This window comes from Winogradskyella pacifica (assembly GCF_013403915.1).
Lineage (GTDB): Bacteria > Bacteroidota > Bacteroidia > Flavobacteriales > Flavobacteriaceae > Winogradskyella > Winogradskyella pacifica.
In genome coordinates this window covers 1-48,051 of record NZ_JABFDI010000022.1, presented here as the reverse complement: position 1 = coordinate 48,051, position 48,051 = coordinate 1, and the positions used below count along the sequence as shown (strand labels likewise).

Sequence of the window (48,051 nt, the reverse complement as noted above, 5' to 3'; positions counted from 1 at the left end):
GCACAGTTTAGAGGTGTTAAAAATATAGAATTTTTCCTTTTTAGATTAACAACCATTTTTGCTTAAACACAACTTTTAGGCTTGATCCGTCTTTCATCTAATTGAGAGACCTTTTTTAGTTTAAAGTATATAAACAAAAAAAGCCCTTCATTTCTGAAAGGCTTATTACTTTTGGGTGGAAGACCGGGTTCGAACCGGCGACTTTCGGTACCACAAACCGACGCTCTAACCAGCTGAGCTACAACCACCATTTTAAATTGGATTGCAAAGATAATTTAATTGTTATCTCTTGCAAATAGTTTTTCAATTTATTTTAAATCAAATAACGATTCTACTCCTACATAACGCTCAACTGTATAACCCTCAGCATGTTCCACACCAATTAAACGTCCTAAATTTCTTGCTCTATAGTCTACGCTATCTGTAAAGTTCTTGCTAGATATCGGAGTTTCAGGCTCTTTACTATTAGGATCAAAGAATTGTGTTTTATAAGCTAATACAGATGCCACCTTTTTTTCCATAAAACCAGAGACATCAACAACAACATCTGGTTCTATATCTTTCCATTGAATATAATGGTATACTGCTTTTGGTCTCCAAGGATCTTGTGGTTGATTTTCATCTTTATAAATAGTCTCAATCTTTTTCAATCCACTTAAAAAACAAGCATCACTCACTAACTGACTCCCTTTTGGGTGATCAATATGTCTATCTTCAATAGCATTACATATAACAATCTCTGGTTTATAATAACGAATCATTTTAATAAGTTCTAATTGATGCGCTTTATCATTAGTAAAGAAACCATCTGCAAATTGCATATTAATTCTAGAGTGTACACCAAGAATTTTTGCCGCATTAAAAGCTTCTTGATCTCTAGTCTCTGCCGTACCGCGTGTCCCTAGCTCTCCCCTAGTTAAATCTATAATCCCGACTTTTTTGCCCTTAGAAACTTCTTTTGCTAAGGTTGCACCACAACTTAATTCTACATCATCGGGATGCGCACCAATGGCCAATATATCTAGTTTTATCTGCATATGTTTATTGTTTTCTTAAGGTTAGATAGAATATCTAATCCCCTTTTTTAATCAAATTAAAATTTCATAATAGATGTTTCATCTCTTATGTCTCTTCTCTTGAATGTCAAAAATATTAAAAAGAAGGTAGATAATCGCTTTCTTTTTAATCCGCAAACGGTTTCGATTAGATAAATCCTTAATTATCTCGAATTTAAGTAGTCAAAATTGAAAAATTCGCAATACTTCTAAAGTATGACTTTCGTCATAAATATTGCTTTTCATTGACTCTATCTTTACACTATTACTAAAAGATAACGTCCTTATGACCTTAATGTTAGCCATTTTAATCATCACGATTTCTCTATTCATTTGGGGGAAATTCACACCAGATATTATCGCACTTATTTCAATGTTAAGCTTATTTGTCTTTGGGATATTAGACTTAACAGAAACATTAAGCGGATTTAGCAATCCAACGGTAATTATGATTGCTGCCTTATTTATTATAGGAGAAGGTTTATCTCAAACAGGTTGGACTGCCTTAGCCGGTGAAAAATTTATAAAAATGGCGGGCAAAAGCAAAATGAAGCTTTTATTAATAACGACATTAGGCTCAGGATTACTTTCTGGTGTAGTCAGTAATACAGGGACTGTAGCAACCTTAATGCCCGTAACAATTGCTTCTGCCTGGAGTATTGGGACATTGCCTTCTAAGTTATTAATGCCGGTAGCATTTGGCTCTAATACAGGTGGTTTATTAACTTTAACTGGTACACCTCCAAATATCATTGTAAACAATACAATGATAGAAAGCGGACTAGAAGGATTTTCTTTCTTTGAATTTGGATTGATAGGATTACCGCTATTATTATTAGCACTACTCTATTTCAAATTTATAGGCTACAGACTTTTACCTAGCAACAAAACCAATAATAAACCTGTAAATATTAATACGACGCTCCACCAATGGATTGAAGCGTACAAAGTAGATGGCGATTATTACAGATTAAGAGTAAGATCAGTGTCTCCATTACTAAATACAAAATTAGGCGATTGGAATTTTGAAAAAGACCATGCTGTTACCATTCTGCGTATTAAACGACGTCACCCGAGTCTTTTAAAAGGTAACGATCCTTTTATTGAACTTCCAACGGATCAAACGGAGTTCTTATACCACGATATTATTACAGTTAAAGGCGACACCGAAGCAATTAATATCTTAATGATTAAATTCAGACTGGGCTTATTACCTCTAAATTCTATCGAAGATGAGTTGCGACACAACCTTATTAACCAAGAAGTTGGTATGACCGAAGTCTTAGTTGCACCACAATCTGCGCTTGTCGGTAAAAATGTAACATCTAGTCATTTTTTTGAACGTTATAATGTGCAATTAATGGCCGCCTCTAGAAATGGCAAACCACTAACAGAACGTCAAACCATAGTAAAAGCTGGTGATGCATTTTTAATAAGAGGTCAATGGAGCGCTATAGAAGAATTAAAAAATCAATATGAACATTTAGTCATCTGTGGTAGCCCAGAAGGGATGGCTAAAACTGTTACAAACCTTACGATTAAATCTTATATCGCATTAGCATCTCTCATATTAATGATTGTATTGTTAGTTTTTAAGATTGTCCCAGGCGCTGTTGCCGCATTACTATCTGCAGGTATCATAATGATTACAGGCTGTGTACCAATGGTAAAAGCTTATAAAGGCATCAGCTGGATAAGTGTTGTAATGATTGCAGCAATGATACCAATGGGAATCGCATTACAAAAAACAGGCACAGCAGAATTGATTGCAAATGGCTTGGTGGATTCTTTAGGAAGCTTTCATCCTGTAGTTTTATTGGGCGGTGTGTTTTTATTGACCACAACCTTTAGTCAAGTTATTAATAACTCAGCCACAGCTGTATTAATGGCACCTATTGTAATTATTGCGGCAAACACACTTAACATTTCTGCAGCACCATTTATGATTGTAGTTGCTATTAGCGCCTCAACCGCATTTTTAACACCTGTAGGCACCACAACCAATGCGATGGTAATGACAGCGGGTGGCTATAAATTTATGGATTATTTAAAAGTAGGTGCACCACTGCTGCTACTCTTCCTAATAACAACATTATTACTTGTGCCAATCATATGGCCATTTTAAAATCGAAAGTCGAATTGAAAAATTATGAACTCATGGAAACATTAAAACAACCGATTATGAAAACGAGAGACCTTACAACGTACGGATTGAAAGACACCAATGCCCATTGGAACCTCTCACCAGAAAAATTACAAGCCATTACTATTGAAAAAGGAATGGGAAAAGAAACCGCTAATGGAACTTTAGCTATAAACACAGGTAAGTTTACAGGTCGTTCTCCTCAAGATCGTTTTATAGTAAAAGATGATTATACACAAAATAAAGTTTGGTGGGGAAAAACTAACAAAGCCATTTCACCAGAAAATTTTGATAAACTACAAGCTGAAATTACAAACTATCTAAGCGGTAAAGAAATTTATGCTAGAGATGCTTATGTATGTGCTGATCCAGAATATAAAACCAACGTAAGAACAGTTACCGAATATCCTTGGTCTAATATGTTTACCTATAATATGTTCTTAAGATCTGACGAATCTGAATTAGAAAATTTTAAAGAAGAATGGTTAGTCCTTTGCGCACCAGGTTATGAAGCACCAGACCCTAAAGCTGTTGGTTTACGTCAAGGCAACTTTTCAATTTTAAATTTCACTAAAAAAATTGCCTTAATTGGTGGTTCTGCTTATACAGGTGAAATTAAAAAAGGAATTTTCTCTTCTTTAAACTTTATTCTTCCTGTTGAAAAAGACGTTTTACCTATGCATTGTTCTGCAAATGTAGGTGAAGACGGAGATACTGCTATTTTCTTCGGTTTATCTGGAACAGGAAAAACTACATTATCTGCCGATCCTAATCGTAAATTAATTGGTGATGATGAACATGGCTGGACAGCAAATAACAACATTTTTAATTTTGAAGGAGGTTGTTACGCCAAAGCTATTGACCTATCTGAAGAAAAAGAACCTGACATTTTTAGAGCCATTAAGCCTGGAGCTATTCTCGAAAATGTCGTTTTTAAAGACAATGGAGACGTTGATTTTATGGATAGTAGCATTACACAAAACACACGTGTAAGTTACCCGATTTATCATATAGATAATATCCAAAAACCGTCTTACGCTAGTAATCCTACAAATATTTTCTTTTTAACAGCCGATGCATTTGGTGTATTACCTCCGGTTTCAAAATTAACACCAGGACAAGCGGCTTACCATTTTATATCTGGTTATACCGCTAAAGTAGCAGGTACTGAAGCAGGTATTACAGAACCTGTACCATCTTTCTCTGCATGTTTTGGTGAACCATTTATGCCATTACACCCAACGGTTTATGCTGAAATGCTAAGCAAAAAAATGCAAGATGCAGGCGTCAATGTCTGGTTAATAAACACAGGCTGGAGCGCAGGACCTTATGGAGTTGGTTCTCGTATAAAATTGAAATACACAAGAGCTATGATTACGGCTATTCTTGAGGGAGAATTAGACAATGTAGCTTACGAACAACATCCGATATTTGGCTTATTTATGCCAAAAACATGCCCGAATGTTCCTGATAGCATATTAGACCCAATGAATACTTGGGAAAACAAAGGTCAGTATGTTAGTAAATCTATTCAACTCGCACATTCTTTCCACTTAAATTTTGAAAAATTTGCAAGCGAAGCTTCAGAACAAATTATTGAAGGAGGTCCATTAATTGATGAACATCATCAGTTACACGATCATATTTAATATTTCCATGACTTAAAAGAGCCCAGAAATGGGCTCTTTTTTCTTATACAGTTTTTTATGAAAAGTATCCTATACATCCTATCTGTTTTCCTATTATTTCAGGCACAATTGCATGCTCAAAATACAGGCGAAAATAAATTAGGCTCTTGGTATGAAGTAACTTCGTCAAATAAAATAAGTGATAAATTCAGTATTAGTGGGTCATTCACCAATTGGAACTATGAATTACCAGCAAATAAAGCCCATTTGCGTTTGGGCATTCTAGGGTTGAATTATCATGTTGATCCTAAATTATCTATAGGTTTATGCTATGCTTATGGTGATATTGACTCATCGTTTGAAGTTAATGACAGCCCTCTTACTAAAGAGAATAGAATAATTGAACAGTTAATTTTCAAGCATAGATTAAACACGATTCAATTTTCTCAAAGATTGAGGTTAGAACAACGATTTCTAGAATATCCTACAGAAAACCAATTAACGCATAGAATTCGTTATAGATTTAAAACCAAAATACCTTTAAACCAAACACTATACATTTCTACGTATGATGAAATCCATTTTAATCTGAATGAGTTTGATTTTCAACAAAATAGAGCTTTTATGGGGCTGGGTATTTTAGCAACTAAAAATATAAGTACAGAAATTGGTTATGCAAGACATTCGTTTAAAACTAAAAGCTTTAACAGACTGTCGCTACAACTTAATTTAAAATGTGATTTTAGACAACACAATTCGTAAAGGTTAATTTAGTGCTTCACACTATCTATAGCTTGTTCTATATCGTGTTTTAAATCTTTTACATCTTCTATACCTACGGAAAACCGAATTAATTGATTGCTAAGTCCAATAGCATCACGCTCATCTTGAGTCAACAACGCGTGAGACGTTAAATGCGGAGATAATACCGTACTCTCAACACCAGCTAAACTCATAGACGATTTAATAAGCGTTAATTCTTTTTGAAATTGTTGTGAATCTATCCCTTCTATCAATTCAAAAGATAACATGGCACCAAAACCTTTCATTTGTGACTTGGCCAACTTGTAATCTGGATGTGATTTTAAACCAGGATAATAGACTTTAGAAACCTTCGGATGTTTTTCTAACCATTTTGCTAACTTCATGGCATTTTTGGTTTGTGCTTTTACGCGCAATCCTAAAGTTTTCATGCTGCGCTCTAACATCCAAACGGTCATATCACTTAAACTTCCGCCTAGATTCTTACCAACATTCCAAATGCGTTCTATATGTTCATTAGAACTTGCTACAGCACCAGCCAAAATATCACTATGTCCACCAAAATATTTAGTAGCAGAATGCATTACCATATCAATGCCTAAGTCCATAGGATTTTGATTTACAGGTGAAGCAAAGGTATTGTCAATAGACGTTAAAATGTCCTTAGACTTCCCCAATTTTGCAATCGCTTTAATATCTGTAATAGTCATTAATGGATTTGAAGGTGTTTCAATATGAATCAATTTTGTATTCGGTTGTAGTGCAGCTTCAAAATCTTCAACTAGATAACCATCCGTAAACGTGTATTCTATACCATACTTAGGAAATTCTTCTTTTATAAAATTTAAGGTTCCACCGTACAATGTATTCTGAACCACTAAATGATCGCCTTGTCTTAAAAATGCTAAGAACATAGTGCTAATCGCTGCCATACCTGACCCAAAAATCATAGCGGCTTCCGTATGTTCTAAAGCTGCAATTTTCTTGGCTAAATGTACTTGATTGGGAGTATTAAAATAACGCGGATAACGTTTAACATCAACATCCAAAAACTCGTAAGATGTACTTAAATAAATCGGAGATACTGCTCCTTTAAATTGTTCGTCTTTAACTTCACCCGTATGCGTGCAAATGGTGTTTAAACCTAGTTTATTTTTGGCCATAATACTATTTATAAGAAACGTAAATTTAATAAAAATCGATTCAACTCACCGGATAACTCTAAACAAAAAAATGGTTGATAAATACTACTATCTATCAACCATTTTTTTTAAACCGTATTTAAAGTCTATGCGTATTACTTATAATGCTTCTTATACTGTATGTAAGATAAGATTCCTAATACAGCAATGATGCCCAAAGTTATAGCGATAAACTGGAAGCTTAATATTTGATCTCCACTGGCGTAAGAATGCAATCCTGCTAAGTAAAAATTCACACCAAAATAGGTCATAAGGATACTACCAAAGGCGATGATTGACATTAAGTTATAAATCCATTTTCCTCGTAATCCTGGTACTAATCGCATGTGGATGACAAAGGCATAAATCATAATACTAATAAGTGCCCAAGTTTCTTTAGGATCCCAACCCCAATAACGTCCCCAACTTTCGTTGGCCCACATACCTCCAAGGAAGTTACCGATGGTTAACAATACCAATCCAACCGTTAACGCCATTTCGTTAACAATAGCTAATTCTTTAATATTAATGAGCATTCGCTCTTTATTCTCCTTGGTCGTGAAAATCATTAATAATAATGAAACCACACCCAAAATCATACCTAAAGTAAACGGTCCATAACTCGCAACGATTACCGAAACATGTATCATTAACCAATACCCTTGTAATACAGGTTGAAGGTTTGCAATGGCTGGATCCATCCAATTCCAATGTGCAATCATTAAAATCATTGACGTTACAAAAGCACCTGCAGCAACTGTTATACTAGACGTCGTTATTTTTCCTAAAAATGATGTCTTTTTAGCAGAATTATCTTTTTTCTTAGTCACACCTACAATAAAACCAAAAAGCATAGTTGACCAAGCGACATAAATCATGGACTCGTAAGCATCACTCCATGGTGCATGCCCAGACAAATACCATCTCCAAATTAAGCCTAAAGTATGCATCACAAATAACAATGCGATAACACCTAGTAAGACATTAATAGCCGTCTGAATCCATTTATTTTTATACTTAAAAATCTGAACAATAATTAATACAAACAACAGTGTACCAGCATACATATACCAACTGAATAGTCGTTTGAAAATATCGTAATCGTTATAAAGAATTTCTGCTTTTATTTTATCGTCAGATAGCATCACCTCACTACCAAATTTCTGTTGTGTCTTTTTGATACCTATTAATAATTCTTCCGCTTTAGAATAATCTCCCGTTTGCTTCGCATTATTTAAAGTCACCAAATACGCAACAAAACCATTATTTATAAAATTGCCATAAAGTGTATCTTCTATTTTATCTCTTAGACCTTCGTCTCTAAAATCTTTTGAAGATATCCATCGGTTATTATCATCTCCTGGTATTGGAAAAATTTTAATATTACGCCCTTCAATAGCATCAGATAAAAGGCTTAAGCGACCGTAGGTTTCTTTAATTTCTTTCTGAAATCCATTTGGTACTTGTGCCTTAAACGACTCTTCGATGTAAGGTCCTAATTTATTCCTTCCATCTTCTGTAAAAAAGTCGAGTAAACTAGCATAATCTTCAGAGTAATCTAAACCAATTATCCCTCTAATAGAATCTGCCTTTCTCGGTTTTAAATAAATGATTGGCACATTGTACCACAGCATCGGACTTTCTTGAATGGATAGAAAAACTTGATCAGCATCAAAGTCTTCATAGACATCACTTTTACTTAATTTACGAAGCATTTCAGAAGCATACGTATGCATTGGCATCATACGACCACTATAATCTTGAATGACCATTTCTGAAAATTTCTTCGCATGCTCCTTAGGAGTAATATGAACTCTTAAAATAGAATCGATTTGTTCTTTCCCAGTTTTCTTTTGGTGTGCATGACCATCGTCTTCTGTATGAACTTGTGCAAAACCTGAAAAACTAAATAACAACAAAATCATTGTCATCATTTTGGCTTTCTTTGTTTTCAACTTGGCTAGTTTACTTCTAATATCATCGAAGCGTGTATTTTTAACGAATAGAATCGCCATCATACCAAAATACAAGAACATATAACCCGCGTAGGTAATGTATGTTCCCCAACGATCGTGATTTACAGACAGCACCGTTCCTTTCTCATCTGGGTGAAAACTTGCTTGAAAAAAGCGATACCCTTTATGATCTAAAACATGATTCATATACACACGATAATCAAAATCACCAGATTCTTTATCTAAAACCGTAATTTTACTTTCGTAAGATGAATAGGCTTTTTCTGTGCCGGGATATTTTTCTGCTATAAAATCGTTTAGTTTAATTTCGAAAGGTAATTTCAATACTTTAGGACCATATTGTAAGGCCATTTCTAAGCCTCCAACTTTAAATTCCTTCATGGCGGTATAGTTACCTGGACCACCAATAATGCCTACTTTTTTTGTATCACCATTTGCTGTAACACTTAGGATAAGTCCATCTGGATCTGCCTTAGTTTTTAAAAGCTCTGGTTTTTTCACAACTCCAAATTCGCCTTTTACAATAGGTTTTGGCATTACAATCTGCATGTTTCCAATAATATATCTAGACCTTAAAATTAAGGGCTGCAAACTGTCTTTAATTAACTTGCCTGTAGCACGCGTTGCCATAGTCATGTATTCACCTTCATAAGGAGAGTTAATGGACAGCCCATTTTCTGTTTCCATGATGTTAATAGCACCTTCTTGAAACTTGTTTAAAGACACCAAGACATTGTGAAGATTTGCTACTGTACCATCTTCTAAAAAGTGGTTATGTGCTCCAGTATCTCCTGCTTCTACTATTTTTAAATAACGTTTTCCTGTGTCATCAGGAATGATGTCCTCTTCTGCACCTTCTATAAATTGATCGAGTTTTACAGTAACTTCGGTATCACCATAATCAAACGTTTTATCAAATTCATTATCTAATCGTGGAGAAAAATCGACATGCTCTTCTATCCTACGCTGTTGTAATTGACCATTAACTTTATAATTACCTATAATTCGTCCTCCGATGTAGGTTTTCTGAGAGAAAAATTCGCTTTCAGTAGCTCCTTCTCGTATTGGCATCATACCTTCAAAACCAACATATCGTGTTATAAACGCTCCGAAAAGAATAAGAATGAAAGATAAATGTAAGGTTAATGTTGCCCACTTCTCTTTTTTGTAAAGTCTGAATCTAAAAATGTTACCTAAAAAGTTGATAACAAAAAACACCATAATGGCTTCAAACCACCACGCATTATATATTAAAGTTCTGGTATATGGAGTTGGAGAGGTATCCATATTTCTATCTAAAATAGTACCAACTGCCATGGCGACGGCAAAGGCTATAAATAAGAAAGCGGTGAGTTTAGTAGAGAATAGGAAATTAGCGATTTTCTTTTGCATAGCTATAGGCTTTTTAGGCTGCGCAAAGATATGACTTTTTAATTATTTGATGATTCAGATTTAGTACTAAAACATGTTAAAATTACACATACAAAAACGGTTTAATTTTTCATGTTTGATTTAAGCATTTTGTTTTGTGCTTCCATTAATTCTTTTAAATCAGAAAGCAATTGAATGTCTTTTGGTGTCGTAACCGTTTTATCTTTAGAATCATGCGCTCTAGTCCGCAATCTATTCATGCCTTTAACAACTAAAAACACGGTAAACCCTATAACTAAAAAATCTATTAATACTGTGATAAGCGCACCATAACCTATAGCAACCTCACTAGTAATAATTGCACCCGAAGCGTCTGTAATTGCCTCTCTTAGTATAAGTTTTTTGTTATCAAAGTTGACATCATCCGTTAATAAAGATAATGGTGGCATTAATACAAATTTTACAAGTACATCTATAACCTTATTAAATGATGCACCAATTATGACACCAATTGCCATGTCCATCATATTTCCTTTGACGGCAAATTCTTTAAATTCTTTGAGAAGTTTCATACGTGTTTTAAATTTTAGATTTTTAAAACCACAAATTTATAATATGCCAATAAATGATTAGCTATTTCTTGCTGCAAAAATATTCATATACATAAAAGTGCCCATTTTACGTGCACGTCGTTTGGCGTTCTCAGCATAATCTCCTTCAAACAATTCATCAATAGTTTCAAACCAAAGATTTAACCATAAACCAAAATGTAATTCGGTAATGCTATTATTAAAAGCAGCATCTACTTTTGTATGTGCTTCTAATGGATTGCCGTAATATTTGGTTTTTAGAAATAAACTCGATTCCCAAAAGGTTGTTAAATGTTCTAAGTGTTGCTCCCAATCCTTTATGGTTTCATTAAAAAACGGCCCTAATTTTTCGTCCTTTCTAACCTTCTCGTAAAATTTGGAAACTAACAAGAATATGTCTTCTCTGTTTTTTATATCTATTTTATTCATCGCGCTATAATTTATGTTGTTCCGATTAGAACAATTTAGTTTGTGATAGTTTGCTATAATTAAAATTTTGCATATTATATAGACATTGGTAATTACTCTAACTTATGTTGCCAAATATTGGCCATAAAAGAACCATTTCTACAATCAATTAATAATACATTTTTCGTCCCTTTAGGGACTTTATATTGGTAAAAAAAACACCACTAAATTAGTGTGCCTTTAGGTACAAAATATCTTTAAACAAAAATTTCACAATACAGATTTTAAAATAAAACGTTCATTAAATTCTACATCAAAATCCTTTAACAACATTAAATATTCTTCTTTAAACACAACCTTTTTGTGATGTTCTTCTTGATTTTTGATATAATTAATTATTCTAGGAACTTCAGATTTAGAATAAGAAAACGCATCATATCCAGATTGCCACGAAAATCTACCATTAACAAAACCTTTATTATTTATCCATTTTGAAGAATCGTGTTTTACTTGCTTCATTAATTCAGATAATGACTGTGTTGGTCGCATTCCAAATAAAACATGAATATGGTCAGCCACTCCGTTAATTTGCAAAACCTTATGGTTGTTGTTTTTAAATATCCCGGTGATATACTTGTATAATTCGGCTTTCCAACTATCTCTAATTAAACTTTGCCGATTTTGAACCGCAAAAACAGCTTGGATATGAATTTCTGTATACGTGTTTGGCATTGCTCTAAATTATATGGTGTACCTAAAGGCACACTGGTTAATTATTGTAAACTAAAATCTACCCACCTTTTGTCCCTAAAGGGACATATTTAATTGATGCGTATGTAATATAGAACCAAAATAGCTTCCTTTTTACATATCAATTTTTAGAATTACCCAAAGTTATCCTTTTAATCCCATTCTTGTGATTCTAAAATAAGAAAACTTAGTATTTTTACAGCATGATATCAGTAGTATTACTTGGTGCTGGCAATGTAGCCACACATTTATATAAAGCCTTTTCAAATTCTGAAAACATTTCGATTACACAATGGTATAATCGCACGCGAGCATCCATTTCGTCTTATGCCAATGACGTAGACATCACAGATTCATTAGACGAGTTAAAAGAAGCGGACATTTACATTATGGCGGTTAGCGATGATAGTATTGAACAACTGTCTATAGATCTACCATTTACAAATCGATTTGTGGTGCATACCTCTGGAAGCGTTGCCATGCACGATATAGATAAGAAAAACAAAATTGGAGTTTTTTATCCGTTGCAAACATTTTCTAAGGATGCTGAAATAGATTTTAGCGAAGTCCCTATTTGTGTTGAAGTTTATGAAAAAGAAAACCTTCAGCTATTAATAGATTTAGCAAAAGCCGTAGGTTGCAAACCTCATAAAATTACGACAGAACAACGTCAGACACTTCATTTAGCAGCTGTTTTTGTTAATAATTTCACGAATCAACTCTATAGAATTGGTCATGAAATTTGCGAAACTAAAAATATAGAATTTGAAATCTTGCATCCTTTAATTGAGGAAACGGCAAAGAAAATTCAACACATGTCTCCTTTTATGGCACAAACAGGTCCGGCTAAACGGAATGATAAAAGAACTATAAAAAGACAACTTAAGCTAATTGAAAAAGAAGAGCATGAAGCGATTTACAAAATGCTTACTACTTCTATAAAAAAGACACATGGTATAAGATCTACAAGAATCAAAAGCCAGAAAAAAGAAAACTAATTATGAACGACGATAAAAGTTACAAAGAATATTTAGCAGACATTACGACCTTCATTTTCGATGTTGATGGTGTTTTAACCGATGGTACTATCACCGTGACAACAGATGGTGAAATGCTAAGAACCATGAATATTAAAGACGGATTTGCATTAAAAACAGCAATTGATGCCGGTTTTAATCTCTGTATTATTTCTGGTGGCTCTAACGAAGGTGTTCGAAAACGATTAGCAGGATTAGGAATAAAAGACATTTTCTTAGGTTCACACAATAAAATAGAACAACTCAATAGCTACTTGGAGCAGCATACTATTTCAAAATCACAAGTGTTGTACATGGGGGACGATATACCGGATTATCCTGTGATGAAATTAGTTGGTTTACCGTGTTGTCCTCAAGATGCTGTTCCTGAAATTAAAGCCATTTCAAAATATATTTCTCATAAAAACGGAGGGAAAGGTGCCGTAAGAGATGTCATTGAACAAGTCTTAAAAGTACAAGGCAAATGGAATGGTAATTTTAATGCTAAGTATGATTAGGTAGTAGTTGGTTGTTGGAAATAAAAATCTTATATTTTTTTTTTAAACATGTCAAGCGGAAGAAGACATAGCACAGGATTTGGGTATATTGGTTTTGGTAATAGTCAGACGACATTTAACCAAAGATCATCAAAGCCTTTTTCTAAATACAAGGAAAAACTAGATCTTGAAGCCCATCTGCACTACAAAATGTCTTTTTTGCATAAAGACTTAACCAAAGAAGACAAGAAAAAAATTAAAGACAAAATAAGACAACAAGAGCGTAAACTTTTAAAGATAACAGCAATTATTAGTTCCATCGTTTTTATTATCATTGCAACTATTACTTACTATTTAATCACAAAAATAATATCTCACTAACCTATAAATGATTCACGTCTTTAATTTAATCCGTTGGAAGAATTTACTAATGATTGCTTTGATGCAATATTTAGTAAAATATGCACTTTTATTACCTTTTCAAGAAAGTCATGGTGTCCTTATCACCTTAAGCGACTTCAACTTTTTTCTTTTAGTTTTAGCTACCGTTTGTATCGCAGCTGGTGGTTATATTATCAACGATATTTATGATGTTGAAACCGATAAAATCAATAAACCAGATCAACTTATAATTAATAAACACATTACAGAAAAGAGTGCCAGCACATTATTTATAGTTCTTAATATTATAGGAGTTGGCTTAGGTTTTTACTTATCTAATGGTATTGGTAAACCCGAATTTTTCGCCATCTTTTTCATTACCTCCGCACTACTCTATATGTATGCTTCGTATCTCAAACAAATTGCCGTCGTTGGTAATGTTGTGGTTTCTATTATGGTTTGTTTGAGTATTTTGTTAGTTGGTATTTTTGAATTAATTCCGGCTATGACAGTGCATAATAAAGCCATTCAGACTACTTTTTTATATATCATTCGAGACTATGCCATTTTTGCCTTATTGATTAATATTCTAAGAGAACTCGTTAAAGATATTGAAGATTTCGATGGTGATTATAAAGCTGGTATACAAACATTACCAATTCTCTTAGGACGAGAGCGCAGCACTAAAATTGCATTTATACTGTCGTTAATTCCAATAGTTTCTATTGTATATTATGTTATTACGTATTTATTTAAACAGCAACTCGTTGTTGCCTACTTTTTAGTATTGGTTGTAGCACCATTAATTTACGTAAGCATAAAATTATTTAGTGCAGAAAGCAAAGCACAATACAAACACATTAGCTTCATTTTAAAATTAGTGATGCTTACTGGGATGCTATCCTTATTACTCTACAAATTTATTATTCTCAACTAAAATGCTAAACGACAAACTCAACGATTTCAATATTATTCTGGCCTCAGCGTCACCACGTCGTCATACATTTTTAAAAGAAATGAATCTCGACTTCGACATTCAATTAAAACCAGTTGAAGAAATTTACCCTAAAAATTTGAAGCGTGAAGACATCACCGATTTTTTAGCAAAATTGAAAGCGGAACCGTTTTTAGAAAGTCTTCAACATAAGGATATCTTAATCACTAGTGATACCATCGTTTGGTTAGACGATAAAGCGATTGGTAAACCAAAAGATGAAACGGATGCTTTTAATATGATAAAATCGTTAAGCAATAAAACACATGAAGTGGTTACCTCAATCTGTTTCACTCAAAAAACAGAACAACGTCTGGTTAACACCATTACCAAAGTGACCTTTAAAGCCTTAACAGACGAGGAAATTCAATACTACGTTAACACTTACAAACCGCTAGATAAAGCTGGTGCCTATGGCATACAAGAATGGATTGGTGCCATTGCCATCACATCTATTGAAGGCTCATATAATAACGTCGTAGGCTTACCTACACATTTACTTTACAAAACGTTAAATGCCATTGTAGACCATAATTAGAATCTTATCTTTATTACGAGATATTTTGCATCGCATCTTTGCATGTTGCAACATCTAAAAAAACGTAATAATTATGATAAGGCTTATAAAATCTACACTATTAGTTACATTAATTGGACTAATGTCCTTCTTCACCTCTTGTAAAGAAAACACGAATACCCCTGCTACTACACCAGAAGTCAGTGGTGTTTCAGAAACGAAATCTAAAGCTGTAAACCCTAAAACAAAATTGTCCGATGATTTTAAAAATTATTGGTACAATGGTGAAGCGGAAATCACATCTTACAAACTAGAACAGGAGCGTTACGGAGAACTACGAGAAGGTACAGCTGTTTTAGTTTTTGTAACTGAAGATTTTTTACCAGACGCTCAGGTAAAAGCGGATAGTTATAGTGAAAACAACATTCCGGTTTTAAAATTGAATGCAACCAAGAATTTTAATACAGGAATTTATCCGTATTCCATAATGCAGAGTACATTTTATCCGGTTGCTAACAATCAGCATGCCTTAAAAATATCGACATCTGTACAAGAATGGTGTGGACATGTTTATACTCAGTTAAATAATCGCAATGCGTTTGAGGTGACTTCGCATTCTTACTTTCAAGGTGAAGCGGATGAAAGCTTCAAACTAGAAAAAACTTGGACAGAGAATGAATTGTGGGCCAAATTAAGAATCAATCCTAAAAGTCTTCCTGTTGGTGACATAGAACTTATTCCTTCATTAGAATCCGTAAGACTTAATCACGACGCTTTAAAAGTTCAAAAAGCAAATGCCAAATTAGAGAGCAATAGCTATACGGTTACGTTTTCGGAATTGCAACGCACCTTAAAAATAAATTTTAATCCTAATTTCCCTTTCGATATTTTAGGTTGGGAAGAGACTATTGTAAGTGGAATGGGCTCTTCTGCTGAGACCTTAACCTCAAAAGCTACGAAACTAGAAAGTATTAAATCGGACTATTGGAACAAAAAAAGCAATTCAGATGTTAGCCTTAGAGAAACTTTAAAATTGCAATAATCTTCATAGATTCTCAATTATATTTGTGAAGCAAAATACTCCCTAAATGAATTCAATATTTCATAATTATCAAGATCAAATTTTATATTCAACTATACTCTTAATTACTCTATTTATTATTAGAAAAATAATCGTAATTACAGTAAAGAAAATAGGAAGAAAAAGTGGTACAACCGAAGCAAGAGCAGGTTTAATAGGTCGTTATGTTACGGTTACACTTGTGCTTATTGCCATCCTTATAGAAACCTTTATTCTTGGTGCAGAAACACGAGATATTACCCTTGTTTTTTCTTCTGTTTTTGCAGTTATAGGTATTGCCCTTTTTGCGATTTGGTCTATTTTAAGCAACATAACCTCTGGAATTATTATGTTTTTTTCCTTTCCATATAAGGTTGGAGATAAAGTAAAGATTCACGATAAAGATGATTCTATCATAGGTATTATTGAAGATATTAGAGCCTTTCAAATTCATCTTAAAGATGACCAAGGAAATTTAGTGACCTACCCTAATAATCTAATTCTACAAAAAGCTGTAACTTTATTGCAAAAGGATGCTTTAGACGATCCCTTAGACGACAGTAGTATTTTATAACCTATGCGAAAAAAAACAGCAAAAAAACGTACACATAATTACAAAAAACACATAGGCAAAGCACCTGGTACTTTAGTGTACACAGGAAAGAAAACGGAAAAGCAACTTCAAATAGAATCTTTCGATTATACAAAAGACACTCTTACTGAAAATGTTTTAACCAATATAGAAGATGCCAGATCGTACAAGGAAACCGATTCTGTGACTTGGATAAATGTTGATGGACTAAACTCGCTTAGTGAAATAGAAAACATTGGCAAACAATACGATTTGCATCCACTTGTTCTAGAAGATATTGTAAATACCACACAACGTCCTAAAATTGATGAATACGATGATTACCTGTTTATTGTTCTAAAAATGTTGTACTACGATAAGGATGAAAACGTCGTTATAGAACAAGTGAGTCTAGTATTAGGAAAAAATTACGTGTTGTCTTTTCAGGAATCTGAAGGCGACGTGTTTGATACCGTTAGAGACCGCATTAGACTTGGCAACGGACGTATTAGAGGTTTAAAATCTGATTATTTATTGTATGCCTTAATTGATGCTGTTGTCGATCATTATTTTAGTATTATAGAAACCCTTGGCAATAAAATTGAAGATTTAGAAAACGACTTGTTTGAAGGTCATGCCAAAGACAACATTAACATTGAAGTCCAACAATTAAAGCGTGAAATCTTAAAAGTACGTCGTGCTATTTTCCCGCTTCGAGAAATCATAAATCGTATAGAAAAGGGAGAACACCCGCTAATCTTCAAACGCACAATTACGTATTACCGAGATATTTACGATCACTTAATCCAAGTATCTGAAAACATAGATATTTACCGTGAAATGATTTGGAGTTTAATGGACATGTACATGTCAACCATTAGCAATCGTATGAATGAAGTGATGAAAGTGTTAACCATAATGTCTTCCATCTTTATTCCGTTAACATTTCTAGCTGGTATCTATGGTATGAACTTTGAATACATTCCTGAACTAAAATATCACAATGGCTATTTTATTCTTTTGGGTGTGATGTTTGTGATGTTTATTTTGATGCTAGTCTATTTTAAGCGTAAGAAGTGGTTGTAGAATATATTCCAACTAATTATTAATAATGATAAAGATAAAATTTCTTCTCATTGCATTTACTTTTTCTATTTCAGCACTGCATAGTCAGAACCTTCTTAAAAGCTTATATAACTTAGACACCTTTCCAAAAGGAATGGAGAAAAGCAAAGTTTTTATTGAAAACACATGTTCAGATATTTTAATTTACAACTATATTTCTGGTGGAAATGGAAGCTTTCAATTTGATATAAAAACTAAAAATGAACTCGAAATAAAACTTCCAGTACTAAATGATTTAATATTAAAATTCCTAGATCCCACAACAAAAGAGCCCTTCTTAAATTATACATTTCATGTTGATTATAGTTTTAAATACAATGATTATTATGATGAATTTGAATTAAACGATAACACTTTCTCATTATTTTCATTATTTGATTTAGCATCCTATTATTACGATTTAGACGAATATAGCCTTGTAAATAAAATGCTGTTGATTTATAAACCTGAACTAGATTATAAAACAAAGCGTATTCAATTTTTTGAAATTTTAGCAAAGGCTTTTGAAATTGAAGACATACCCGATTTTAAATCTATCGCAAACAACGACGAAAATGAAGACCTTTTTGATCGCGAAGTTGAAGCATTGATGTTAGATGCTATTCTTGAAGAAATCGATAACGAAACTATAAACTCGCAACTTTTTGACTATTTTATTCTAGATAAAAACAGTAAGACTAAAACCGAAAACAACCTCGTAAAATTATTTAACAACAAGCACATTGTTAATGATATAGAAACAAATATTCTTCAACCAAAATTAACTATAGACTTATATCAAGGTGCTCAGTTACACATTCCTGAAAATTATTTAACAATTAATAAGTCTGATAGCCAAGCATTTCCTATTAATTCAATAGAAGTCAGAATAGATTATAAAAACCATAAACTTATAATTGATTTTAAAAATAAAGAAGCCGTAAACTTAACTCTTAATGACGCTTTTGTTATGCATGAAAAAGAGGAGACAATGACATCTAAAAATATAAGGCTCGAGGTTTCCGAATCTGATTTAAAGTTTCAAGTCATTAAATTTAGTCCTCATCAAAATATAGACAATAAACCTTACGTACTAATATTAAACTGATTCGTTATTTTATTTAATAGCTTATGAATAAATTAACCCAATGGTTTTTAAAATTACCTCCATTTAAAATTTTTCTATTGCTTCTTTTAGGAATTCCAATCTATATCTGGTGGTTTTCAATAATATATCAGCTGGATAAAAAGATCAATGAACCATCAAATAATTTAAAATTTTGGCTCGTTAGTGGTTTAACTATTTATCCTATTATTTATGTGCTTTATATGTTTTTTACATTTTCATTTTTTATTCCCTTAATGCCGTTTCATTTATTAGCAATACTATGTGGTTTTATATTAATGACCTTAACTGCAAAAAGTTATGTGAATTTCGAAAAGAAAAAAGGGTACTCTACTCGTAGTGTTTTTGAAGTATTTTTCATGCTTTGGTTTTATATAATTTGCGTGTGGTCATTACAACCAAAATTGAACGCGTATGTCAATGAAAACCCTGATCAAAACTAAAAACCCGAGTCTTACACAATCCCAACGTTAAACTAAACCTAAAAAAAGCATGAAAACTAGTAACTTTTCTATATTTGAAAAGTAACTAACTAAGATCCTCATGCACCAACTTAGACTTTGTCTATTGCTTTTTATAAGTACTATTGTATCATTACAAGCCCAACAACCCAAAACCTACAATTCATCAGAAATTTACGAAGCTGTTCAAAAACTCAATGTTTTGGGCTCTGTACTTTATATTGCAGCCCATCCCGATGATGAAAACACACGCTTAATTTCATACATGTCTAATGAAGTAAAAGCGCGTACAGCCTATTTATCGTTAACACGTGGCGATGGTGGCCAAAACCTTATTGGTCCAGAAATCAGAGAACTTTTAGGTGTTATTAGAACTCAAGAATTACTAGCCGCAAGACGTACTGATGGTGGAGAACAACGCTTTACAAGAGCCAATGATTTTGGTTACTCTAAACATCCGGATGAAACTTTAGAAATCTGGAATAAAGACGACGTTCTTGCAGATGTAGTTTGGGCGATTAGAACATTTAAACCCGATGTTATCATTAACCGTTTCGACCACAGAAGAGCTGGCGAAACACATGGTCACCATACAGCTTCTGCAATGTTGAGTTTAGAAGCTTTTGATATTACAAATGACGCTTCAGAATATCCATTACAATTAGAATTTACTGAAACATGGCAACCAAAACGCTTATTTTACAACACCTCATGGTGGCGCTACGGAAGTCAAGAAGAATTTGATAAATTAGACAAGAGCAACATGCTTACGTTCGATGTCGGTAGATATTATGCATCAAAAGGAAAGTCTAACAACGAAATTGCCGCCTTAGCGAGCAGTCAGCATTTGTCTCAAGGCTTCGGAAGATTATCAGATCGCGGTTCTCAAAATGAATACATTGAGTTTTTAAAAGGAGAATCCTTAAACACGAGCGCTAATATTTTTGAAGGAATTGATACGTCATGGAATCGCGTTGCAGGTGGAAAAGCGATAGGAAATATTTTAAAATCAGTTGAAACTAATTTCAATTTCAGAAATCCATCAGCACATTTACCACAACTTTTAGAGGCTTATAAATTGCTTCAATCTATAAAAGATAAACACTGGAGAACGGTTAAAACTAAAGAGCTAAAAGCAATTATTGAAGCTTGTGCTGGACTCTACTTAGAAGTTTCTGCGAATACGCCAAGTGCAGCACCAAGTTCTGATGTAAAATTGACTATGGAAATTTTAAACAGAAGCAGTTCAAATATTAATTTAGTGTCCTATAACCTTTCAACATTAGGTACAGGAATAACTAAAAATATGAGCTTAGCTCCCAATCAAAAATTAAATTTTGAAGACGGCATTAGCATTCCAAATAACAGTACTTACACCGCGCCTTATTGGTTAAACACCAAAAGCACATTGGGGATGTACAACGTAAAGGATCAAAATTTAATTGGCTTACCTGAAACGCCAAGAGCTGTTTTTGTTGATTTTAATTTATTAATTGAAGGCACACCTATTACAATAACAAAACCAGTAGTGTATCGTTATTCTAAACCCGACAAAGGAGAATTGTATCGTCCATTCGAAATCATTCCTATTGTCTCGGCAAGCCTAAGTCATAAAGTCTATATTTTTGAAAACGACGGTCAAAAAGACATTGAAGTTACTGTAAAAGCTGGCAAAGACGCTATTACTGGTTTTGTTCAAATGGCTTATCCCGATGGATGGCAAGTCTTTCCTCAAAAACAAAAAATTGAGATTGCTAATAAAGGAGATATTCAAAATGTGATATTTACTGTTATTCCTCCAAAAACTCAAAGTGAAGGCTCAATTACACCAATGGTAAATATTGATGGTGAATTTTATACCGACGAGATTATTGAAATTGATTATACACACATTCCTTTTCAAACCGTTTTAATGCCTAGCGAAAGTAAAGTCGTTCGATTAAATATTGAAAAACGAGGAAATAACATTGGTTATGTTGAAGGCGCAGGAGATGTGGTACCAGAAAGTTTAAGACAAATTGGATACGATGTTACCATTATTAAACCCGAACAAATTACGCCAGAAAATCTTGATGACTTTGACGCTATTGTTATGGGAATTAGAGCTTATAACATTGTTGACGACTTAGTATTTAAACAACGCTTTTTGTTAGACTATGTAAAAGATGGAGGAAATCTAATCATTCAGTACAATACGAGTAGAGGTATAAAAGTAAATAATTTGGCCCCTTATGATTTACAACTATCTAGAGACCGTGTTACAGATGAAAATGCCTTGGTTAGAATATTAGAACCGAATCATCCAATTCTAAATTTTCCTAATAAAATTGGACTTCAAGATTTTGAAGGTTGGGTACAAGAACGTGGCTTATATTTCCCAAATAAATGGTCTAAAGAGTTTACACCATTATTAGCATCTAATGACAGTGGAGAGAATTCCAAAGAAGGCGCCTTACTAGTTGCAAAATATGGAAAAGGCAACTATATTTACACAGGTCTCAGTTTCTTTAGAGAATTTCCGGCAGGAGTTCCTGGGGCATACAGACTCTTTGCTAATCTGCTATCTGCAGGTAAACAAGAATCTACCACTCAAAAAAATTAAAGACTTAACGACTAACTAACAACCAACTAATGAGCCAGCAAGACCCACCAGAAGTAAAACAAAAATGGAGTAAAATGTACACTGCTGTGTTAATAGCTAATGCACTCTATATTATCTTATTTTATTTTATAACAGCTTCATTCGCATAAAAAAATATAATGCAGCAAACTTTAGATTGGATTGATTGGACCGTTTTAATAGCAACCTTAGCAACTATTGTTGGCTATGGAACCTGGAAAACTAGAGGTCGTAAAAACGCAGAGGACTATATAAAAGGAGGTAACACGTCTAAATGGTGGACGATTGGTCTATCCGTAATGGCCACACAAGCCAGCGCCATTACATTCCTTTCTACAACAGGTCAGGCTTTTTCTGATGGTATGGGGTTTGTTCAGTTTTATTTCGGACTACCAATTGCCATGGTTATTATTTGTCTGGTGTTTATACCACTTTACCATCGGCTTAAGGTTTACACGGCTTACGAATTTTTAGAAAACCGATTCGACCTTAAAACCCGAAGCTTAACCGCTATCCTCTTTTTAATTCAACGTGGATTGGCAGCCGGAATTACGATTTTTGCTCCAGCCATTATTCTTTCTGTAGTATTAGGTTGGAATATTGTGACACTCAATATTATTATTGGTCTTTTAGTCATTATTTACACCGTTTCAGGAGGAACAAAAGCCGTAACTGTAACACAAAAACAGCAAATGTTCGTCATTTTTGGAGGAATGATAGCTGCCTTATGTATTATTATTAATCTAATTCCTGAGGAGGTTTCGTTTTCAGATGCAATTGATATTGCTGGTGCAACAGGCAAAATGAAAGTCTTAGATTTTTCATTCGATTTAGAAAATAGATATACCGTTTGGACTGGTTTAATAGGTGGTACTTTTTTAATGCTATCCTACTTTGGAACCGATCAAAGCCAAGTGCAACGTTACCTATCTGGTAAATCTATGAAAGAAATGCAAATGGGTTTACTATTTAATGGTATGCTTAAAGTACCAATGCAATTCTTTATTCTACTTGTTGGTGTTATGGTATTTGTCTTTTATCAATTTAATCCTTCTCCTTTAAATTTTATAGATAAATCAGAACAGACTGTTTTAGCTTCTGAATATGGAGATGAATACCGAATGCTTCAAGATAAACAATCGGTATTATTCTCTAAGAAACAAAAAGTGAGTTTAGCATTATCTAAAAGCACTGATGACCGCTTGAAAACAGAATTATTTCAACTGGATAGTATTGAAAAAACCTACCGTTCTGAATCTAAATTTTTAATTAAAAAAGCAGTTGATGCAGATTACACATCAACATATAATACGCTTAAAAATGAAGTAGAAGCTTTAGAGTCTAATCCGGAAAGCGAAGCCTATCTCACAAAATCAGCAGCACTGACGTCATTGTATAAAGATGCCGCCAAAGACACGCAAACCAATGACAGAGATTATATGTTCATTCGGTTTATTTTAAATAATCTACCAACTGGTTTAATTGGCCTGTTATTAGCTGTTATTTTATCTGCAGCGATGTCATCAACAGCATCAGAAATTAATGCACTTGCAACGATTACAGCGATCGACTTATATGGTAGAAATCAAAAGGAAGACAAAGGCGAAGAGCATATGGTAAAAATGACCAAATGGTTTACGTTTGGCTGGGGAATTGTAGCCATAATTATTGCCTGCTTTGCAGATCTTGCTGAGAACTTAATTCAGCTCGTTAATATTATCGGTTCTATTTTCTACGGAAATGTTTTAGGGATATTCTTACTCGCTTTCTTCTTTAAATACATCAAAGGAAATGCTGTATTTATAGGAGCCTTAGTTACACAAGCCATAGTTGTTACCGGTTGGTGGTTTGATTGGATGCCTTATTTATGGCTGAATTTATTTGGATGTATTGTAGTGATAACAATCGCGAATCTACTACAAGTACTTCTACCTAAGAAAGCTGTATAATGGATGGTAAAACGATTAATTGGGGAATCATTGGAGCTGGAAAAATAGCCTCTAAATTTGCATCCGATTTACAAATGGTTTCAAACTCCAAACTTTATGCTATTGCATCTCGAAATCTAGAAAAAGCAAAACTATTTAGACACGACTATAAAGCGACCATGGCCTATGGAACTTATGAAGACTTAGTCGCAGACTCTAATATCGATGCTGTTTATATTGCGACACCTCATAGTTTTCATAAAGCACATACGGTGTTATGCCTTAACCATAATAAAGCGGTGTTATGTGAAAAGCCGTTTGCTATGAACTTGGAAGAAGTTGAGGAAATGATTCAACTATCAAAAGAAAACAACACGCTTTTAATGGAAGCGCTTTGGACTATTTTTCTTCCACATTATCAATATGTTTTAGATGTACTTCAAAAAAAGCATTTTGGTAATATTATAGAGCTTGAAGCTGATTTTGGATTCCATCCAACCTACAATGAAACCTCAAGAGTTTTTGACAAATCCGTTGGCGGAGGAAGTTTATTAGACATAGGAATTTACCCTGTCTTTGCTGCGCTTTCTACATTAGGAAAACCAAATACTATTGAAGCGGAAGCTCAGTTTTTCGACTCTGGGGCAGATTCAGAATGTGAAATGACGTTTCAATATGAAAATACAAAAGCCGTATTAAAAAGCACACTATTGCAAGAAACCAATACAGAAGCCATCTTTCATTGCGAAAACGGAACTATAAAAATTAATGGGCGTTTTCACGAACCATCTTCTGTAACATTAATTGATCATTTAGGGAATTCTGAATTAAAAGAGTTCGATACTAAAACAATTGGGTATAGCTATGAGATTGAACATTTTAATCAACTCATTAGAGACGGTAAAACGGAAAGTGATATTATGACTTTTGAGAAAAGTAAGCTATTGATTAGCACTCTAGATCAAATTAGAACATTGATTGGCTTAGACTATAGCTAAAATCAATTTATACAAAACAAAAAACGCAACTCCTTTGTTTACTATTAGTAACCAAAGGAGTTGCATTTTTTTTATTTATAAAGAACTAAAGGCTAAAAGCCAAAAGCTAGTAGCTATAAACTACTTAGATCCCCATTCTTTTAGAGAGTCTTCATTCATTTTAACATAGTCAGCATTTTTTGCCTCTTTAGAAGCTGCTAATGATTTTTTTGCAATTGCAATAGCTTCCTTCTTATCTCCTGCTTTAGCATAGATTAAAGATTGCTTACGTAATTGCCAGAACGTTGGTTGTTTTGTCATTGACATAGACTTATCAATCCACTCTTTTGCTTTAGCGATATCTTTACCTTCTTCTAAATTATATACTGCCGCGGCGTAATAATCGTTTGCAGAAGGTCCTGCCATTATTTTATCAATTGCAGCAGTTACCGCTTTATCTGTATGTACTTTAAATTCTACACCAACATAAGTTTTCTCCCACATGATGCCGATAACTGCAGAACTACTAGTAATATCATCAATAGAAATTGTAAACGATTGAATGTCCATTTCTATAGGATAAACTGGTGTCGTTACACGAGCAGCTACTTTAGACTCATCAAATTCAGCTGGCGTACCACCTGCAGCATGTTCTGTGTAAAAAACAACATCCCATGTTTTAGCTTGTGGTATTGTGAAAATTGCATAAGTTCCTGCCTTTACGTCTTTACCTCCAATAGTAACATCATTACTAAATGTAACCTTAGTTCTTGCATTTGCTCCAGTTCTCCATACTTTTCCGTAAGGTACTAGTTCACCAAAAATTGTTCTTCCGCGCATAGCCGGACGAGAATAATCAATAGAAACATCTGTTAAACCAACAACTTGCTCAATTTTAGCAGCAGGACTTGGTTGTGGTGTTTCAATTTGTGCATTTACCGAAAACATTAAAGTTAACGCAAATGTAAAAAGTACTAATTTTTTCATTTTGTTTCGTGTTAAGTGTTGTTTATTAATAAATGTAAAATTACGACTTAACAAAAGCTAGGTATGTTAATGAAATCTTAAAATCAAATAGCTGAAAGCGTTGACAAAAAAAATAATTCAACAAGTAATTTGAATTCTCATCCTTTCATCGTAATATTGCAATATAATAATACAATGATTCATGGGATTGACTAAAACCGAAATTTTCACATTAGAACAAAACCAAATTTCTAGCATCGCTAAAGTTTTTGGACATCCGGCTAGAGTGGCGATTCTTCAACATTTATTTAAAATAGATTCGTGTATCTGTGGTGATTTAGTAGGTGAAATTGGATTAGCACAGCCCACAATCTCTCAACATTTAAAAGAATTAAAAAAAATAGGACTTATAAAAGGAAACATTACAGGCACTAGTATTTGCTATTGTATAGATAAAGAGAATTGGTCTAACATGAAAACAACTTTAACTGCTTTTTTAGATCAAGATCTCGACGACTCTAATACCTGTTGTTAAATAGAATTAAAATAGATACTTATGAAACTATCAGAAATTAAATCAAAATTAAAAGCATTAGACACCATAGCGTTTCAATTACCAAACGGCACCTTAGTACCAAATCACTTTCATGTAACGGAAGTTGGTAAAATATCCAAACATTTTATCGATTGTGGTGGCACTGTAAGAACGGAGAATGTAGCCAACTTTCAATTGTGGGAAGCAGACGACTACGACCACAGATTACATCCTGAAAAACTATTAAATATTATAGAACTTTCTGAAAAAGTATTACATATTGAAGACTTAGAAATTGAAGTCGAATACCAAGGAGATACTATAGGGAAATATGGATTAGATTTTGACGGCACCAATTTTTTATTGACTTCAAAGTTGACCGATTGTTTAGCTAAAGACAAATGTGGTATTCCTGAAAAGAAGCCAAAACTTAAGTTTTCAGATTTACAAAATGAAGGTCCATCTTGTGCTCCAGGTTCTGGATGCTGCTAAACATTAAAATTCTAAAATATCATGCTGTACCAACCAATTAGTAACCAAATAGAGCAACTACAAATTGAAGCTATTTCAGATGAGCGTAAAGCGATTTTACAACCACTCATTAATTACATTCAACTTAAGACAACGGAAAACAACACCGTTAACTTAAATTTTATCTGTACTCATAATTCACGTCGTAGCCATTTATCTCAAGTTTGGGCGCAGGCCATGGCATCTTATTTTGACATTAAAAATGTGTTTTGTTATTCAGGTGGAACAGAAGCCACAGCCTTATTTCCTGTTGTAGCTAAAACGCTTGAAAATACAGGGTTTCAAATTGAAACACTTTCTAATGGTAGCAATCCGGTTTACAGCATTAAATATTCAAAAAACGCACATCCTGTGATTGGCTTTTCAAAAACATTTGATGATGAATTCAATCCGACGTCAACATTTGCGGCCATAATGACCTGCTCTAACGCAGACCAAGGTTGTCCTTTTATTGGTGGATCAGACAAACGAATTCCGATTACTTATGACGACCCTAAAGCTTTTGATAACACTCCACAACAATTAGAAAAGTATAAGGAACGGAGTCTTCAAATTGCTACAGAACTAAAATATGTATTCTCTAACATCACAAACTAATAGCGATGACTGCCATCAAGAAAAAATTAAGCTTTTTAGATAGTTACCTTACCTTATGGATTTTTATCGCCATGGCGATTGGGGTTGGTATTGGCTTTTTCGCCCCATCATTTCCAGAACTTATAGAATCATACAGCAGCGGGACGACTAATATACCTATTGCGATCGGACTTATTTTAATGATGTATCCGCCGTTAGCGAAAGTGAATTATGCACTACTTCCAAAAGTATTTAAAGACGTCAAAGTATTGTCAATTTCATTAGTTTTAAATTGGATTATTGGTCCTGTGTTAATGTTTGTGTTAGCAATTACATTTCTACGCGATTATCCGGAATACATGGTTGGCTTAATCCTAATTGGCTTGGCGCGTTGTATTGCTATGGTTCTAGTTTGGAATGATCTAGCTGAAGGCAGTAGCGAATACGGAGCAGGTTTAGTGGCTTTAAATAGTATTTTTCAAGTCTTTGCCTATAGCTTTTATGCGTATCTATTTATTACAGTACTTCCACCCTATTTTGGTTTTGAAGGTGCTATTGTAGATATTTCTATTGCTACCATTGCTGAAAGTGTGGCGATCTATTTAGGTATTCCGTTTTTATTAGGTATTCTGTCGCGCTTAATTTTGGTGAAACTAAAAGGTGAACAATGGTATACCAAAAAATTTATACCTACCATTTCACCAATGACTTTAATCGCATTATTATTTACCATCGTAGTTATGTTTTCATTAAAAGGTGAATTGATTGTAGAGATACCAATGGACGTCTTAATCATTGCTGTTCCTTTATTAATCTATTTCGCAATTATGTTCCTTATTGGATTTTTCATTAGCAAAGCCATGGGAGCCACTTACGATAAAAATGCAGCCATTTCTTTTACGGCTGCTGGTAACAACTTTGAATTAGCCATTGCAGTTGCTATTGCGGTCTTTGGATTAAACTCAGGACAAGCATTTGCAGGAGTCGTTGGCCCATTGGTAGAAGTACCCGCTTTAATACTTTTAGTACGCGTGTCGTTTTGGCTTCGGAAAAAATACTATTTACCACAAAAAGCTTAAGTCAGATTTGTTTTTCCCTAAGTCTTGTTAAAGTTTGTTTAACTATACGCTTAAATAGTTAAACATAGAGTATCTTTACATTGTAAATCAATTACAATGGCAAAAAAGAAAAACATAACACAAGACGATCTTATCTCATACTATATGGATTATGTATTGACACATAACCATAAACCAAACTCTGTCTATGCTTTTGCTAAAGACAATAATTTTGAAGAACAAAAATTCTATGAATATTTTAGTTCTTTCGAGATTTTAGAGCAATCTATATTCAAAATATTTTTTGATCATACTTTAGTTGTTTTAGAAAAAAGTGAAGATTATCAATCTTTTGATGCACGAAACCAACTGCTTAGTTTTTACTTTACCTTTTTCGAAATATTAACGGCGAATCGAAGCTACGTTGTGCAAGCCTTAGGTTCGGATAAAAATCAATTGAAATCTTTAAAAACATTGTCGCATTTAAAGAAGAGTTTTACTAATTACATCGAACACTTAGACATAAAAACAATTGATCTTAAGGAAGAAAAACTTGAAAAATTGAAAAATAGAGGTCTCAAAGAATCGGCTTGGTTTCAATTATTAGTCACGCTTAAATTTTGGTTAGACGACTCTTCTACTTCATTTGAAAAAACAGATGTGTTTATCGAAAAATCAGTTCAGGCGAGTTTCGATTTAATCGATACCACTCCATTAAAAAGCCTTATGGATTTTGGCAAATTCTTATATAAAGAAAAAATACACTCCAACTAGATGAAAACAATAGACAGCATTCCGATTACTAAAATATCTAGAGCTTCCAAATTGGTTTCAACTGGAGCAAAAGTTGGTGTGAATTATTTAAAATATTACGGCGACAAAATGGTCAACTCAAAGGAAGATGCCAAAGAACGCCTAAATCAAAATAATGCGGAAGACATTTACGATAGTCTGAAAACACTTAAAGGCAGTGCACTTAAAGTCGCACAAATGTTAAGTATGGAAAAAAGCATATTGCCACAGGCCTATGTTGAGAAATTTTCATTGTCTCAGTTTTCCGTACCACCATTGTCACCGCCATTAGTTATAAAAACATTTAAAAAATACTTTGGCAAACATCCCGAAGATATCTTTGACACTTTCAATGCAACTTCAGTCAATGCTGCCAGTATAGGACAAGTCCATATCGCAGAGAAGAATGGGAAAAAATTTGCTGTGAAAATCCAATATCCTGGAGTTGCAGAAAGTATCGCGTCAGATTTAGCGTTGGTAAAACCAATTGCGATTAAAATGTTTAATATTAAAGGGAAGGATTCCGACAAGTATTTTAAAGAAGTTGAAAATAAACTCACAGAAGAAACCAACTACATCTTAGAAATTGCGCAGAGTAAAGAAATTGCGGAAGCTTGCAAACACATCCCTAATTTAAAATTCCCTAACTATTACGAGGAGTTTTCGTCTGAACGTATTATCACTATGGATTTTATGTCTGGCGAACACCTTTCGGAATTTACAGCACATAATACAGACCAAGACAAATCCAATAAACTAGGTCAGGCTTTATGGGATTTTTATATGTATCAAATTCACAAGTTGAGAAAAGTACATGCCGATCCACATCCTGGGAATTTTTTGATCTCTGAAGACAGTAATCTAATTGCCTTAGATTTTGGCTGTATGAAAATTATTCCTGAAGATTTCTACATTCCTTATTTTGAATTAGCAGATAAAGCATGTATTGAAAATCCAAAACGATTTACCGAGAAACTTTATGAGCTCGAAATTTTGAAGAAAGATGATTCTGAAGAAGAAATTAAATTCTTTAGCGCTATGTTTCATGAATTGTTAAGTCTTTTCACTAAACCATTTCATGTTGAAGAATTCGACTTTTCAAATCCTGAATTTTTTAATCAAATCTCAGATATGGGACAGCGCTATTCTAAAAGTACAGAACTCAGAAATATGAATGGTAATAGAGGATCTAAGCACTTTATTTATATAAATAGAACATTTTTTGGATTGTACAATTTAATGTTCGACCTTAAAGCTGAAAACGTACAAATAAATAATTTTAAAAATCTTTAATTAAATATATATAATTGAAAATACTCATCTCAGGCACCACAGGCTATATCGCGAGACGATTAGCGTTACAACTTCTAGAAAACAAACACGAGTTGGTGTGTTGTGTGCGAGATTTAAGTCGTATTCCAGATGAAATTGAAGATAATCCCTTATGCTCGTTTATAAAAGTCGATTTTCTTAAACCAGAATCTGCTGAAATCCCAAAAGATATAGATGCAGCGTATTATTTAATTCATTCGATGTCTACAGGTTCTGAAGATTTTGAAGATTTAGAACGCCAATGTGCACAAAACTTTAAAAACCTTGTAGAGCCAACAGACTGTAAACAAGTTATTTATTTAAGTGGTATTGTAAATGACGCCTCCCTTTCTAAACACTTAAAGTCACGTTTACAAGTTGAAAACACGTTGAAATCTGTACGTTATGCCCTCACCACATTTAGAGCAGGAATTATAGTTGGCAGCGGAAGTGCTTCTTTCGAGATTATAAGAGACATCGTAGAAAAATTGCCATTTATGATTACACCTAAATGGCTAAATACAAAAACACAGCCTTTAGCGATACGCGATGTGCTCAACTTTTTAGCTGGTGGTTTAGGTAAAGAAGAATTATACAACGGCGCTTTTGATATTTACGGTCCTGAGATATTGACTTATAAAGAAATGCTCCTTCAATTTGCAGAAGTCAGAGGATTAAAACGACATATCGTAACCCTTCCTGTGTTAACACCAAAACTCTCATCTTACTGGTTATATTTTGTAACCTCTACATCGTTTCAATTGGCTGCTGCTTTAGTTGATAGCATGAAGGTTGAAGTCATTGGGAAACCGAGTAAAATCAATGAAATCATTGGTATTAAACCCATGGATTATAAAACGGCTGTGGATTTAGCATTTCAAAAAACAGAACAAAATGCCGTGATATCTAGCTGGAAAGATGCCGTAAGTAGCGGACGCTTTAAAGATCAATTATCTAAACATATAGAGTTACCACAATTTGGGTGTTTTACAGATGAAAGACAAAAACCTGTCATTGATGAAAATTTCACTTTAGATAAAATATGGGCTATTGGCGGTAAAAACGGCTGGTATAGTTTTAATGGCCTCTGGAAAATTAGAGGCTATATGGATAAACTTTTTGGTGGTGTTGGTTTGAGACGGGGGCGCACAAGCAATACCTATTTAGAAGCCGGTGATGCCTTAGATTTTTGGCGTGTCTTATACGCGAGTAAAGAAGAAAAAAGACTTTTACTTTTTGCAGAAATGCGCTTACCTGGTGAAGCTTGGTTAGAATTCAAAATCGTAAAAGGGCAATTACATCAAACTGCCGTATTTAGACCTAAAGGCATTTGGGGGAGATTGTATTGGTATTCTGTGTTACCGTTTCATGCCTTTGTTTTTAATGGTATGCTAAACGCTTTGGTAAAAAACAAAGCGCCTAAAGAAAGAAATTCTTAGACGTGTTAGTGAGGTTTTTTCGAACCTAAACACGGCCCCAAAGTTCTCAGTGAAAGTTATAGACTAATAAAGCGACTGACTATACAAGACAGAACGCGAATGCTAAAAAGTGATTAGCCACCTAACGCTTACAGAATGAATTTTATACTCATAATTATCTGTTAATTTTTGTTTAGCAATATAATTAAATGCTTAAACATTTTGTATATTTGAGAAGCTATGATATTAAACACTACACATTCTAATACTGAACATAAAGAAATTATTGCAGACTTAGTTGGCAGTTCTTTTAGTTTGGTACAGAAGTTGACAATGAATGGTGTAGATTCTAAACAAATGATTATTGACAAAGTGAGTCCAAACCTGCAATCTATAATGAATGCAGTTTCGGATCATAATTATGGAAATATAGAGTTGAGACCTAAAGGAATTCTTATAAGGATTAATAAAAGACTCAAACAATTTACTTGGGTTATTCCTTATTACCATCTCGTTATATATAAAATCAATGGGTCTAGTATACATGCACAAGGAAAATTTGTGCATTTTAGAGCTGACAAAACTTTTAAAGAAAACAAGACGTTTTTTGACAAGTTAATTGACGAAAAAGTAAAGTATGATATGCTTTATGCAATGCCTCAAGGACTATGAATTTACAACTTAAGGACATTGACAGAATTATTGAAATGGCATGGGAGGATCGAACACCGTTTGATGCTATTACGTTTCAATTCAAATTAAAAGAACAAGAGGTTATTAATTTAATGCGAAAAGAATTAAAACCAAGTAGTTTTAGATTGTGGCGAACAAGAGTTCAAGGAAGAGCAACTAAACACAGTAAAAAAAGAACGTTTGACGAAGGCAGATTTAAATGCTCTAGACAAAGAACAATAACAAACAACTCTATTTCAAAACGTTAACACGTGCTTTGATTTAAGTTTGGAGTACTTAAAGACAGCACATTAAAAAGATTCTATGATTACAGAAAAAATTTCCAAAACAAATGGTCATAAACTCAGTATCGATGAGATGGGTGACGACCATTTATTTACAGGTTTAGACACCCCTATGAAAGCAAATGCTTTCGAAATGTCTAACACAGAGAAAAAAGAACGCATTTCAATTTTATTTTCAGAAATAATGGATGTTTTGGGTCTCGATTTAACAGACGATTCGTTACAAGGCACACCAGATCGCGTTGCAAAAATGTATATTGAAGAAATATTTTCAGGTTTAGATCCTAAAAATAAGCCACAAGTCGCGCTTTTTGATAATAAATATCAATATAATCAAATGCTTGTAGAAAAAAATATTACCTTCTACTCTAATTGTGAGCATCATTTTGTGCCAATCATAGGAAAAGCACATATCGCTTATAAATCATCTGGAAAAGTTATTGGACTTTCAAAATTAAACCGAATAGTGCAATATTATGCTAAGCGTCCACAAGTACAAGAACGTTTAACCAACCAGATTGCAAACGAACTTAAAACAGTTTTAGAAACTGAAGATGTTGCTGTAATAATAGATGCAAAGCACTTATGCGTATCGTCTAGAGGTATCCAAGATGACACGTCAACTACAGTAACAACATATTACGGAGGCGAATTTAATAATGCTTCAAAAATTTTAGAATTACAAAACTATATAAACAATTAAACTATGGAAACAGTAGAAAAAGCTATAGAATTTGAAAACAGAAAGTTTTCATTTAAAACAACAAGTGACAGAATTATGGCGGCAAGAGAGGCAAAAGACCTAATCTTAGAAGTCAACGAATTATACAAGGAAAAGAAAGACGCCAAGTTAATGGACTTAATGAAGCGTCTAACAGTTATAAAGCAAAAAATTGAAAAACGTTTAAAGGGACGACCGTTAACTGCTACCTCATAATAGGTTATGAAACGGTTAATAGTTATAGGAGGAAGCAAAGGTATTGGCAAAGCAATTGTTATAGCTTTGCTTTCTTTTTATGATGAAATTGTAAATATTAGCAGAACAGCACCAGAAGAATCGCATCCTAACTTAAAACATTACAATTGCGACATTCTAACAGATGAATTACCAGACATAAACGAAGCTGATGGCTTAGTGTATTGTCCTGGAAGCATCAACTTAAAGCCAATTAACCGGTTAACTGTAGACGATTTTAAAAATGATTTTGAAATCAATGTTATTGGCGCTATTAGAGCTATTCAGAAATACATACCAGCTTTAAAAAATGGAACACACCCCTCAATTGTACTTTTTAGTACAGTTGCAGCCAAACTTGGCATGCCTTATCACGCCAGTGTAGCGGCTTCAAAATCGGCAGTTGAAGGTTTAACAAAATCATTAGGAGCAGAATTAGCACCTCTCATAAGAGTCAATGCTATTGCACCAACGGTAACGGATACAGAATTGGCTTCCAAATTATTACGCAACGAACGTATGATTGAAAATATGAACGAGCGCCATCCGCTTAAGAAGTATTTACAACCAGAAGAAGTTGCAGGTATGGCCGCATTTTTATTATCTGATAAAGCAGCATCCCTATCTGGTCAGATATTTGAAATGGATTGCGGCATTGTAAGTTTTAAATTGTAGAAATACTTTTAGTTAAGGCAACTAGATTATCATTAACACCATAATAAAATGATGACGACAGCAACACAACCACTTTACGATATAAAAATCAATACCTTACAAGGAACGCCTATAGATCTACATCAGTTTCAAGGTAAAAAAATTCTATTTGTAAACGTGGCGTCCAAATGCGGATTTACATCGCAGTACAGAGATTTACAAAATTTACAAGACACTTACAAAGATACACTAGTTATTATTGGTGTGCCTTGTAATCAATTTGGAAAACAAGAACCAGGAGAAGCTAGCGAAATACAAGAGTTCTGCGAAATCAATTATGGTATCACATTTTTAATTACTGAAAAGATTGACGTAAAAGGCGAAAATCAACACCCTTTATATAGTTGGTTGACCAAAGAATCTAATAACGGCAAGCAAAACTCTACCGTAAAGTGGAATTTTCAGAAATATTTAATAGACGAAAATGGTGAATTCCTAAATTACTACTACTCTATTACTAGCCCTACGAGTTCAAGACTATTGAAGTATTTAAAATAAATAACTATGTTCGGATTATTTAAGAAACCATCGGAAGCCGATAAACTTCAAAAACAATATGAAAAACTTATGGCAGATTGGCATAAGCTTTCTACAACGAACAGAGCTGAAAGCGACAAAAAATATGCTGAAGCCCAAACAATAGCTGATAAATTGATAAATTAAAATAATCATAAGGTGAAAAAAATATATCTCTTTATACTGTTTCTAATAATCAATTTTGGTGGACTTGCACTGGGAAGTTATTTTATGGGTGACGCCATTACAGGCGAGTGGTATTCAAATTTAAATAAAGCGCCTTGGACTCCACCAGGTTGGGTATTTGGAGCGACTTGGACACTCATTATGATTTGTTTTTCGGCCTATCTCAGTTATTTATTTACCATCAGAAATTCAAAATTTGTCATAAGTATATATACCATCGCCGTGGTATTGAATGTCAGTTGGAATTACCTGTTTTTCAATCTACAACTCCCAAACTTAGCTTTTATAAATATCATAATATTAACGTTGGTAATTATCTACTTCTTTATCACGTTTGGAGATGATAGATTAACTCGATTAAAATATCTATTGCTTCCTTATATTATTTGGCTTTGCATCGCCACGTCTTTAAACGGCTATGTTGTTTTTAACAATTAGTTTCGATTTCTGGTCAACGACCTAGTTTTACCTTTGTGAGCCTCTCATTTTATGCTTTAACCCATCACCTATTTATTCTTTTTGACTTTTTATAATACGCTATGAAAATATACACCCTACACAAAAAACAAAAACTTCCCATTTCAGTTGAAGAAGCTTGGACGTTTTTATCTAGTCCTGCGAATTTAAAAGTAATCACACCGGATTATATGGGATTTAACATCCTTTCTGGAGCAGACAAGCCTATGTTTCCAGGTCAAATCATTCAATATATTGTCACGCCTGTTTTAGGCATTAAAACCAAATGGGTAACAGAAATTACACATGTTAAAGACCGTGAGTATTTTGTAGACGAACAACGTTTTGGACCTTATGCGCTTTGGCATCATAAGCATTTTATAAAAGCAATTGAAGGTGGTGTTGAAATGGAAGACATAATAGATTATAAATTACCAATGGGAATTTTAGGACAACTTGTTCATCCGTTTTTAGTACAACCAAAACTGGAAGAAATATTTAATTATAGAACCCAAAAATTAGAAGCCTTATTCGGAACGTACACTAATTAAAAACAATCACACCTGCTGCATTCAATCGCAAATTAAATCTACATTTTAAATGAGTAAAAAAACGAACATATTTTGGTTTAGAAGAGACTTAAGGTTAGATGATAATCGTGGGTTTTATGAAGCGTTACGCGGAGACCACCAAGTACTTCCAATTTTCATTTTCGATACGGAGATATTAGAACGCTTACCTAAAGACGATGCGCGCGTGACGTTTATTCATCAAACGCTTCAAAATATGCGGCAAACATTACAAGATGAACACGACAGTAGTATCGCTATATTTCATGACAAACCTGAAGTTATTTTTGAGCAATTAATAAAAGGTTACGAGATTGAAACGGTCTATACCAATCACGATTACGAACCGTACGCCAGGGAACGTGATGATAAAATTAAAACGTTTTTAGAGCAGCATAATATTGAATTCAAAACATGTAAAGATCAAGTCATTTTCGAAAAAAATGAAGTCGTAAAAAAGGATGGCGATCCGTATTTGGTGTACACACCTTATATGCGAACTTGGAAAGAAAAATTTAAAACTATTAGATTAGAAATTTACTATACCAATTCGTATTTAAATAATTTAATTGCACATAGTCGATTACCTAATCTCAGTTTATCAGACATTGGTTTCGAAAAATCTAGTCAAGAAATTACAGATTATGAGGTGACTCCGACATTGATTCAAGAGTATGAAGTCACACGAAACTTTCCTGCTAAAGATTCCACATCGCGTCTAGGTCCGCATTTACGTTTTGGAACCGTTAGCATTCGCAAAATGGTAAAAAAAGCGATTGTAGAACAGAATGAAATCTTTTGGCAAGAATTGATTTGGCGCGAATTTTTTATGGCAATTCTATGGCATTTTCCACAAACTGTAGACCAGGCTTTTAAACCAAAATACGATCGTATTGAATGGCGTAATAATGAAGATGAATTTAAAAAATGGTGCTTAGGAGACACAGGTTATCCGCTAGTAGATGCTGGGATGCGACAGCTTAATGAAACGGGTTTTATGCACAACCGTGTCCGCATGCTTGTTGGTAGTTTTTTATGCAAACATTTATTAATTGATTGGCGTTGGGGTGAAGCCTATTTCGCTGAGAAATTACACGATTACGATATGGCCAGCAATGTTGGCAATTGGCAATGGGTTGCTGGTTGTGGAGTTGATGCTGCTCCGTATTTTAGAATTTTTAATCCCACGACGCAGATTCAGAAATTTGATAAAAATCACGAGTACATAAAACATTGGGTTCCAGAATATCAAGAACTCACCTATCCTCAGCCTATGGTGGATCATAAAGCGGCAAGAGAACGTTGTTTAAAAACCTACAAAACAGCCCTAAATTAATCAAATTGTTAAAATAATTCAGATTAATTATAATAAACATCAAAAAATAGCGTTGTTATATACAAGACTGTTAACGTCTTAGCTGAAATAACCATTTCAACAAACAATTTTAAAAGCTCTGATTAGTCTTCAGAGCTTTTTTATTTTTAGGGATTAAAGAACCAAAACCCTATTTTATAAAAGACAACAAACTTTTTCTTAACTTTAAAGCACGAATCAAAAATTGGAACATTATGAATACATGGGGAGTTGCTAAAAAATGGAAAGAAATGTGCGAAAAAGGTAATAACCTGGATTGCATTAACGAGCTATATGCAGAGAATGTGGTAAGCCGAGAGATGCCTGGAATGCCAGGTGAAGTTGTAACCGGAAAACAAAACGTTTGGCAAAAAAGTAAAGCATGGATAGACAATGTAGAAAACATTCATTTCAGTAGTATTAGTAATCCCTTAGTCGCTGGTAATTTTTTTACGGCTAAAATGGATTACGATTGTACGTTTAAAGATAAGGGCAGACAAAAAATACAAGAAGTTTGTGTGTATGAAGTTATAGATGGTAAAATAACGAGTGAGCAGTATTTTTATTAGACTAAGTAATTCATCTAATTAAATAAGCTATTAGTAATACCTATCCACGAACGAAAAACCTGAAATAAAAAAAGCTTCAAGATGTAACTTGAAGCTTTTACTTTATATAAATGGTTATCATATTACTTCAAAAAACAAAGTAATTATAACAGTTGTATTAATTACCTTCTACACGTTCAATCTTAGCTCCAATAGCTCTTAAACGTTCGTCAATATTTTCATAACCTCTATCGATCTGTTCAATATTATGAATGGTAGATGTGCCTTTTGCAGACAATGCCGCGATTAATAAAGAAACACCCGCTCTAATATCTGGTGAAGTCATTGTTGTCGCTTTTAATGTCGATTTAAAATCGTGCCCAATAACTGTAGCTCTGTGCGGATCACAAAGAATAATCTTTGCGCCCATATCAATCAGTTTATCAACAAAGAATAAACGACTTTCAAACATTTTCTGGTGCACAACCGCTTCTCCTCTAGCTTGGGTTAAAACCGTTAGAATAATACTCAATAAATCGGGTGTAAATCCTGGCCATGGCGCATCTGCAATGGTTAAAATAGAACCATCAATAAAGTTTTGTACTTCATAACCATCCGTATGTGCTGGTATGTAAATATCATCACCGCGACGCTCAACCGTAATTCCTATTTTTCTAAATACGTTAGGAATTTGACCTAAATCATCCCAACTTACATTTGTAATAGTCAATTCACTTTTTGTCATCGCAGCCAAACCAATCCAACTACCAATCTCAATCATATCTGGCAACATTCTATGCTCTGTTCCACCTAAAACATCAACTCCTTCTATCACTAATAGATTAGAACCAACGCCTGAGATTTTAGCTCCCATACGGTTTAACATCTTACACAATTGTTGTAAATACGGTTCGCAAGCGGCATTGTAAATGGTTGTTGTGCCTTCTGCTAAAACAGCAGCCATAACAATATTAGCTGTACCGGTAACTGATGCTTCATCTAAAAGCATATAGGTTCCTTTTAGCTTTTTAGCTTCAACTCCATAAAATAACTCTTCCTTATTATAACGGAATTTAGCTCCAAGATTAATAAAGCCTTCAAAGTGTGTATCTAAACGACGACGACCAATTTTATCACCACCTGGCTTAGGAATATAGCCTTTGCCAAAACGTGCTAATAACGGACCTACTATCATAATAGAACCTCTTAGACCTTTACCGTCTTCTTTAAACTCTTCAGATTCTAAATACTTTAAATTGAGGTCATCTGCTTTAAAGGTATAAGATCCTTTACCTAGCTTATTAATTTTAACACCCAATTTCTTTAATAAAGCGATCAGTTTATTAACATCAATAATATCTGGAATGTTATCTATCTTAATTTCTTCTGCAGTTAAAAGCACTGCACATAAGATTTGTAAAGCTTCATTTTTTGCTCCTTGAGGTTGAATTTTACCTTTTAATTGGTGACCTCCTTCAATTTTAAATGTACTCATACGTTTTTAGTAACGTTTCCTGTTGTTAGTATATTTTTTCTTATTCGAAGATGTATTCTTTTTGTTGGTGCTGCTTTTACTACCATATTTAGATTTGGTACGCAATAAACTTGTAGCATCACTAAGATCTTCTTCTGTATTTTTTAGATCAATTTTACCATTTGAAAGTTCAAATAGATGATTATAAATAACATCATCTTCAACCGTGTCTTTGTTCCAATTAAGGAAACACTTCTTCATATGATTAGCAATAGTATACGTTAGCGCTTCTTTTAATTCGCCATCGTCCCAACCTACAGCAACATCAATCATGGTCTTTATATTATTACCATAAAAACGATACTTCGGGAAATTCTGAGGGTATTTTAGAGGCTCTGGCCTGGCTTGTATTTCTTCTTGCGATGGTTCACCATATGGTGCATCTACATCAATTTCAAAATTGGCCATTATAAATAGCTGATCCCATAATTTGTGTTGAAAATCGGGCACATCTCTTAAATGTGGTTGTAGATTTCCCATTACAGCAATAATCGCCTTCGCTATTTTATTACGTTCTTCTTTAGTTTCGCGAGACTTAGCGTAATTAATCATCTTTTGAAGATGACGTCCATATTCTGGTATAATTAAATGCTCGCGCTCTGTGTTGTATTCTAAATCGTCAATCAAAATTGTAAAATGTGTGTAGTATATAGTTTTAACCTGAAGTCTCTAGGTTTTGTTGCAAAGTACAAAAAAATACGAAGTTTAAAAGCATTTTTATAAGGAAATTACACCGTCAACATTTTCGGCTACATCCTTATATTTTGCAATGACTGCCTCAGGATTTTTCATATTGACATTAATAGAAACACTCGTGTATTTTCCATTCTTAGATTCTGTAGTGGTAATAACAGCTCCTAAATTATCAAAAAGCGCCTCAATATGATTCACTCCCGGTCCTTCAGAAAGCACAATAAATTTGTATAAATACTCCGATGGCCAAAGGGCTGTATCGTAAAGTTGTGATTTTAATTTTTCGTAAAATTCGTCTGTTTTTTTAGAATTATCCATAATGAAATTTTTCAGTTGTAAAGATACGTTTAACTTTACATTTTTATCTGTTATTTTTACATCAAAAATTTTGCCAATTTGAATCCAAAAAAAGTCGTTATCGCAGGTGGACCAGGAACTGGAAAAACCACAATTATCAATAAATTAAAAGAACGTGGGTTTTTATGCTACGATGAAATCTCTAGACAAATTACCTTACAAGCTAGAGAAGACGGTATTGAACAGCTCTTTTTAACAGAGCCACTTTTGTTTAGTGAGAAACTTTTAGAAGGTAGAGCTAAACAATTTACAGATGCTGAAAATGAATCTGAAAACGTTGTTTTTTTAGATAGAGGTTTACCAGATGTTATTGCCTATATGGATTATATTGGTGATACGTATCCTAAGCATTTTGAGGAAACTTGCGAAAGTCATAACTACGACTCCATCTTCATTTTAGCACCTTGGCAAGAGATCTTTACAAGCGATAGTGAGCGTTATGAAAATTTTGAAGAAGCCATTGAAATCCATCACCATTTATTAAAAACCTACAAGCGTTTTGGTTATCATTTAATTGACGTACCTTTTGGAAGTGTAGAATCTAGGGTTGATTTTATTTTAGAGTCCTTAAATTTGCAGTAATGCATCCTATAGAAGTTTTAGAACGGTATTGGCATCATACGTCTTTTAGACCGTTGCAAGAAGAAATTATCACTTCGGTTTTAAACCGTGAAGATACCTTTGCGCTCTTACCAACAGGTGGTGGTAAATCGGTTTGTTTTCAAATTCCGGCACTAATACAAGATGGTATTTGTATCGTTATTTCTCCTTTAATTGCTTTAATGAAGGATCAAGTCAACACTCTAAAAGCAAAAGGGATAAAAGCCATTGCGCTAACTTCGGGCATGTCTTATAAAGATCTAGACACCCAATTAGATAATTGTATTTACGGTAATTACAAGTTTTTATACCTCTCGCCTGAACGTTTACAACAAACTTTAGTACAAGAACGCATACAGCAAATGCGCGTAAATTTAATTGCTGTGGACGAAGCACATTGTATCAGTCAATGGGGAAATGATTTTAGACCGGCTTACAAAAACATATCTGATTTACGACAAATGCATCCACATGTTAATTGTATTGCATTAACAGCAACTGCAAAACATAATGTGGTAGATGATATTGTTGACAATCTCGATTTTATAAATCCCAACATCTTTAAAGCGTCTTTTACCAGACCAAATATTGCCTATGATGTTATTCATACCGACGACAAATTATTTCAGCTAGAACATCTATTAAAAAAATACGATGGCTCTTCAATTATATATGTCAGAAACCGTAGGGCTACGTCTGATATTCATAATTTTATTACCGCTAAAGGCTTATCCTCCACATTTTATCATGGAGGCATTACCAACAAAGAAAAGCAAGAACGTTTATACCAATGGACCAACGGTCAGAAACAAATTATGGTGGCGACCACGGCCTTTGGAATGGGAATAGACAAAGCCAACGTCAAATCTGTTATTCATATTAATTTACCAGAAAGCTTAGAGAGTTATTACCAAGAAGCCGGACGTGCAGGAAGAGATGGAGAGTTAGCGCATGCCATTATCTTAAAACAACATGTTGATGAAGACCATCTTCGCAATCAATTTTTAAGCACCTTACCATCTGTTGCTTTTGTAAAAACCGTTTATAATAAGTTGTGTAACTATTTTCAAATCTCTTATGGTGAAGGCGAAAACACACTGCATCAATTCGATTTTAAATCCTTTTGCAGTCATTATAAACTAAACGCAAGTATCACTTATAATGCTTTACTGTTGTTAGATCGTAACGCCATTATAACGTTGACGCAACATTTTAACTTTAGGACTAAAATTCAATTTATAACCACAAATGCAGTCTTGTTTCAATACTTAGAAACGCATTTAGATTTAAACATTTTAGTAAAAGTACTCTTAAGAACTTATGGTGGTATTTTTGATTATGAGACTAAAGTAAATCTCAGTTTGGTGGTTGATAAAGTAAAACTTTCAGAAAAGGAAGTCATTACACAATTGCAGCGTTTAGAAAAGGATGAAGTCATTAGCTTACAAATGGCCAATACGGATTCTGAAATTACATTTTTGAAACCGCGTGAAGATGACATTACCATCAACCCTATTGCAAGAACAATTAAACAACAGCACACCTTAAAACATCAACAAATTGAATCTGTTTTACATTACGTTAAAAATGAAGCCGTTTGCAGAAATCAGCAGCTCCTACTCTATTTTGGAGAAAAGACGACTAAAAATTGTGGTATATGTTCGGTATGTGTAGCTAAAGCTTCAAACACAAATGAATCTATAACATTTCAAATTATAAAAGCATTGCAAGATGAAGCGCTATCTTCGCGCCAATTATTACAGCATATTAAATGTTCTGAACATATTCTTTTAAAAAGCCTTTCAGAACTTATAGAAATCAACAAAATAAAATTAACACACGCTAATACTTACACACTTGTATGACAAATAAACGTGATTTACGCATTGTATTTATGGGCACACCCGATTTTGCGGTGGCCACACTAAAAGCGCTTATAGATAACGACTATAAGGTTGTTGGAGTGCTTACAGCTCCAGATAGACCTGCAGGACGTGGCCAAAAGCTTAGAGCCTCTGCAGTAAAAGAATTCGCTTTAGAACATCAATTGAATATACTGCAACCTACAAACTTAAAAGCAGAATCATTTCTTGAAGAACTAAAAGCTCTAAATGCTAATTTACAAATTATAGTAGCGTTTAGAATGTTACCAAAAGTGGTTTGGCAAATGCCAGAATACGGAACATTCAATCTTCACGCCTCATTACTTCCTCAATATAGAGGTGCAGCTCCAATTCATTGGGCTATAATTAATGGAGAAACGAAAACGGGAGTCACTACATTTTTTATAGATGAAAAAATAGACACAGGTGCTATCATTCAGAGTGTAGAAACAGCAATAGGATCTACAACAACCGTTGGCGACTTACACGATGAATTAATGGCTATAGGAAGCGAATTGGTTATTAAAACGGTAGCACAGATTGAAACGGATTCTGTTACCACAACAATTCAACCTCAAACAGACGATTTAAGAACGGCTTATAAACTTAATCGTGATAATTGTAAAATAGACTGGACACTACCTATAGACACCATATACAATAAGATTAGAGGCTTAAATCCTTTTCCGGCAGCTTGGTGTTATTTAGATAATGATGAAAAGAAACCCGTATCTGTAAAATTATATGCTGTAGAAAAGCAAGAAGAACACCACCAACATGCCAATGGATTTATAATGACTTCTAAAGACGAACTAAAAGTCGCCTGCCAAGGAGGTTACATAAAAATATTAGAAATTCAGCTTCCAGGAAAGCGAAAAATGGAAGTCAAATCCTTATTAAATGGGTTTAATTTTTCTGAATCCGCAAAACTGCTGTAAACCCTTATTACCATTGGTTTTACAAAAAGTCCGATGAAATACATTGGCTTTATTAACAAATGTCCTAAGTTATTAACAATAAGCCGTATTTCCCTTGCTATTACTTGCGTAGCTTAATATTCCTAATAATTTTGTGTACGGATTTTAAAGAACTCTTAATTTTAAGATCAAAATTTTAACAATTTAAATTTAATATTATGAACAAAACAGATTTAATTAATGGAATGGCAGAGAATGCTGGAATTACTAAGGCAGCTGCTAAAAAAGCATTAGACTCTTTATTAGTTGACATCGAAGGATCTTTACAAAAAGGTAACAGAGTATCTTTAGTAGGATTTGGTTCTTGGTCAGTTTCTAGAAGAGCTGCAAGAGACGGAAGAAACCCACAAACAGGAAAAACTATAAAGATCAAAGCTAAAAATGTAGTAAAATTTAAGGCAGGTTCTGACTTAAGTAGCGCTGTAAACTAAGACATTTTTTGTTTTACATACACAACCTGCTCATTGAGCAGGTTTTTTTTATGCGTTAACTTAAAAATTTTACAACAATTAAATTCTGTAATTTTAAATTAAAAATTGCCACTGTTTTTTTATTCTATTACACTGTGGTAGATTTAGATACCTCTAAAATTAAGCTAAATTACAACTTCGACAAAAAGACTTAAAGCAAACACTTATAATTACTACATCAGACATTATTATGCGTATTAGTTGTTTTTTTAACAAAAAAAACATAGATTTAGTAATAATAACTTTATAAAAGCCAGAATGAACAAGCCCGAAAAAGGCAATTTGCTAATTGCCGAGCCATCCATTATCGGTGATATTTCATTTAATCGTGCTGTGATTCTCTTAGCGGATCACAATGCCTTAGGTTCAGTTGGTTTTATTTTAAACAAACCTTTAAATTACAACCTTAAAGACCTTATAGAAGGTACTGAATCGGAATTCCCAGTATATAACGGTGGACCAGTAGAACAAGATAATCTCTATTTTATTCATAAATCACCAGAACTCATACCAAATAGCATTGAGATATCTCATGGTATTTTTTGGGGAGGAGATTTTAGTATTGTATTAAACTTAATTAACAAAGGTAAAATCTCTAGTAGTGATATTCGTTTCTTTTTAGGGTATTCAGGCTGGGATGAGCAGCAACTAGACAATGAGCTAGAGTCTAATGCTTGGCTGGTTTCTGAGAATATCTATAATAACGAAATCATCTCTAAGCCCTGTAATTCGTTTTGGCGCGAAAAAATGTTAGAACTTGGTGGCGATTATAGCATATGGTCTAACGCACCAGAGAATCCTAGTTATAATTAGGGCTTTGAACTTGAAACTGAACTTGAAGTTGAAGTTGAAGCTGAAATAGGTTTCCAAGAATATTTTTACGCATTGAGGCTAAGAACCTTACACAACATACCGCGATAAAAAAAAGCACTTCACTAGTATAAACTACTCATGCTTACAACTAGATATTTACACACCCAAATAATCATTTAATGGTGTAGATCCAACAGCTTCAGACGCAACGATTTTAAGAAATAATGAGCAAGATTTATCATTAAATACATATATCAACGATGGGATGATAATTCCTTTAAAATTCCAAAGACAATAATGCATTAGCGAATGGTGCTTTAGCAAATGCGAAAGTATTTAGGACTTCTTCTTTAATAAAACAGAAATTCAGGAACTAAAATGAATAACTAATTAACAGTCCTAATAATTGACAAATAGCTCTACGATAACAATCGCAACTTAGCATTAAGCTTATTCACTAAGCTCTGCGCAAAATCGCTACTATACGCCTTTTTACGGTAGTTTGTAATAGGCACAATCCCCTTAATAACATTAGTAATAAACAATTCATCTGCTTTTTGAAGTTCAAACGGACTAATAGACGCTTCTTCTACAACGACATTAACATCCTTTGCTAATAGCTCTAGTATTTGCTTTCTCATAATACCTTTAAGACAGCCTTCTTCCAAAGGCGGTGTTTTAATTTTGCCATCTTTAACTAAGAATAGATTCCCATTTAAAGCTTCAATAACGCTTTTGTCGGTATTTAAGATTAAACAATTATCTAAATCATTTTCTTGGGCATAGATACTACCAATAACCTGAATGGCTTTATTATTAGACTTTAATCCAGATAATAACCCAGGGGCCACAAAGTAATCTTTATATAAATCGACAACGCAATTAGCATCGGTATCAATAGTATAAAACGGATTATGGTGTGGTTCTGCACCGATATTAAAATGAACCTGAGCTGTATTAGAAGGTAAATATTTACCACCTTCTCCTCTATCTACATTTATTCTAACCCGCGCTGAGGCATGTAACAAATCATTAGCCTCTAAAGTTTTTAGAATTTCGGCCTCTAAGAATTCCATAGTAAAATTCATAGGAATATCCATTCTAAGAATACGCATAGACGCCATCAGTCTAAAATAATGATCTTCCCAAAAGAAGATTTTACCATTAACCACTTTTAGAGTTTCAAAAAGGGCATCCCCATATTTGTAACCTCTATTTTCAGTGTTAAGTTTAGAATCTGTTTGCGTGCGCAGTGTACCGTTAAAATTTATCATAAAAAAAAGTCTCGATTTAGTTTTAAAATTAAATCGAGACAAAGATATGATAGATTATTTTCTTATGGCTTATGCAGAACCTAAAACTTGTTTAAGGCTAGAGATTTGATTGGTCCAAAGCATCTTACCTTCTTCAATTTCATCGTCTTCAGCAAAGTCTGTAATCATTAAAGAAACATCTTTTGTGATTTCATCGACCTGTATGCGTATTTCAAAAAAGGAAGCAGATCCTTCTTCATCGTCATGTAACCAGCGAAACTTTACACGCTCGCCACTTTTCTTACTTAACAGTTTAGCTTGTTCTTCTGAGCCATCCCAAATAAAAGTAAACAATTCTCCTCGCGAATTAACGTTATCGGCAAACCATTCTGATAAGCCCGAAGGTGTTGATATGTAAGTATATATTAGGGCTGGTGATGCTTGAATCACAAACTCCATTTCGTATTTTTCTTTATCGTCCATATTGCATTGTATTATGTGCTCAATATATACAAATATCCTTGAGTTTTAAACTTTAAATTAAATTTATTTTTTTTAGTTTTTATTGTTTGCTGTCGTAGAAAATGTTTTTATATTTGCAGCCGCAATAACGCACATGTTCAGATTGCTTATTTGATCCTTTATATGTGAATTGCAAATTATGGCGAGGTAGCTCAGTTGGTTAGAGCGTTGGATTCATAACCCAGAGGTCACGAGTTCAAATCTCGTTCTCGCTACAACAGTAAAAGTCTAGCACGGAAGTGCTGGACTTTTTTTATGCGTTGCGCTGAAGCGCGCTTCAAAGGGATCAAGACTAAAAGTTGTGTTTAAGCAAAAATGGTTGTTAATCTAAAAAGGAAAAATTCTATATTTTTAACACCTCTAAACTGTGC

General features: G+C 33.7%; 50 protein-coding genes and 2 tRNA genes. 39 read left to right on the top strand and 13 right to left on the bottom strand.

Annotated features, from left to right (window positions below; translation table 11 throughout):
* Positions 1-173 precede the first annotated feature (173 nt).
* Positions 174-249: transfer RNA gene (locus HM984_RS15965), tRNA-His, on the bottom strand.
* A gap of 59 nt (positions 250-308) precedes the next feature.
* On the bottom strand, positions 309-1,031 hold the full coding sequence (bshB1, locus tag HM984_RS15960) for a bacillithiol biosynthesis deacetylase BshB1 (RefSeq protein WP_179349892.1): 723 nt from the start codon (positions 1,029-1,031) through the stop codon (positions 309-311).
* 310 nt (positions 1,032-1,341) lie between these two features.
* Between bshB1 and HM984_RS15955 the strand changes: the two genes are divergently transcribed.
* Genes HM984_RS15955 through HM984_RS15945 form a run of 3 tightly spaced genes read left to right on the top strand, consistent with a single transcriptional unit; the run spans position 1,342 to position 5,588 of the window.
* Positions 1,342-3,180 carry an SLC13 family permease gene (locus HM984_RS15955; RefSeq protein WP_115809552.1) on the top strand — a complete coding sequence of 613 codons (1,839 nt, stop codon included), beginning with the start codon at positions 1,342-1,344 and terminating at the stop codon, positions 3,178-3,180.
* A gap of 32 nt (positions 3,181-3,212) precedes the next feature.
* Complete coding sequence (gene pckA / locus HM984_RS15950) at positions 3,213-4,847, top strand: phosphoenolpyruvate carboxykinase (ATP) (RefSeq protein WP_179349890.1); 1,635 nt, start codon at positions 3,213-3,215, stop codon at positions 4,845-4,847.
* A 57-nt stretch (positions 4,848-4,904) separates the two neighbouring features.
* Positions 4,905-5,588, top strand: a complete 684-nt coding sequence (locus HM984_RS15945; protein ID WP_179349889.1) for a DUF2490 domain-containing protein — start codon at positions 4,905-4,907, stop codon at positions 5,586-5,588.
* Between the two features lie 8 nt (positions 5,589-5,596).
* On the opposite strand, the gene HM984_RS15940 is transcribed toward HM984_RS15945, so the two are convergent.
* From HM984_RS15940 to tnpA, 5 genes are all read right to left on the bottom strand, one after another.
* The gene (locus HM984_RS15940) at positions 5,597-6,751 is read right to left on the bottom strand and encodes a trans-sulfuration enzyme family protein (protein WP_179349888.1); all 1,155 of its coding nucleotides are present in this window, start codon (positions 6,749-6,751) and stop codon (positions 5,597-5,599) included.
* A 134-nt stretch (positions 6,752-6,885) separates the two neighbouring features.
* The gene (locus HM984_RS15935) at positions 6,886-10,137 is read right to left on the bottom strand and encodes a cytochrome c biogenesis protein CcsA (RefSeq protein ID WP_115809546.1); all 3,252 of its coding nucleotides are present in this window, start codon (positions 10,135-10,137) and stop codon (positions 6,886-6,888) included.
* A 101-nt stretch (positions 10,138-10,238) separates the two neighbouring features.
* Positions 10,239-10,688, bottom strand: a complete 450-nt coding sequence (gene mscL, locus HM984_RS15930; protein WP_115809544.1) for a large conductance mechanosensitive channel protein MscL — start codon at positions 10,686-10,688, stop codon at positions 10,239-10,241.
* A gap of 57 nt (positions 10,689-10,745) precedes the next feature.
* Positions 10,746-11,135: a group III truncated hemoglobin gene (locus HM984_RS15925; protein ID WP_179349887.1), complete on the bottom strand. Its 390-nt coding sequence runs from the start codon at positions 11,133-11,135 to the stop codon at positions 10,746-10,748.
* Between the two features lie 249 nt (positions 11,136-11,384).
* Positions 11,385-11,846, bottom strand: a complete 462-nt coding sequence (tnpA, locus tag HM984_RS15920; protein ID WP_179349886.1) for an IS200/IS605 family transposase — start codon at positions 11,844-11,846, stop codon at positions 11,385-11,387.
* Between the two features lie 221 nt (positions 11,847-12,067).
* Here tnpA and HM984_RS15915 point away from each other — a divergent pair, with 221 nt between their 5' ends.
* The 12 genes from HM984_RS15915 to HM984_RS15860 all read left to right on the top strand — a co-directional run bounded on the left by HM984_RS15915 (position 12,068) and on the right by HM984_RS15860 (position 25,137).
* A complete protein-coding gene (locus tag HM984_RS15915) occupies positions 12,068-12,862 on the top strand; it encodes a Rossmann-like and DUF2520 domain-containing protein (protein ID WP_179349885.1) in 795 nt (264 codons plus the stop codon).
* Between the two features lie 2 nt (positions 12,863-12,864).
* The gene (locus HM984_RS15910; protein WP_179349884.1) at positions 12,865-13,398 is read left to right on the top strand and encodes a KdsC family phosphatase; all 534 of its coding nucleotides are present in this window, start codon (positions 12,865-12,867) and stop codon (positions 13,396-13,398) included.
* 48 nt (positions 13,399-13,446) lie between these two features.
* On the top strand, positions 13,447-13,758 hold the full coding sequence (locus tag HM984_RS15905; protein ID WP_179349883.1) for a hypothetical protein: 312 nt from the start codon (positions 13,447-13,449) through the stop codon (positions 13,756-13,758).
* 7 nt (positions 13,759-13,765) lie between these two features.
* Positions 13,766-14,695: a geranylgeranylglycerol-phosphate geranylgeranyltransferase gene (locus tag HM984_RS15900; protein ID WP_179349882.1), complete on the top strand. Its 930-nt coding sequence runs from the start codon at positions 13,766-13,768 to the stop codon at positions 14,693-14,695.
* Position 14,696: 1 nt separating this feature from the next.
* Positions 14,697-15,290 carry a Maf-like protein gene (locus HM984_RS15895; RefSeq protein WP_115809530.1) on the top strand — a complete coding sequence of 198 codons (594 nt, stop codon included), beginning with the start codon at positions 14,697-14,699 and terminating at the stop codon, positions 15,288-15,290.
* A 73-nt stretch (positions 15,291-15,363) separates the two neighbouring features.
* Positions 15,364-16,311, top strand: a complete 948-nt coding sequence (locus HM984_RS15890) for a septum formation inhibitor Maf (RefSeq protein WP_257018512.1) — start codon at positions 15,364-15,366, stop codon at positions 16,309-16,311.
* Between the two features lie 46 nt (positions 16,312-16,357).
* Positions 16,358-16,903: a mechanosensitive ion channel domain-containing protein gene (locus tag HM984_RS15885; protein ID WP_115809526.1), complete on the top strand. Its 546-nt coding sequence runs from the start codon at positions 16,358-16,360 to the stop codon at positions 16,901-16,903.
* Positions 16,904-16,906: 3 nt separating this feature from the next.
* On the top strand, positions 16,907-17,986 hold the full coding sequence (gene corA, locus HM984_RS15880; RefSeq protein WP_179349881.1) for a magnesium/cobalt transporter CorA: 1,080 nt from the start codon (positions 16,907-16,909) through the stop codon (positions 17,984-17,986).
* Between the two features lie 25 nt (positions 17,987-18,011).
* The gene (locus tag HM984_RS15875; RefSeq protein ID WP_179349880.1) at positions 18,012-19,112 is read left to right on the top strand and encodes a hypothetical protein; all 1,101 of its coding nucleotides are present in this window, start codon (positions 18,012-18,014) and stop codon (positions 19,110-19,112) included.
* A 561-nt stretch (positions 19,113-19,673) separates the two neighbouring features.
* Positions 19,674-22,193, top strand: coding sequence for a PIG-L family deacetylase (locus tag HM984_RS15870; protein WP_179349879.1), 2,520 nt, complete (start codon positions 19,674-19,676; stop codon positions 22,191-22,193).
* 158 nt (positions 22,194-22,351) lie between these two features.
* The gene (locus tag HM984_RS15865) at positions 22,352-24,160 is read left to right on the top strand and encodes a sodium:solute symporter family protein (RefSeq protein WP_115809516.1); all 1,809 of its coding nucleotides are present in this window, start codon (positions 22,352-22,354) and stop codon (positions 24,158-24,160) included.
* Positions 24,160-25,137 (top strand): Gfo/Idh/MocA family protein, encoded by a 978-nt coding sequence (locus HM984_RS15860; RefSeq protein WP_179349878.1) that lies wholly within the window; start codon positions 24,160-24,162, stop codon positions 25,135-25,137. The genes HM984_RS15865 and HM984_RS15860 overlap by 1 nt, the downstream gene beginning before the upstream one ends.
* Positions 25,138-25,257: 120 nt before the next feature.
* On the opposite strand, the gene HM984_RS15855 is transcribed toward HM984_RS15860, so the two are convergent.
* On the bottom strand, positions 25,258-26,103 hold the full coding sequence (locus tag HM984_RS15855; RefSeq protein WP_179349877.1) for a DUF2911 domain-containing protein: 846 nt from the start codon (positions 26,101-26,103) through the stop codon (positions 25,258-25,260).
* A 181-nt stretch (positions 26,104-26,284) separates the two neighbouring features.
* On the opposite strand from HM984_RS15855, the gene HM984_RS15850 reads away from it, so the two are divergent.
* From HM984_RS15850 to HM984_RS15765, 18 genes are all read left to right on the top strand, one after another.
* Positions 26,285-26,617, top strand: coding sequence for an ArsR/SmtB family transcription factor (locus HM984_RS15850; RefSeq protein ID WP_179349876.1), 333 nt, complete (start codon positions 26,285-26,287; stop codon positions 26,615-26,617).
* A gap of 21 nt (positions 26,618-26,638) precedes the next feature.
* Positions 26,639-27,109: a DUF6428 family protein gene (locus tag HM984_RS15845; RefSeq protein WP_179349875.1), complete on the top strand. Its 471-nt coding sequence runs from the start codon at positions 26,639-26,641 to the stop codon at positions 27,107-27,109.
* Positions 27,110-27,130: 21 nt separating this feature from the next.
* Entirely contained in the window at positions 27,131-27,745 is a 615-nt protein-coding gene (locus tag HM984_RS15840) for an arsenate-mycothiol transferase ArsC (RefSeq protein WP_179349874.1), read from the top strand.
* A 5-nt stretch (positions 27,746-27,750) separates the two neighbouring features.
* Positions 27,751-28,803 carry an ACR3 family arsenite efflux transporter gene (arsB, locus tag HM984_RS15835; protein WP_179349873.1) on the top strand — a complete coding sequence of 351 codons (1,053 nt, stop codon included), beginning with the start codon at positions 27,751-27,753 and terminating at the stop codon, positions 28,801-28,803.
* A gap of 96 nt (positions 28,804-28,899) precedes the next feature.
* Positions 28,900-29,556, top strand: a complete 657-nt coding sequence (locus HM984_RS15830; protein ID WP_179349872.1) for a TetR family transcriptional regulator C-terminal domain-containing protein — start codon at positions 28,900-28,902, stop codon at positions 29,554-29,556.
* Positions 29,557-30,867, top strand: coding sequence for an ABC1 kinase family protein (locus HM984_RS15825; protein WP_179349871.1), 1,311 nt, complete (start codon positions 29,557-29,559; stop codon positions 30,865-30,867).
* A gap of 14 nt (positions 30,868-30,881) precedes the next feature.
* A complete protein-coding gene (locus HM984_RS15820; RefSeq protein ID WP_179349870.1) occupies positions 30,882-32,324 on the top strand; it encodes an SDR family oxidoreductase in 1,443 nt (480 codons plus the stop codon).
* A 219-nt stretch (positions 32,325-32,543) separates the two neighbouring features.
* The gene (locus HM984_RS15815; protein ID WP_179349869.1) at positions 32,544-32,975 is read left to right on the top strand and encodes a hypothetical protein; all 432 of its coding nucleotides are present in this window, start codon (positions 32,544-32,546) and stop codon (positions 32,973-32,975) included.
* The gene (locus HM984_RS15810; protein ID WP_179349868.1) at positions 32,972-33,244 is read left to right on the top strand and encodes a TIGR03643 family protein; all 273 of its coding nucleotides are present in this window, start codon (positions 32,972-32,974) and stop codon (positions 33,242-33,244) included. Before HM984_RS15815 ends, HM984_RS15810 begins: the two co-directional genes overlap by 4 nt.
* 55 nt (positions 33,245-33,299) lie before the next feature.
* Positions 33,300-33,983 carry a GTP cyclohydrolase I FolE gene (folE, locus tag HM984_RS15805; RefSeq protein WP_179349867.1) on the top strand — a complete coding sequence of 228 codons (684 nt, stop codon included), beginning with the start codon at positions 33,300-33,302 and terminating at the stop codon, positions 33,981-33,983.
* Between the two features lie 3 nt (positions 33,984-33,986).
* Entirely contained in the window at positions 33,987-34,217 is a 231-nt protein-coding gene (locus tag HM984_RS15800; protein WP_020894382.1) for a hypothetical protein, read from the top strand.
* Between the two features lie 6 nt (positions 34,218-34,223).
* A complete protein-coding gene (locus HM984_RS15795) occupies positions 34,224-34,910 on the top strand; it encodes an SDR family NAD(P)-dependent oxidoreductase (protein WP_179349866.1) in 687 nt (228 codons plus the stop codon).
* 48 nt (positions 34,911-34,958) lie between these two features.
* Positions 34,959-35,447 (top strand): glutathione peroxidase, encoded by a 489-nt coding sequence (locus tag HM984_RS15790; RefSeq protein WP_115809488.1) that lies wholly within the window; start codon positions 34,959-34,961, stop codon positions 35,445-35,447.
* Positions 35,448-35,453: 6 nt separating this feature from the next.
* Entirely contained in the window at positions 35,454-35,612 is a 159-nt protein-coding gene (locus HM984_RS15785) for a Lacal_2735 family protein (RefSeq protein ID WP_179349865.1), read from the top strand.
* 12 nt (positions 35,613-35,624) lie between these two features.
* Entirely contained in the window at positions 35,625-36,089 is a 465-nt protein-coding gene (locus tag HM984_RS15780) for a TspO/MBR family protein (protein ID WP_179349864.1), read from the top strand.
* Between the two features lie 101 nt (positions 36,090-36,190).
* Positions 36,191-36,658 carry an SRPBCC family protein gene (locus tag HM984_RS15775; RefSeq protein WP_179349863.1) on the top strand — a complete coding sequence of 156 codons (468 nt, stop codon included), beginning with the start codon at positions 36,191-36,193 and terminating at the stop codon, positions 36,656-36,658.
* A gap of 49 nt (positions 36,659-36,707) precedes the next feature.
* On the top strand, positions 36,708-38,012 hold the full coding sequence (locus tag HM984_RS15770; RefSeq protein ID WP_179349862.1) for a cryptochrome/photolyase family protein: 1,305 nt from the start codon (positions 36,708-36,710) through the stop codon (positions 38,010-38,012).
* A gap of 233 nt (positions 38,013-38,245) precedes the next feature.
* On the top strand, positions 38,246-38,599 hold the full coding sequence (locus HM984_RS15765; protein ID WP_115809478.1) for a nuclear transport factor 2 family protein: 354 nt from the start codon (positions 38,246-38,248) through the stop codon (positions 38,597-38,599).
* 157 nt (positions 38,600-38,756) lie between these two features.
* Here the strand turns inward: HM984_RS15765 and murA are convergent, their stop codons facing one another.
* From murA to HM984_RS15750, 3 genes are all read right to left on the bottom strand, one after another.
* Complete coding sequence (gene murA / locus HM984_RS15760; protein ID WP_179349861.1) at positions 38,757-40,073, bottom strand: UDP-N-acetylglucosamine 1-carboxyvinyltransferase; 1,317 nt, start codon at positions 40,071-40,073, stop codon at positions 38,757-38,759.
* A 6-nt stretch (positions 40,074-40,079) separates the two neighbouring features.
* A complete protein-coding gene (locus tag HM984_RS15755; protein ID WP_115809474.1) occupies positions 40,080-40,739 on the bottom strand; it encodes a DUF4290 domain-containing protein in 660 nt (219 codons plus the stop codon).
* 90 nt (positions 40,740-40,829) lie between these two features.
* Entirely contained in the window at positions 40,830-41,123 is a 294-nt protein-coding gene (locus tag HM984_RS15750; protein WP_179349860.1) for a DUF493 family protein, read from the bottom strand.
* 78 nt (positions 41,124-41,201) lie between these two features.
* Between HM984_RS15750 and HM984_RS15745 the strand changes: the two genes are divergently transcribed.
* From HM984_RS15745 to HM984_RS15725, 5 genes are all read left to right on the top strand, one after another.
* Complete coding sequence (locus tag HM984_RS15745; protein ID WP_115809470.1) at positions 41,202-41,744, top strand: AAA family ATPase; 543 nt, start codon at positions 41,202-41,204, stop codon at positions 41,742-41,744.
* Positions 41,744-43,627, top strand: a complete 1,884-nt coding sequence (locus HM984_RS15740) for a RecQ family ATP-dependent DNA helicase (RefSeq protein ID WP_179349859.1) — start codon at positions 41,744-41,746, stop codon at positions 43,625-43,627. The genes HM984_RS15745 and HM984_RS15740 overlap by 1 nt, the downstream gene beginning before the upstream one ends.
* A complete protein-coding gene (fmt, locus tag HM984_RS15735; protein WP_179349858.1) occupies positions 43,624-44,583 on the top strand; it encodes a methionyl-tRNA formyltransferase in 960 nt (319 codons plus the stop codon). Before HM984_RS15740 ends, fmt begins: the two co-directional genes overlap by 4 nt.
* A 197-nt stretch (positions 44,584-44,780) precedes the next feature.
* Complete coding sequence (locus HM984_RS15730) at positions 44,781-45,053, top strand: HU family DNA-binding protein (protein WP_008271173.1); 273 nt, start codon at positions 44,781-44,783, stop codon at positions 45,051-45,053.
* 297 nt (positions 45,054-45,350) lie between these two features.
* Positions 45,351-45,905 (top strand): YqgE/AlgH family protein, encoded by a 555-nt coding sequence (locus HM984_RS15725; protein ID WP_179349857.1) that lies wholly within the window; start codon positions 45,351-45,353, stop codon positions 45,903-45,905.
* A 419-nt stretch (positions 45,906-46,324) separates the two neighbouring features.
* Here the strand turns inward: HM984_RS15725 and HM984_RS15720 are convergent, their stop codons facing one another.
* A complete protein-coding gene (locus HM984_RS15720) occupies positions 46,325-47,179 on the bottom strand; it encodes an aminotransferase class IV (protein WP_179349856.1) in 855 nt (284 codons plus the stop codon).
* A 69-nt stretch (positions 47,180-47,248) separates the two neighbouring features.
* Positions 47,249-47,641: an START-like domain-containing protein gene (locus HM984_RS15715; protein ID WP_115809461.1), complete on the bottom strand. Its 393-nt coding sequence runs from the start codon at positions 47,639-47,641 to the stop codon at positions 47,249-47,251.
* A gap of 180 nt (positions 47,642-47,821) precedes the next feature.
* On the opposite strand from HM984_RS15715, the gene HM984_RS15710 reads away from it, so the two are divergent.
* A tRNA-Met gene (locus HM984_RS15710) sits at positions 47,822-47,895 on the top strand.
* The last annotated feature ends 156 nt before the right edge of the window (positions 47,896-48,051 follow it).

What these genes read in the sequence shown, in the direction of transcription:
- HM984_RS15955 (WP_115809552.1), top strand. Translation starts at nt 1,342, where the DNA reads ATGACCTTAATGTTAGCCATTTTAATCATCACGATTTCTCTATTCATT.
- pckA (WP_179349890.1), top strand. Translation starts at nt 3,213, where the DNA reads ATGGAAACATTAAAACAACCGATTATGAAAACGAGAGACCTTACAACG.
- HM984_RS15945 (WP_179349889.1), top strand. Translation starts at nt 4,905, where the DNA reads ATGAAAAGTATCCTATACATCCTATCTGTTTTCCTATTATTTCAGGCA.
- HM984_RS15940 (WP_179349888.1), bottom strand. Translation starts at nt 6,751, where the DNA reads ATGGCCAAAAATAAACTAGGTTTAAACACCATTTGCACGCATACGGGT.
- HM984_RS15935 (WP_115809546.1), bottom strand. Translation starts at nt 10,137, where the DNA reads ATGCAAAAGAAAATCGCTAATTTCCTATTCTCTACTAAACTCACCGCT.
- mscL (WP_115809544.1), bottom strand. Translation starts at nt 10,688, where the DNA reads ATGAAACTTCTCAAAGAATTTAAAGAATTTGCCGTCAAAGGAAATATG.
- HM984_RS15925 (WP_179349887.1), bottom strand. Translation starts at nt 11,135, where the DNA reads ATGAATAAAATAGATATAAAAAACAGAGAAGACATATTCTTGTTAGTT.
- tnpA (WP_179349886.1), bottom strand. Translation starts at nt 11,846, where the DNA reads ATGCCAAACACGTATACAGAAATTCATATCCAAGCTGTTTTTGCGGTT.
- HM984_RS15915 (WP_179349885.1), top strand. Translation starts at nt 12,068, where the DNA reads ATGATATCAGTAGTATTACTTGGTGCTGGCAATGTAGCCACACATTTA.
- HM984_RS15910 (WP_179349884.1), top strand. Translation starts at nt 12,865, where the DNA reads ATGAACGACGATAAAAGTTACAAAGAATATTTAGCAGACATTACGACC.
- HM984_RS15905 (WP_179349883.1), top strand. Translation starts at nt 13,447, where the DNA reads ATGTCAAGCGGAAGAAGACATAGCACAGGATTTGGGTATATTGGTTTT.
- HM984_RS15900 (WP_179349882.1), top strand. Translation starts at nt 13,766, where the DNA reads ATGATTCACGTCTTTAATTTAATCCGTTGGAAGAATTTACTAATGATT.
- HM984_RS15895 (WP_115809530.1), top strand. Translation starts at nt 14,697, where the DNA reads ATGCTAAACGACAAACTCAACGATTTCAATATTATTCTGGCCTCAGCG.
- HM984_RS15890 (WP_257018512.1), top strand. Translation starts at nt 15,364, where the DNA reads ATGATAAGGCTTATAAAATCTACACTATTAGTTACATTAATTGGACTA.
- HM984_RS15885 (WP_115809526.1), top strand. Translation starts at nt 16,358, where the DNA reads ATGAATTCAATATTTCATAATTATCAAGATCAAATTTTATATTCAACT.
- corA (WP_179349881.1), top strand. Translation starts at nt 16,907, where the DNA reads ATGCGAAAAAAAACAGCAAAAAAACGTACACATAATTACAAAAAACAC.
- HM984_RS15875 (WP_179349880.1), top strand. Translation starts at nt 18,012, where the DNA reads ATGATAAAGATAAAATTTCTTCTCATTGCATTTACTTTTTCTATTTCA.
- HM984_RS15870 (WP_179349879.1), top strand. Translation starts at nt 19,674, where the DNA reads ATGCACCAACTTAGACTTTGTCTATTGCTTTTTATAAGTACTATTGTA.
- HM984_RS15865 (WP_115809516.1), top strand. Translation starts at nt 22,352, where the DNA reads ATGCAGCAAACTTTAGATTGGATTGATTGGACCGTTTTAATAGCAACC.
- HM984_RS15860 (WP_179349878.1), top strand. Translation starts at nt 24,160, where the DNA reads ATGGATGGTAAAACGATTAATTGGGGAATCATTGGAGCTGGAAAAATA.
- HM984_RS15855 (WP_179349877.1), bottom strand. Translation starts at nt 26,103, where the DNA reads ATGAAAAAATTAGTACTTTTTACATTTGCGTTAACTTTAATGTTTTCG.
- HM984_RS15850 (WP_179349876.1), top strand. Translation starts at nt 26,285, where the DNA reads ATGGGATTGACTAAAACCGAAATTTTCACATTAGAACAAAACCAAATT.
- HM984_RS15845 (WP_179349875.1), top strand. Translation starts at nt 26,639, where the DNA reads ATGAAACTATCAGAAATTAAATCAAAATTAAAAGCATTAGACACCATA.
- HM984_RS15840 (WP_179349874.1), top strand. Translation starts at nt 27,131, where the DNA reads ATGCTGTACCAACCAATTAGTAACCAAATAGAGCAACTACAAATTGAA.
- arsB (WP_179349873.1), top strand. Translation starts at nt 27,751, where the DNA reads ATGACTGCCATCAAGAAAAAATTAAGCTTTTTAGATAGTTACCTTACC.
- HM984_RS15830 (WP_179349872.1), top strand. Translation starts at nt 28,900, where the DNA reads ATGGCAAAAAAGAAAAACATAACACAAGACGATCTTATCTCATACTAT.
- HM984_RS15825 (WP_179349871.1), top strand. Translation starts at nt 29,557, where the DNA reads ATGAAAACAATAGACAGCATTCCGATTACTAAAATATCTAGAGCTTCC.
- HM984_RS15815 (WP_179349869.1), top strand. Translation starts at nt 32,544, where the DNA reads ATGATATTAAACACTACACATTCTAATACTGAACATAAAGAAATTATT.
- HM984_RS15810 (WP_179349868.1), top strand. Translation starts at nt 32,972, where the DNA reads ATGAATTTACAACTTAAGGACATTGACAGAATTATTGAAATGGCATGG.
- folE (WP_179349867.1), top strand. Translation starts at nt 33,300, where the DNA reads ATGATTACAGAAAAAATTTCCAAAACAAATGGTCATAAACTCAGTATC.
- HM984_RS15800 (WP_020894382.1), top strand. Translation starts at nt 33,987, where the DNA reads ATGGAAACAGTAGAAAAAGCTATAGAATTTGAAAACAGAAAGTTTTCA.
- HM984_RS15795 (WP_179349866.1), top strand. Translation starts at nt 34,224, where the DNA reads ATGAAACGGTTAATAGTTATAGGAGGAAGCAAAGGTATTGGCAAAGCA.
- HM984_RS15790 (WP_115809488.1), top strand. Translation starts at nt 34,959, where the DNA reads ATGATGACGACAGCAACACAACCACTTTACGATATAAAAATCAATACC.
- HM984_RS15785 (WP_179349865.1), top strand. Translation starts at nt 35,454, where the DNA reads ATGTTCGGATTATTTAAGAAACCATCGGAAGCCGATAAACTTCAAAAA.
- HM984_RS15775 (WP_179349863.1), top strand. Translation starts at nt 36,191, where the DNA reads ATGAAAATATACACCCTACACAAAAAACAAAAACTTCCCATTTCAGTT.
- HM984_RS15770 (WP_179349862.1), top strand. Translation starts at nt 36,708, where the DNA reads ATGAGTAAAAAAACGAACATATTTTGGTTTAGAAGAGACTTAAGGTTA.
- HM984_RS15765 (WP_115809478.1), top strand. Translation starts at nt 38,246, where the DNA reads ATGAATACATGGGGAGTTGCTAAAAAATGGAAAGAAATGTGCGAAAAA.
- murA (WP_179349861.1), bottom strand. Translation starts at nt 40,073, where the DNA reads ATGAGTACATTTAAAATTGAAGGAGGTCACCAATTAAAAGGTAAAATT.
- HM984_RS15750 (WP_179349860.1), bottom strand. Translation starts at nt 41,123, where the DNA reads ATGGATAATTCTAAAAAAACAGACGAATTTTACGAAAAATTAAAATCA.
- HM984_RS15740 (WP_179349859.1), top strand. Translation starts at nt 41,744, where the DNA reads ATGCATCCTATAGAAGTTTTAGAACGGTATTGGCATCATACGTCTTTT.
- fmt (WP_179349858.1), top strand. Translation starts at nt 43,624, where the DNA reads ATGACAAATAAACGTGATTTACGCATTGTATTTATGGGCACACCCGAT.
- HM984_RS15730 (WP_008271173.1), top strand. Translation starts at nt 44,781, where the DNA reads ATGAACAAAACAGATTTAATTAATGGAATGGCAGAGAATGCTGGAATT.
- HM984_RS15725 (WP_179349857.1), top strand. Translation starts at nt 45,351, where the DNA reads ATGAACAAGCCCGAAAAAGGCAATTTGCTAATTGCCGAGCCATCCATT.
- HM984_RS15720 (WP_179349856.1), bottom strand. Translation starts at nt 47,179, where the DNA reads ATGATAAATTTTAACGGTACACTGCGCACGCAAACAGATTCTAAACTT.
- HM984_RS15715 (WP_115809461.1), bottom strand. Translation starts at nt 47,641, where the DNA reads ATGGACGATAAAGAAAAATACGAAATGGAGTTTGTGATTCAAGCATCA.